The sequence below is a fragment of the Saccharothrix sp. ST-888 genome, assembly GCF_000955975.1.
Classification (GTDB): domain Bacteria; phylum Actinomycetota; class Actinomycetes; order Streptomycetales; family Streptomycetaceae; genus Kitasatospora.
The window spans coordinates 1-49,129 of the sequence record NZ_JYJF01000046.1 but is presented as its reverse complement, the minus strand read 5'-3'; the positions used below and the strand labels follow the sequence as shown (position 1 = coordinate 49,129).

The 49,129-nt window shown below is 72.9% G+C and carries 40 protein-coding genes; 21 read left to right on the top strand and 19 right to left on the bottom strand.

Annotated features, from left to right (window positions below; translation table 11 throughout):
- Window positions 1–1,739, top strand: a 1,739-nt coding sequence (locus UK12_RS41335; protein WP_197084921.1) for a hypothetical protein, incomplete at its 5' end; no start/stop codon positions are given.
- Here the strand turns inward: UK12_RS41335 and UK12_RS16675 are convergent.
- The 8 genes from UK12_RS16675 to UK12_RS16640 all read right to left on the bottom strand — a co-directional run bounded on the left by UK12_RS16675 (window position 1,727) and on the right by UK12_RS16640 (window position 10,373).
- Window positions 1,727–3,895, bottom strand: a complete 2,169-nt coding sequence (locus UK12_RS16675; protein WP_231591249.1) for a tetratricopeptide repeat protein — start codon at window positions 3,893–3,895, stop codon at window positions 1,727–1,729. The two genes, UK12_RS41335 and UK12_RS16675, sit on opposite strands and share 13 nt — an antisense overlap.
- 107 nt (window positions 3,896–4,002) lie before the next feature.
- On the bottom strand, window positions 4,003–4,914 hold the full coding sequence (locus tag UK12_RS16670; protein WP_082119679.1) for a YwqG family protein: 912 nt from the start codon (window positions 4,912–4,914) through the stop codon (window positions 4,003–4,005).
- A 310-nt stretch (window positions 4,915–5,224) separates the two neighbouring features.
- Window positions 5,225–5,530 (bottom strand): hypothetical protein, encoded by a 306-nt coding sequence (locus UK12_RS16665; protein WP_045303765.1) that lies wholly within the window; start codon window positions 5,528–5,530, stop codon window positions 5,225–5,227.
- 23 nt (window positions 5,531–5,553) lie between these two features.
- Entirely contained in the window at window positions 5,554–6,387 is an 834-nt protein-coding gene (locus UK12_RS16660; protein ID WP_045303764.1) for a hypothetical protein, read from the bottom strand.
- Entirely contained in the window at window positions 6,374–7,300 is a 927-nt protein-coding gene (gene ccmA, locus UK12_RS16655; protein ID WP_052681937.1) for a heme ABC exporter ATP-binding protein CcmA, read from the bottom strand. Before ccmA ends, UK12_RS16660 begins: the two co-directional genes overlap by 14 nt.
- 111 nt (window positions 7,301–7,411) lie before the next feature.
- Window positions 7,412–8,068: a response regulator transcription factor gene (locus tag UK12_RS16650; protein WP_045303779.1), complete on the bottom strand. Its 657-nt coding sequence runs from the start codon at window positions 8,066–8,068 to the stop codon at window positions 7,412–7,414.
- Between the two features lie 167 nt (window positions 8,069–8,235).
- Window positions 8,236–9,084, bottom strand: coding sequence for a sensor histidine kinase (locus tag UK12_RS16645; protein WP_231591248.1), 849 nt, complete (start codon window positions 9,082–9,084; stop codon window positions 8,236–8,238).
- 209 nt (window positions 9,085–9,293) lie between these two features.
- A complete protein-coding gene (locus tag UK12_RS16640) occupies window positions 9,294–10,373 on the bottom strand; it encodes a hypothetical protein (RefSeq protein WP_045303763.1) in 1,080 nt (359 codons plus the stop codon).
- Between the two features lie 337 nt (window positions 10,374–10,710).
- On the opposite strand from UK12_RS16640, the gene UK12_RS16635 reads away from it, so the two are divergent.
- From UK12_RS16635 to UK12_RS16615, 5 genes are all read left to right on the top strand, one after another.
- The gene (locus tag UK12_RS16635; protein WP_045303762.1) at window positions 10,711–11,112 is read left to right on the top strand and encodes an ALF repeat-containing protein; all 402 of its coding nucleotides are present in this window, start codon (window positions 10,711–10,713) and stop codon (window positions 11,110–11,112) included.
- Between the two features lie 383 nt (window positions 11,113–11,495).
- The gene (locus tag UK12_RS16630) at window positions 11,496–12,398 is read left to right on the top strand and encodes a carbohydrate ABC transporter permease (RefSeq protein ID WP_045303761.1); all 903 of its coding nucleotides are present in this window, start codon (window positions 11,496–11,498) and stop codon (window positions 12,396–12,398) included.
- Window positions 12,395–13,273 carry a carbohydrate ABC transporter permease gene (locus UK12_RS16625; protein ID WP_197084919.1) on the top strand — a complete coding sequence of 293 codons (879 nt, stop codon included), beginning with the start codon at window positions 12,395–12,397 and terminating at the stop codon, window positions 13,271–13,273. Before UK12_RS16630 ends, UK12_RS16625 begins: the two co-directional genes overlap by 4 nt.
- Before the next feature lie 40 nt (window positions 13,274–13,313).
- Entirely contained in the window at window positions 13,314–14,705 is a 1,392-nt protein-coding gene (locus UK12_RS16620; RefSeq protein ID WP_045303760.1) for an ABC transporter substrate-binding protein, read from the top strand.
- A gap of 210 nt (window positions 14,706–14,915) precedes the next feature.
- Entirely contained in the window at window positions 14,916–15,449 is a 534-nt protein-coding gene (locus UK12_RS16615) for a flavoprotein (protein ID WP_045303759.1), read from the top strand.
- Between the two features lie 206 nt (window positions 15,450–15,655).
- On the opposite strand, the gene UK12_RS16610 is transcribed toward UK12_RS16615, so the two are convergent.
- Window positions 15,656–19,165 carry a S8 family serine peptidase gene (locus UK12_RS16610; RefSeq protein WP_231591247.1) on the bottom strand — a complete coding sequence of 1,170 codons (3,510 nt, stop codon included), beginning with the start codon at window positions 19,163–19,165 and terminating at the stop codon, window positions 15,656–15,658.
- A 476-nt stretch (window positions 19,166–19,641) separates the two neighbouring features.
- On the opposite strand from UK12_RS16610, the gene UK12_RS16605 reads away from it, so the two are divergent.
- Both UK12_RS16605 and UK12_RS16600 read left to right on the top strand, forming a co-directional pair.
- The gene (locus tag UK12_RS16605; RefSeq protein ID WP_052681935.1) at window positions 19,642–20,901 is read left to right on the top strand and encodes a glycosyltransferase; all 1,260 of its coding nucleotides are present in this window, start codon (window positions 19,642–19,644) and stop codon (window positions 20,899–20,901) included.
- Between the two features lie 25 nt (window positions 20,902–20,926).
- Complete coding sequence (locus UK12_RS16600) at window positions 20,927–22,771, top strand: DUF4082 domain-containing protein (protein WP_045303758.1); 1,845 nt, start codon at window positions 20,927–20,929, stop codon at window positions 22,769–22,771.
- Window positions 22,772–22,836: 65 nt separating this feature from the next.
- On the opposite strand, the gene UK12_RS16595 is transcribed toward UK12_RS16600, so the two are convergent.
- Window positions 22,837–24,300: an MFS transporter gene (locus UK12_RS16595; RefSeq protein WP_197084918.1), complete on the bottom strand. Its 1,464-nt coding sequence runs from the start codon at window positions 24,298–24,300 to the stop codon at window positions 22,837–22,839.
- A 306-nt stretch (window positions 24,301–24,606) separates the two neighbouring features.
- On the opposite strand from UK12_RS16595, the gene UK12_RS16590 reads away from it, so the two are divergent.
- On the top strand, window positions 24,607–25,509 hold the full coding sequence (locus UK12_RS16590; protein WP_045303757.1) for a helix-turn-helix transcriptional regulator: 903 nt from the start codon (window positions 24,607–24,609) through the stop codon (window positions 25,507–25,509).
- A 123-nt stretch (window positions 25,510–25,632) separates the two neighbouring features.
- Window positions 25,633–26,454 (top strand): SDR family NAD(P)-dependent oxidoreductase, encoded by an 822-nt coding sequence (locus UK12_RS16585; RefSeq protein WP_045303756.1) that lies wholly within the window; start codon window positions 25,633–25,635, stop codon window positions 26,452–26,454.
- Window positions 26,455–26,582: 128 nt separating this feature from the next.
- Here the strand turns inward: UK12_RS16585 and UK12_RS16580 are convergent, their stop codons facing one another.
- Together UK12_RS16580 and UK12_RS16575 are read right to left on the bottom strand one after the other, a co-directional pair.
- Entirely contained in the window at window positions 26,583–27,368 is a 786-nt protein-coding gene (locus UK12_RS16580) for a WecB/TagA/CpsF family glycosyltransferase (protein WP_052681934.1), read from the bottom strand.
- Window positions 27,369–27,449: 81 nt separating this feature from the next.
- On the bottom strand, window positions 27,450–28,094 hold the full coding sequence (locus UK12_RS16575; protein WP_045303755.1) for a hypothetical protein: 645 nt from the start codon (window positions 28,092–28,094) through the stop codon (window positions 27,450–27,452).
- A gap of 189 nt (window positions 28,095–28,283) precedes the next feature.
- Here UK12_RS16575 and UK12_RS16570 point away from each other — a divergent pair, with 189 nt between their 5' ends.
- The 4 genes from UK12_RS16570 to UK12_RS16555 are packed head-to-tail and all read left to right on the top strand — an operon-like array spanning window position 28,284 to window position 32,775.
- Complete coding sequence (locus tag UK12_RS16570) at window positions 28,284–28,994, top strand: hypothetical protein (RefSeq protein WP_052681933.1); 711 nt, start codon at window positions 28,284–28,286, stop codon at window positions 28,992–28,994.
- A gap of 6 nt (window positions 28,995–29,000) precedes the next feature.
- Window positions 29,001–30,467, top strand: a complete 1,467-nt coding sequence (locus tag UK12_RS16565; protein WP_197084917.1) for an O-antigen ligase family protein — start codon at window positions 29,001–29,003, stop codon at window positions 30,465–30,467.
- Window positions 30,464–31,933 carry an oligosaccharide flippase family protein gene (locus UK12_RS16560; RefSeq protein WP_045303753.1) on the top strand — a complete coding sequence of 490 codons (1,470 nt, stop codon included), beginning with the start codon at window positions 30,464–30,466 and terminating at the stop codon, window positions 31,931–31,933. The genes UK12_RS16565 and UK12_RS16560 overlap by 4 nt, the downstream gene beginning before the upstream one ends.
- Window positions 31,933–32,775 carry a glycosyltransferase family 2 protein gene (locus UK12_RS16555; RefSeq protein WP_045303752.1) on the top strand — a complete coding sequence of 281 codons (843 nt, stop codon included), beginning with the start codon at window positions 31,933–31,935 and terminating at the stop codon, window positions 32,773–32,775. The genes UK12_RS16560 and UK12_RS16555 overlap by 1 nt, the downstream gene beginning before the upstream one ends.
- A gap of 97 nt (window positions 32,776–32,872) precedes the next feature.
- Here the strand turns inward: UK12_RS16555 and UK12_RS16550 are convergent, their stop codons facing one another.
- The 6 genes from UK12_RS16550 to UK12_RS16525 all read right to left on the bottom strand — a co-directional run bounded on the left by UK12_RS16550 (window position 32,873) and on the right by UK12_RS16525 (window position 41,744).
- Entirely contained in the window at window positions 32,873–33,853 is a 981-nt protein-coding gene (locus tag UK12_RS16550) for a class I SAM-dependent methyltransferase (protein ID WP_052681932.1), read from the bottom strand.
- A 59-nt stretch (window positions 33,854–33,912) separates the two neighbouring features.
- On the bottom strand, window positions 33,913–34,959 hold the full coding sequence (locus UK12_RS16545) for a glycosyltransferase family 2 protein (protein WP_045303751.1): 1,047 nt from the start codon (window positions 34,957–34,959) through the stop codon (window positions 33,913–33,915).
- An 86-nt stretch (window positions 34,960–35,045) separates the two neighbouring features.
- Window positions 35,046–38,492 (bottom strand): DUF4082 domain-containing protein, encoded by a 3,447-nt coding sequence (locus tag UK12_RS16540; RefSeq protein ID WP_082119681.1) that lies wholly within the window; start codon window positions 38,490–38,492, stop codon window positions 35,046–35,048.
- 40 nt (window positions 38,493–38,532) lie between these two features.
- Window positions 38,533–39,228, bottom strand: a complete 696-nt coding sequence (locus UK12_RS16535) for an acetyltransferase (protein ID WP_231591246.1) — start codon at window positions 39,226–39,228, stop codon at window positions 38,533–38,535.
- Entirely contained in the window at window positions 39,222–40,316 is a 1,095-nt protein-coding gene (locus tag UK12_RS16530; protein WP_045303750.1) for a Gfo/Idh/MocA family protein, read from the bottom strand. Before UK12_RS16530 ends, UK12_RS16535 begins: the two co-directional genes overlap by 7 nt.
- Before the next feature lie 90 nt (window positions 40,317–40,406).
- The gene (locus UK12_RS16525; RefSeq protein WP_197084916.1) at window positions 40,407–41,744 is read right to left on the bottom strand and encodes a sugar transferase; all 1,338 of its coding nucleotides are present in this window, start codon (window positions 41,742–41,744) and stop codon (window positions 40,407–40,409) included.
- Window positions 41,745–42,149: 405 nt separating this feature from the next.
- Here UK12_RS16525 and UK12_RS16520 point away from each other — a divergent pair, with 405 nt between their 5' ends.
- Genes UK12_RS16520 through UK12_RS16510 form a run of 3 tightly spaced genes read left to right on the top strand, consistent with a single transcriptional unit; the run spans window position 42,150 to window position 45,430 of the window.
- Complete coding sequence (locus tag UK12_RS16520; RefSeq protein ID WP_045303748.1) at window positions 42,150–43,067, top strand: glycosyltransferase; 918 nt, start codon at window positions 42,150–42,152, stop codon at window positions 43,065–43,067.
- 3 nt (window positions 43,068–43,070) lie between these two features.
- A complete protein-coding gene (locus UK12_RS16515) occupies window positions 43,071–44,357 on the top strand; it encodes an MFS transporter (RefSeq protein ID WP_045303747.1) in 1,287 nt (428 codons plus the stop codon).
- Window positions 44,354–45,430, top strand: a complete 1,077-nt coding sequence (locus UK12_RS16510; RefSeq protein ID WP_231591245.1) for a hypothetical protein — start codon at window positions 44,354–44,356, stop codon at window positions 45,428–45,430. The genes UK12_RS16515 and UK12_RS16510 overlap by 4 nt, the downstream gene beginning before the upstream one ends.
- A 95-nt stretch (window positions 45,431–45,525) precedes the next feature.
- Here the strand turns inward: UK12_RS16510 and UK12_RS16505 are convergent, their stop codons facing one another.
- On the bottom strand, window positions 45,526–45,789 hold the full coding sequence (locus UK12_RS16505; protein WP_045303746.1) for a dsRBD fold-containing protein: 264 nt from the start codon (window positions 45,787–45,789) through the stop codon (window positions 45,526–45,528).
- A gap of 233 nt (window positions 45,790–46,022) precedes the next feature.
- On the opposite strand from UK12_RS16505, the gene UK12_RS39765 reads away from it, so the two are divergent.
- From UK12_RS39765 to dnaK, 4 genes are all read left to right on the top strand, one after another.
- On the top strand, window positions 46,023–46,193 hold the full coding sequence (locus tag UK12_RS39765; RefSeq protein WP_156178766.1) for a hypothetical protein: 171 nt from the start codon (window positions 46,023–46,025) through the stop codon (window positions 46,191–46,193).
- 13 nt (window positions 46,194–46,206) lie between these two features.
- The gene (locus UK12_RS16500; RefSeq protein ID WP_045303745.1) at window positions 46,207–46,614 is read left to right on the top strand and encodes a hypothetical protein; all 408 of its coding nucleotides are present in this window, start codon (window positions 46,207–46,209) and stop codon (window positions 46,612–46,614) included.
- A gap of 79 nt (window positions 46,615–46,693) precedes the next feature.
- A complete protein-coding gene (locus UK12_RS16495; protein ID WP_052681931.1) occupies window positions 46,694–47,827 on the top strand; it encodes a serine hydrolase domain-containing protein in 1,134 nt (377 codons plus the stop codon).
- Between the two features lie 165 nt (window positions 47,828–47,992).
- Window positions 47,993–49,129 (top strand): molecular chaperone DnaK (gene dnaK / locus UK12_RS16490; protein ID WP_045303744.1); only part of this gene is annotated, 1,137 nt, incomplete at its 3' end.

The window sequence follows — 49,129 nt, the reverse complement described above, 5'->3', positions numbered from 1 at the left end:
GCGGGCAGCGGGCAGCGGGCAGCGGGCAGCGGGCAGCGGGCAGCGGGCAGCGGGCAGCGGGCAGCGGGCAGCGGGCAGCGGGCAGCGGGCAGCGGGCAGTTCTGTTCGCGGTGCGGTCGGCAGGGGCGCTGTACCGGCTCCTCGATGTGCTGCCGGTGTTCGGTGGTGACGAGCGGATCCTGAGCCGGTTCACCCTGGTGCCGGGGTCAGAGTTCAGCGTCGAGGCGCTTGCCGCCGTGGAGCGGTCCGGTGCTCGGTGCATCGGCTGGGACGAGGCGGTGCGGTCCACGCACGATCTGATCCTGGCGGCCAGTCCCAAGGGGCGGCTCCACGCTCTGCGCGGTCCCCGGGTCCTCCTGCCGCACGGCGCCGGATTCAACAAGGCCCTCAGCGAAGAGGGTTCACCCGGTCTGCCGTCCGGGCTCGACCCGGCCTACCTGCTGGCGGACGGCCGGCCGTGGGCCGCTCTGCACGCTCTCGCCCATCCCGATCAGGTCGACCGCCTGGCCGCTCACTGCCCGTCGGCCGCGGCGCGGGCGGCGGTGGTCGGCGATCCGACGCTCGACCGGATCCTTGCGTCGGTCGATCACCGGGAGCGCTACCGCACCGCTCTGGGCACCGGCGGCCGCGAACTGGTGGTGCTCACCTCGACCTGGGGGCCGGAGTCGCTGCTGCACCGGCAGCCGGGTCTGCCCGCCGCTCTGGCCGCCCATCTCCCCTACGACGGGTACCAGTTGGCACTCGTCGTGCACCCCAACGAGCACAGCAAGGTCGGCGGCCTCGACCTCGCCCGGCAGCTCGCCCCGGCCCTGGAGGCGGGTATGGTGCTCGCGCCGCCCTTCGAGGAGTGGGCCGCCCTGCTCGTCGCCTGCGACGCGGTCCTCACCGATCACGGCTCCACCGCCCTGTACGCGGCCGCCCTGGACCGCCGCATCGTCGGCATCACCGACGGCGGCGGGGAGTTGATAGCCGGCAGTCCCATGGCGGCGATGCTGGCCCAGGTACCCCGGCTCACCGATCCGGCCGGAGCCGCGGCCGCCCTCCGCTCCGACCGCTCGGGCGGCACCCGGCGGTTCGCCGAGTACGCCTTCGCCGAGCCCTCCTTCGCGGAGCCGGACCACGCACTGAACAGGCTCCGGGAGAAGCTGTACCGGCACTTGGAGCTGGCACCGCCGGCCACTCCGGTGCGCGCCCGCCCGCTGCCCGCACCCACCGCGGGCGTCCGGACACCTGCGGCCTTCGCGGTGCGGGTACGGGTCGAGGGGACCCGAGTCGACGTCGAGCGCCTGCCCGCCCAATCCGACGCCCCCGCACACCATCTCGCCGCCGAGTACCCCGGCGCGAGCGCCACTCAGCGGCAGAGCGCCGGCCTGCTCTTCCGCCGTGCCGTGCCGCCCTCGTCCTTCCCGCACTCCGAGACCTGGACCGCCGCCGGGTGGACGGCCCGGGCGCTGGCGGACCACCCCGGCTGCCGGACCGCCGCCGCGGTCCTCTCCGCTGAGACGTGCCTGGTACGGCGCCGCGACGGCGATCTGCTGACGGTCCGGATCGAACCCTGGCGGGCAGAAGGCCGGGTGGTCCGGACCGACCCGGCCGCAGCGCTCTCCGCCGTACACGCCTGGCTCGGCGCCAACCCGGACGGGCAGGCTCCCGTGACACTGTCCTGTCACACGGGGGCACGCGCCGTCGGGGTGGTGCTAGCCCCGGCCACCGAGGCCGAACTCTCCTACGAGCTCTGATCGGTGGCGCCGCCCGACCGTTGGCGCAGGACACGCGCGGACTCCCGGTACGCGGCCGCCTCGGCCGACCCACCGGTCTCCTCCGCCAGATCGGCGAGCGCCTCCAGCACCCGGACCTGGTCGAAAGCCGAGCCACGCTGCTCGGCGCTCGCCAGCGCCGCCCGGTACAGCGGCACCGCCTCCGCCGCGCGCCCGACCCGCCGGAGCGCCCGCCCGAGCTCGAATCCGGTGCGCGCGGTCATCCGCGCACGGTTCTGCTCCCGGGCCATGGCGTGCGCCTCCCCCAACAGGTCGACAGCCCGGCCGTGTTCACCCGTACCCGCCGCCGCTCGGCCGAGCAGGTAGGTCTGCAGCATCACACCGTAGGCGTTCTCGATCGCCAGGTGCTGCCTGCGTGCCGCCTCGAAGTACTCCGCGGCAGCGGCCCAGTCACCCTGGACGGACAGCAGCTTGCCACGGAACTCGGCCACCGACGCCCGCAGTCTGCGTTCCGGCTCCGAGTCCCCCAGCGCCTCGGCCCCGCCCAGCGCCTGTCGCAGCTCCGCCGCCGCCTGCTCGTACTGCTCCTGCTCCCACAGCGGCCGGGCCAGCTGGCACCGCATCCGGACGATCGCCGGCACGCTGCTCCCCTCCCGGACGGCCGCGGCCACGCCCCGGGTGAACGCGTCCACCACATCGCCGTAGTGCGGGTGGTCGAGGAAGTGGGTCCACAGCGGCTCGCAGAGGGCCCAGGCATCGCCGTCCAGGCCGTCCTCGTACGCGATCCGGACGCAGCCGTACAGCGCGAGACGCTCGGACTCCATCCAGCGCAGCGCCCGCGCCTTGTCTGTCGGACCGGTGTCCGTCAAGCCGGTGTCCGTCAGACCGGTGTCCGGCGAGTCCGTGGACGTAAAGGCCGTGAAGGCCGCGAAGTCGACGTCCGGGGCGTACGGCAGGGGCGGTACCGGCTCCGCGAAGGTCATCCGGCTTCCGGCCGCCAGCTCGTCCGCCCGGTGTGCCTGGCGGCGGTACCAGCGCACCAGTCGGCGACGCCCGGCGGCGGCCTCGGTGCCGTCCGGGTCGGTCCGGCGGGCGCAGCGGTTGGCGTGCCCGCGCAGCAGGTCGTGCATCCGCCATCCCTCGGGCCTGTGCTCCAGCAGACCCGCGCTCTCCAGTTCCTCCAGGGCCTCCTCGGCCTGTTGCGGGCCCTCCCCCAGCAGCGCCGAGGCGGCCGGCAGGGTGACGGACCTGGCCGGGTGCTGCGGCAGCAGCCGGTACAGCCGGGCGGCCGTGGGCTCAAGCCCCGCGTGGGCGGCATCCCAGACCGCCTCGACCTTGGGCAGGCCCTTCTCGTTCAGTTCGGCGGTGAGCTCGGTGACCAGGCGCGACAGACTGCGGTGCCGGTATCTGACGGCCCACCGGCCCGCGACCTGGAGTGCGGCCGGCAGCCCGGCGCACCGGCGTGCCAGCTCTGCCACGGCTTCCGGTTCGGCGCTGGTGCGCGGTGCGCCGACGATGCGCCGCAGCAGCCTGGTGGCGTCCTCGGTCGCGAGCGGTTCCAGCGCCACCTCCAGCGTCAGGACCCGCTCCAGGTCGTACAGTTGCCCGTGGCTGGTCACGATCACCACGCTCGCCGCGGAGGTCGGCAGCAGGGGGACGACCTCGGCGCCGTAGCGGGCGTTGTCGACCACCACGACCAGGTGCTTGTCCCGGGTCTGCGTCCAGTACTGCCTGGTCCGCCCGGCGAGGGAACGCTCCAGCCACTCCGGGCCGACGCCGAGCGACCGCAGCAGGTCACCCAGCGCGTCCGCGATCTCCACCACGCCGTCGCGCCGAAGGTCGTCGAGGTCGACGTAGAGCACCCCGTCCTCGTGGCCGTCCCCGAGCCTGCGGGCGATCCGGAACCCGAGCTCCGTCTTGCCGATACCCGCCAGGCCGTTGAGCAGCACGACCGTCGGGGTGCCCGGCCCCGTCCGGGCCCCGGTCGCCAGCAGGACGCGGGCCTGTTCGGCCGTCCGCCCCTCGAAGTGCGCGGTCTCCGGCGGGATCTGATAGGGCACCGGGGGCTGCACGGCCGCCGAGTACACGTGCTGGTGCAGCTGGCCGACCGTCCCGGCCTGCACGAGCGATCCCACCTGCGCGTGTCCGCCTACGCTGTTGCACGTCTCCTCCGCCACACCCCAACTCTACGGGCAGAGCGCCCTGCTGACGGTCGACCGGAGACGAACTCTCCAGCGGTGTCGGCGATCGGCCGGAGCGAGTCGGCAGCTGTGTTGATGCGGTGTCAGCCGCACTGCCAGGTGAAGACCGCTCGGTCGAAGCGCTTCGCGGCCAGGTCCTCGGGCCGGATCAGCCAGTACAGTGCGCCGGCGTCTCCCCACATCATGTCGGCGTCGGGGTCGCTGTCGATCTGGGCGAGCAGGATCCAGCGTTCGGCCTCGGCCCGCAGCTCGGGCGTGTGCCACGGCGCCCGGCCGTCGAGCACGGCGTGGGCGACCTCGTACTCCACCGGGTTCTGGATCGGGGCCGGGTGGCCGCCGATCCGGTGGTACGGACCGCCCCAGGCGAGTTCCACCGCGTCGGAGAACCGTTCTTGCACATCCTCGTCGGGATCGGGGCCGAGCGCGTCGGCCGTGGCGGGGTGCCAGGGGCCGGGGTCGGAGGCGGCGAGCTCGGCGCCGAGGCGCACCTCGGGGTAGGCGGTCAGGCCGTCGGGGGTGGGGTGGACGACGGTCTCCGCCCCGGCGGGGACGTAGCGGACCCGGGCGCCGGGCCGGCTGTCGTGGTCGCCGACCAGGACGAGGGCCTCGCCGTCGTCCAGTTGGCCGTCGAAGTAGAAGAAGAGCAGGGTGCCGTCCGAGGGCATCGGGATGTCCAACTCGCCCGTGGGCAGCGCGGCGCAGTCGACCGAGGCGACGAACGACAGCGGTCCGTTCCCCTCCCAGACGGGCCACTCGGCGCCCGGCGGGAGCTCGGGCTCGCCCCCGAGCCGCCCGACCACCACCGCGCCGGCTCCGGCCGTACCGGCGGTCAGGGCCGAGAGGCGGGCACAGGGCCGGAGCAGGGCCGCCCACCTCTCGGCGCTCTCGGCCGAAAGGTGCCGGCGGGCGACGGCGGTCAGTTCGGCGTCCCAGGCGGTCGCGGGCTGAGAGTTGATCACAGGCTGCTTGGTGGTGGCGGGCTGAGCGAAGGTCATGCTCCGATCATGCGGCACACCTCTGACAGCGCCGTTTCGGAAGCCGACCGTTGAGGAGGCCCTCCCGCGCGGCTGCAGGCCGAGCGCCGCCGCCGGGAGCCGCCCACACGATGGTCCCGGCCGGTTTCGGCACGGCCAGGCGGCAGAGCAGGATGCGGCCGTCCTCGTCGAGGAGGACCGCGCGGACCGAGTGTCGCAGGTGGACCGAGGGCATCCGGGCAGGCTGTCCGGCTGCCGGTCGAACCGTCCTGCCATGGGCTCGGGAGCTGGAGTCGGCCACCACAGCGGCGGCGCGTACCGCCGGGCGGGCTCAGCCGAGAGTGACCCGGAAGTGGCTGTGGTTGAACGGGCCGAGCCGCGCCTTCACCGGGAGCTCCGGCATCGTGCCGTCGGCGTTCAACTCGGCACGCCCGGTGGCCAGTCGAGCCTTCTTCTGGAAGCGGTAGCGGAAGTACACCGCCAGGTCGTGCAGCCCGGGCTCGACCGGGAGCTGCGTGACGCCGCCCCAGCGTGCCTCGGTCTCGACACCGTCGATGTCCACCAGTGGCCTGGTGAAGGCGCGGTGGAAGAGCAGCATGCCGGGGAATGGCCGTATGTCGACCAGCAGTCTGACCATTGTCGAATCCTTGGAATTCCTCATCAGGACGAGCCGAGTACCGATTCCGGCCGGAATCCCCGGGCGATTCCCGCCAGACTGCCCACGGTGATCAGGACGGTGGCACCGCCCGCGATCAACAGCAGCCTGACCGGCCCGAGTTCGGTCAGGCCGAGCGCCAGGGCCAGCAGGACGCCGAACCCGGGCAGCAGGGCGACGACGGTCACCAGTCCGCCGCCGTTGCCGGCCAGGCCGCCCTGGCCCGGCTGGGCCAGCCTCGGGAAGAGCAGGTTGAGCAGCAGGGCGAGGGCGGCGCCCGCCCAGGACGCCAGCAGCGGCAGCCCGAGGGCCAGCGCCAGGTAGCCGCCGGTCGGCGCGAGGCTGTCGTGGTGGAGCCGGGTGGCGATGGCCATGGCCGCCGCGCCGATCGCGCTCATCACCATCCACTGGCCGGTGGTGACGACGAGGACGTAGCCGAGCAGTCCACCCGCGATGTCGGCGGGGTTGTAGGGCGCGGCGAGCATCGCCTCGAGCGCGCCGACCCCGGCCTCGGCGCCGATCACGTTCCGGACGGCAAGGCCCGCGCCGATCGTGCCGTGCATGGCGAGGACGCCGGGAACCAGGACCAGCAGCAGCCCCGCGGCGATCGTGTCGCCGGTGGCGCCGTACCGCAGGCCCAGCCGGGCGCTGTCGGCCGCGCCGTTGACCCCCCGGTCGTCGGAGACCAGCGGCAGGACGACGGTGGAGGCGATAGTCAGGACGAAGGGGAGGAAGACGGTGGCCAGATTGCGCAGCCGCTCCCGGCGCATCCGCCAGAGCAGCGCACCGGCCAGGACGCGCGAGCGGGCCGGGTCCGGCAGCAGACTACGCCGCGCCATCGTTCGCACCTTCCGTCTGAAGCTGCCGGTAGACGTCCTCCAGCGGATTCCGCACGGGCACCACCTCGTGCACGCCGACGCCCGCGCCCACCAGCTGTGTCACCAGTGCCTGGGCGGCCTGTTCGTCGGCCACCTCGACCACGACCGTGCCCTGCCGCTGCTGCTCGCAGCGGTGGCCGAGCCGTTCCAGGGCAGCCGGCAGATCGTCCGAGCCGCGGATCTGCAGGCGGTAGGCGCTGCCGAGCAGGGCGGTGCGCAGCGCGGCCGGTTCGCCGCGGCCGACGATCCGGCCGTCGTGCAGGACGGTCACGTCGTCGGCCAGCCGGTGTGCCTCGACCAGGGCGTGGGTGGAGGCCACGACGGTGTGCCCGTCGTCGGCCAATGCTCGCAGGTGGTCGCCGAGTTGCTCGGCCGCGGTCGGGTCGAGGCCGGCCATCGGCTCGTCCAGGAGCAGGATCGGGGGGCGGCCGAGGAACGCCTTGGCCAGGCCGACCCGTTGGTCCTGGCCCCGGCTGAGGCTGCCGATCCGCTGGTCGGCGAGCTTCTCCAGCCGGAGCAGCGCCAGCACTTCGGCGATCCGCTGCTCCGTCGGGCCCGGCGGCAGGCCCAGGATGCGCGCCCAGTAGCGCAGGTTGTCGACCACGCTCAGCCTGGGCGCGAGCGCCGACCGGTGGGTGGCCAGGCCGATCGCCGATTTGACGTCGACCTCGGAGTGCACGTTCCTGCCGTCGACCAGGACCCGCCCCTGCATCGGGCTCAGGATCCCTGCCAGCACCCGGAAGGTCGTCGTCTTTCCCGAGCCGTTCGGCCCGAGCAGGATGTGGACTCCCGCGCCGAACTCCAGGCTGATGTCCCGGACGACCGCCTTCCCCCGGTACCCCGCGCAGACGCCTTCCACGACCAGTTCGAACACGTTTTCAACCTAACACTCCTGATTGGGAGTCAGTTGATCAAGTGGGTAAAGAGAACGACAATTCCGTCGGCCCGGACCGGGCAGCCCCCGGCCCCGGGCCGGGGCGCAGCGCTACGCCTCGGAGTCGCCCGGCGAGACGAGTCCCGTCTCGTAGGCGAGGACGACCGCCTGGGCCCGGTCACGGAGGGTGAGCTTGGCGAATATCCGGGCCACATGGGTCTTCACGGTGGCCTCGCTGAGGGTCAGTTCGCGGGCCAGTTCGGTGTTGGAGCGGCCGCGTCCCATGAGGGTCAGGACTTCGAGCTCCCGGGGCGTCAGTACGGTGAGGTCGCGGTGGACGGCCGGGGCCCGGGCGGGCCGCTGCTCCCCGGTGCGGCCGTTTCCGCCGCCGTCGGGTCCGGGCTTCTCGGTGGCGAAACGCTCGACCAGCCGCCGGGTGATCGACGGAGCCAGCAGGGCGTCCCCGGTGTTGACCAGGCGGACGGCGGCGGCGAGGTGCGCGGCGGTGACGTCCTTCAGCAGGAAGCCGCTCGCCCCGACGGCCAGGGCTGCGTAGACGTAGCGGTCGAGGTCGAAGGTGGTCAGCATGATCACCCGGCAGTCCGGGTTCTCCTCCAGGACCTGCCGGGCGGCCTCCAGGCCGTCCATGTTGGGCATGCGGATGTCCATCAGGATGACGTCCGGCCGGAGCAGCCGCGCCGCCGCCACCGCCTCGGCTCCGTCGGAGACTTCGCCGACCACGTCGATGCCGCGTGCGGTGAGGATCATGCGGAAGCCGGTGCGGACCAGGGTCTGGTCGTCGGCGATGAGGACACGGGGTGCGGGCTCGGTGTCGGCCGGGGCGCCCTCGGCACCGGACCATGCGAGCGCTGCGCGCTGACGGTCGGCGGTGGTCCCGGGCAGCCGCGCATCGGTCGCGGTCGGTTCTGGAATCGTCATGGCCGGTCCAAGGGTATGCGTGCCCGGACCCGGTACCCACCGCCGAGTCTCCGCCGGGCGTCCAGATCGCCGCCGTAGACGGCGACCCGCTCCCTGAGCCCGAGCAGTCCGCGCCCGGCGCCGTCGCTCCGCTCCGAGGACGGCCGGAACGGCCGGGTCTGCTTCCCGGGCGCGGGCCGGTCACCGGGCCTGCCGTCCGGCCGGTCACCGGACAGCACGCTCGGCCCGCTGTTCAGCACCTCGACCCGCAGGTAGTGGTCCGCGTACCGCACCGTCACCTCGGCCTTCACTCCGTCACCGTGCTTGAGCGCATTGGTCAGTGCCTCCTGGACGATCCGGTACGCGGTCAGATCGATACCGGGCGGGAGCGGCCGGGGCTCCCCGGAGATCCGCACCTCCACCGGCAGGCCGGCGAACGCGATCCGGTCGACCAGCGCGCTCAGCCGGTCCAGGCCCGGCTGCGGAGACAGGTCGGCCTCGTCCACGCCGTCCTGCGCCGGTGCGAGCAGGCCGAGCAGGTGCCGGAGCTCGGTCATCGCGTCCCGTCCGGCGCCCTCGACGGCCTGCAACGCGGCGGCGGCCTCGTCGGGCATCGTGTCCAGGACCTCGCGGGCGGCACCGGTCTGGATCACCATCACACTCACGTTGTGGCTGACGATGTCGTGCAGCTCCTGGGCGATCCTGGCCCGCTCGGCGTCGACGGCGCTCCGGGCCGCGCTCTCGCGCTCCCGTTCGAGCAGCCAGCCGCGCTCCTCCAGTGCCTTGCGGTGCAGGCGCCTGGCCCGCAGCAACGCCGCACCCAGCCACCCGGCGACCGGCCATGCCGCCGCCGAAATGACGACCAACCAGCCCGTCCCGGATATCCACACGAGGGGACACTCTGGCAGGCGCGGCCCGCCTTCCGCATCCTCCCCCGGGTCCAGCCTGCTACATCCCCGGGATGACCTGGCCCCGAGGCACCGGGCGTACCGGGCGGAAGGGCATGGAGCGGGTGATTCCACGCCAGGGCGATTCCACACCGGGCCGGTTCTCCGGAGCCCGCCCGGCCGGTGCGTCATGACCGCGGGGCACGCCAGCGGTGGAGGGCGTCCCACTCGGTGGTCATCCAGGTGCCGTCCCCGAGCGGTGTCACGCTGTCGACGTCCCGCATCGGGTACTCGATCCGGCCGTGCAGGGTGCCGGTGACCGGGTCGGCGAGCCAGTGGCTGTGCTCCTCCCAGACGTCCTCGCCGAACCTCAGCACCCGGGCCTCGTCAAAGGAGTTGTGCAGGGTCACCATCGCCGTCCCGGCGTCCACGAACCCGCCCCACCCGGATATCCACGGGGCGTCGTGGACCGAGCAGTCGCCGGTACCGGGCGCCGGGAAGTCGGCCAGGCTCAGCACGGCGGTGCGCTCGTACGACGGGAGGCGGTGCCAGCTGACGTCCCGTCCGCGGCGGTCCCGGGTCATGCACAGGGCGGACTGCGGGTCGGTGTCCAGGAGATCGCGTTCGCGCTGGAGCCGTTCGCCCGGACCGGTCATCGGCCGGCCCAGGACGATGCGGCCGGACTCCCACCGGGCGTGGTGATCCGTGGGGCCGTGGAGGCCGCCCGAGACCCGCACGCCGACGGGCTCGCCGTCCGCTCTCCAGTGCAGGCTGACGAACCGTTCGTAGCCGCCGCAGGGGATCATGTTCCGCGCCAGGACCGTCCCTTCGGCGTCCAGGGTGAGGATCAGGGTGCTGTCGGGCAGTCCCGAGGGGAGCCGCAGCCAGATCCGCAGCTCCCCGCCGGAGTCTCCCGGGCGGGCGCCGAGAGTCGAGAAGTCGACATAGCCCCACTGCTCCACCGCCCAGCCCCCGTACGGCTGCTCCCACAGCCGTGTGCCGTCCCGGCCGACCGCGACATACACTCCGTCGACCGCGAAGACCGCGCACGACAGATCGGGCGCCACCCACTCCCGCACGCTCCGGGCGGCTGGCGGGAGCGGGAACTCGGCGCCCAGTACCGCCCGTTCGCCCAGCTCGTGGAGGCGCAGCGACTCGGCGGTCCTGACCCACAGGCGGGGCAGCGGTCCGGAGAGGTCGACGGACGTCGACGCGTGCTCCCGGCTCGGGAGCGGGTACTTCGCCACCAACTGCGGAGTGATCGTCATACCGCCATCCTCCCGCAGGGGTCCGACGGCGCAGGGTGACGCGGAGACTCCGGATCGACGCCGATTGACCGGAGTTGGCCGAACATTGATGCTTCCTTGACTTTCATCACGCCTGGTACGGCCTGGATTCCGCATGTTCCGTCGTCATATCGTCCTGTAGGCATACAGACTGCGACCACAGACGAGTTGCAGCACACGGAAGACGGAATCCGGGGGGATCACGACCAAGCAGGGAACGTCGGGCCGCACGGGGGCGCCGGCCGGCTCGACGCAGGCGCGTTCGGCACAGGCGCGTTCAACTGTCGCAGGGGCCACGCTCCTCGCCGTCCTCGCCGAGATGGCAAGCACCTCGGTGGCGGTGGCGGCGCCCGTCAACGGCGGGACGCGGGCCGTCGGAGTGTCCACCACCGATCGCGCCAGGGCGTTCGCCCTGTGGAACGACGGCGGCCGGGCGACCAGGGCGGCCGCGGCGAAGGCACTGGCGGGCTCGGACGCGGACGTCGCGGCCTTCCTCGGTACCGGGCAGCAGACCGTGGTCGCCGAGGACAACCGGGTCAGGGTGCTCCAGATGCTCGACGGCGCGGGCCGGGGCGTCACGGAGGCCGGCCAGAGGGCGCTGAACGGCACCGCCGCGGATGTGGAGGAGCTGCCCGACCGATCGCCTGCGCGGGCCCGGCCCGCCCGCGCAGGCCGGGGTCACTCGCTCAGCCCTCCGCCCCTCGGCCGCCCGCGCGGCTGATCGGGCGCAGCCGCCGGGCCGGACGGCCGGAGGTGTCCCCCGGGCCGGCGCCTCGACCGCGACCGTACGGCCGAGGAGACCCGTCCCGCCCCGTGAGCGTCTTCGTCCCGGCGCCCATTCCGGGCGCACTCCTGCGGCTCGCCCCCTTTCGTCGCCGGCGAACGCGCCCGAACTCCCGGGGGCGTGCGGCGGAAGTGGAGTGGTGGGGTGCGTTTCGCTGGGTAGGGATCGGGGTCGGCTGGGTCTGATGCGAACACGTAAATCGGACGCCACCCGGCGGCCATCCCGCAGTGGCCGCCGCGCCGTTCGAGCGCGACACGGTTTCGGCCGAGCGCACTGCAAGGAGAGGTGGACGCCCTATGCCCGGACCTACGCCCGGACCGTTGCCGAAAGGCGGGCGCGGCAGGCGCGACTGGGGTGAACGCACGCTCGCCTGGGCCTTCCTGCTGCCGTCGCTGGCGGTCTTCGCGCTGTTCATCGGCTATCCGCTGGGCCGCACGGTGTATCTGAGCACCCACGGCAACGACCTGTTCGGCGCGCCGTCCCGGTATGTCGGGATGCGGCACTACACCGACCTGCTGGCCTCCGCCGAGTTCCACAAGACGCTGGTCACCACGCTGCTGTTCGTACTGCTGACCGTGGGGCCGGGGGTTTTCGGCGCGCTCGGCCTGGTGCTGCTGCTGGAGAGCCGGGTGCGGGGTGTGCGCTGGCTGCGGTCCGCGTTCGCGCTGCCGTTCGCGTTCTCGGTGGCCAGTGCCTCGGTGGTGTTCTCGGTCTTCTTCAACCCCGCCATCGGGGTGCTGAACGGCCTGCTGTCCCAGTTCGGCGCCGGTCCGGTGGGCTGGCTCACCGACCAGCGGTACGCGCTGCTGTCGGTCTGCGCCGCGACGGTGTGGATGAACCTCGGCTACAACGTGCTGGTGCTCTCCGCCGGGGTCGGCTCGATACCCCAGGAGACCGTCGAGGCGGCCAGGTTGGACGGCGCGGCGGGCTGGCGGCTGGCCCGCAGCATCACCGTCCCGCTGCTCGGTCCGCACCTGTTCTTCCTGGTCGTGGTCTCCACCATCAACGCCCTGCAGAGCTTCGGCCAGATCCACATCCTCACCCAGGGCGGCCCGGACGGCGCGACCCGCACCCTCGTCTACTCGGTCTACGAGAAGGCCTTCGCGTACGGGTCGAGCGACTTCGGCACCGCGAGCGCCCAGGCGGTGGTGCTGCTAATGGTCGTACTCGCCTGTGCGGGCGTCCAGTTCGGTGTCCTGGAGCGGAAGGTGCACTACGCGTGAGCGCCACCCGGTATGCCCTCGCCGAAACCCGCACGGTGCGCGAAAGCACCTTCCGGGTCAGGGAGTTGTTCGGCCGCCTGGCCGTGTACGCGCTGCTGGGCGCGGCCGTGGTCACCGTCGCCTTCCCGGTGTACTACGCGTTCGCCGGGGCCGTCATGGGGCCGTCCGAACTGTCCTCCTACCCGCCGGCCCTGCTGCCGCACTCGGTCACCGGACGGAACTTCACCGGCGCCGTCCAGGCGATCCCGCTCGGGCGGCAGTACCTCAACTCGGCCGTCACCGCCACGGCGATCACGCTGGCGCAGCTGCTCACCTCGATCCTGGCCGCCTACGCCTTCGTCTTCCTGCCGCTGCGGTGGCGGGCGGCGGTCTTCGCGGTCTTCCTGGCGACGCTGATGGTGCCGTGGGAGGCCGTGATCATCCCCAACTACCTGACGCTGTCGGGGTGGGGGCTCGGCAACACGTACTTCGGGCTGATCCTGCCGTTCCTGGCCTCGGGCTTCGGGACGTTCATGCTGCGGCAGTCGTTCCGGCAGTTCCCGGCCGAACTGCGGGACGCCGCACGGATCGACGGTGCCGGGCACTGGCGGTTCCTGTGGCGGATCCTGGTCCCGCTGAACAAGCCCTCGCTCGCGGCGATCGCGATCTACGTCTTCCTCTCCGCCTGGAACCAGTACTTCTGGCCACTGATCATCACCCGGACCGCCCAGATGCAGACCCTGCAGATCGGGCTGGCCAGCCTGCGGGACGCCGAACGGGCGGACCCCGGGCTGATCCTCGCCGGGGTCGTCCTCTCGCTGCTGCCGACCCTCGCGCTGGTGGTGTTCGGCCAGCGCTTCATCGTCCGCGGGCTGACCGCCGGCGCCGTCCGCTGAACCTCCGCCCGGATCCCGTCCGTTCGAAAGGGAGTCACCCATGAGCAAGTGGAGTCTCAGACTGGCCGCCGCCCTGGCCGCGGCCGGCCTCGCCCTCACCGCCTGCAGTTCCTCCTCCTCCGGCTCCGGGTCGGCGGCGGACGGTACCGCGCCCGGACCGCAGGCCCTGGACCAGGCGCAGGGCGTCACCACCGTCACCTTCTGGCATGCGATGACCGGCCAGAACGCGACCGCGCTGACCTCGCTGGTGAACGCCTTCAACGCGGCGCACCAGGGGAAGATCGAGGTCAAGCCGCTGTTCCAGGGCAGCTACGACGACGTCATCGCCAAGTACAAGGCGTCGGTGCAGCAGAAGGCAACGCCCTCGCTGGTGCAGGTCTACGACATCGGCACCCGGTTCATGATCGACTCCAGGCAGACCGTCCCGGCCCAGGCGTTCGTGGACAAGGACTCGTACGCGCTGGACGACATCGAGCCCAACATCCGCAACTACTACACGGTCGGCGGCAAGCTCGCCTCGATGCCGTTCAACTCCTCGATGCCGCTGCTCTACCTCAACACCGACGCGTTCCGGGAGGCCGGTCTCGATCCGGCCAAGCCCCCTCGGACCCTGGCCGAACTCGGTGAGGCGGCCAAGAAGCTGACCACGAAGGACGCGAGCGGCCAGACCGTGCGGTACGGCTTCGGCGCGGCCGTCTACGGCTGGTTCGTGGAGGAGCTGATCGCCGAGTCCGGCACCCTCTACTGCGACCAGGACAACGGCCGGACCCAGAAGGCCGGCAAGGTGCTCTTCGACTCCGCCCAGGGCGCGCAGGCCGTCCAGTGGTGGGCCGACCTGGTCAAGGGCGGGTACGCGGCCAACACCGGCCGGGTACCGGCGGACGCCCAGGCCGCCTTCAAGGCCGGGAAGGTCGCGATGCACCTGGAGTCCACCGGCGTGCTGCGCGGCTACACCGAGGCCGCCAAGTTCACCGTCGCCACCGCCCCCTACCCCCGGCTCACCGACGCCGGCCAGGGCGGTCCCGCGATCGGCGGCGCCTCGCTGTGGATCGACGGCCCCGGGCACTCGGCAGCCGAGCAGCGCGCCTCCTGGGAGTTCGTCAAGTTCCTGTCCGAGCCTGCCCAGCAGGCCGCCTGGCACACCGGCACCGGCTACTTCCCGGTCAACCGCAAGGCCCTGGACGACCCCAAGGACAAGGAGTGGCTGGCCAAGTACCCCCAGTTCCAGACCGCCATCGACGAACTGCACGCCACCAAGCCCACCCCCGCCACCGCCGGCTGCCTGCTCGGTGTGATGCCCCAGGCCCGCAAGAACGTCGAGACCGCCATCGAGCAGACCGTCAGCGGCGCCAAGACCGCCCAGCAGGCGCTCAGCGACGCCGCGAAGGACCTCCAGCCCGCCATCGACAGCTACAACTCCTCGGTCGGCTGACCGGAACCCGCCACCCCGGGCCCGGGCCCCGACCTTGCGCAGCAGGAACCCGCGGGCCCGGGCTCCGCGACGACCGGGCAGACTGGGCGGGCGGACCGGACGGACGGACCGGGCGAGGGCACGAGCGCGGGTCGCGGTCCGCGAAGCGTCCGGGTCCGCCGGGCGGAACGCCGATGTTCCGGCCCCCCGGCCGGAGTTGGGAGTCCAGGTTTGACCGAGCAGCAGCAGCCCTTCCTCTACGTCGTCGTCTGTGCCTCGGGCATCGCGAGCGGCGTCGGCGCGCTCATCTCCGCAGCGCAGCACGAGGGTTGGGAGGTCGGCGTGGTGGCCACCCCCCAGGCACTCGGGTTCATCGACCGGGCGGCCGTCGAGACGCAGACCGGCTACCCCGTCCGGTCCGCCTGGCGCCTGCCCGGCGAGCCGAAGCCGCTGCCGCCGCCCGACGCCATCGCGGTCGTGCCCGCCACCTTCAACACCGTCAACAAGTGGGCGGCCGGCATCTCGGACACCCTCGCCCTCGGCATCCTCTGCGAGGCGTACGGGCTCGGGGTCCCCACCGCCGTCCAGCCGTTCCTCGGCGCCGCCCAGGCGGTCCACCCCGCGTACCGGGAGAGCCTGGCCCGGCTGCGCTCGATGGGCGTGCTGATCGGGGACTTCGATCCGGACCACGCCGACGGGGACTACCACTGGACCTGCGTCCTGGACCTGCTCCGCCCGGTGCTGCACGGGCGGCCACGACCGTGAGCTCCCGGGCGGCCCGGACGCCCGGCCGTGACGGAAGGTCGACGGGGTGACCACGGTGTCCTTCGCGAACACGGCGTTCGGCCACCCGGGATTCGCCTCCCGTACTCCGGGCGGGATCATGATTCGGGGGCGGTACCGCACAGCCGCACGCAGCCGAGGCTGCCCCCGGGTCGGGGGCAGCCTCGGTGCCGAGCGGTGCTGGTGCGTCAGTTGACGGTGTAGCTGTACGGGAGCGCCGCCAGGACCGAACCGGTGGTGGCGACCGAGTTGTTGGCGGTGGCCACCGTGGTCGGGGCGGTGACCAGGTACAGGACACCCGAGACGGTGCTGCCCTCGGGCGCGGTCGGGGTGACGGTGACCTGGATGGTGCCGGTGGCGCCCGGCTTGACGGTGACCGGAGCGGTCGCCGGGGCGTTCGCGTTCACCGCGAGGGCGTACGGGTCACCGGTGCTGGAGCTGATCGCCGGGTCGAACGCCAGGGTGTGCGCGGTCGCGGTGATGGTGGAACTGCCGGCCGGGGCGCCGGAGTTCGGGAACGGCCCGATCTGCTGGACGTAGCTGCTCCAGAAGCCCGGGACTATCGGCTGGGCGGCCGTGCCCACGCTCCGGGCGACCGAGATGGTCGAGCCGTTCTGGGCCTTCTTCAGATCGCCGAACAGGTCGGGCGAACCGGTCGGTGCGCTGATCTCCAGCTGCGCGGCGACGGTCGAGGCGGCCACCGCGGTCAGCCGGTCGGTGCCCGGCGGGATCAGGAAGCCGGGAACCTGGGAGGTCGGGGTGAGTGGCAGCGCGACCGTCCCGGAGGCGATCTGCGGCACCAGCGGCAGGTCGGTCTTCCGGTTCAGCCGGCCGTCGGCCTGGACCACCTGGGTGGCGGCCGTGTTGTTGGTGTAGGAGACCGTCACCGTGCCGGGCTTGCCCGCGGCCAGCTTGGTCCTGGCGTCGTTGGGCAGCCTGGCGGCACTCGCGCGGTTCTGGTCGAGGCCGATGGTGCCGGTGAACGGCTGGCTGAGCTCGGACCCGCTGACCGGGTTGACGACCACCAGGGCGAACCGCCAGCGGCCGGCGGCCGGGTCGAGGGTGGTCACCGACAGGCCGGCGGCCTTGCCGGTCAGCGTCCCGTTCGCGTCGAGCAGCGCATTGCTCTCGACGTCGATCGGGGTACCGTTCGGGCTGATCAGAACGCCCTGGACCAGCACGTTCGGGTCCCCGCCGAGGGTCAGGCCGACCCGCAGGTCTCGGTGGCCCTTCGGGACGTCGAACGCGTAGGTGAAGCTCTGCGCGGGCGAGTAGCTGCGGGCGTTGCCACCGGTGATGGTGCCGGTGAAGCTGCCCGAGGTGCCGTTCAGGTCGACCAGGCTGCGCAGGATGACCGGCACGCTGGTGGTGCGGCCGTTCGAGCTGGAGACGGTGACGGACTGGGAGTCGTCACCGCTGGTGGTGGGTGTGGTCAGCTGGACGTGCAGGGTCTTGCTCTGCCCCGGCGCCAGCGTGGTGACCTGCGGGCTCACGCCACCGGCCGGGACCGCCCGCTGGAATGCGGTGTCCAGCTGGACGTTGCCGGTGAAGCCGTTGCTGCCGGCGGGGGTGTAGAGGATCGCCTTCCACTCCCCGGCGACCGGGTGCGGAACGTCCACGATGCCGAAGTTGGGCGAGACCGGGCCGCCCTGCGGACGGGTGTTGGTCTCCAGCCGTCCGGACGGGTCGAGCAACGTCATCCGGACCACCGGGGTGACCGTGTTGCTGCCGGACTTCTGCGCCGCACCGGGCCACGCTATCGACGCCGCCAGCCGGTCGGCGCCGGACGGGACGGTGAAGGTGACGTCGTGGTGCACCCAGGTGGCGCCGTTGGTGGCGTAGCTGAAGGTCGGGTCGGTGGCGGAGTTCAGCGGCACGGTCCGCTGCGTGGCGGACAGCGGGGCGAACGTCCGGGTGGCCGCGCTGACGGTCTGCGGGCTGCTGCTGGTGTTGACCACGTCGACGTTGGCGGTGTGGGTCGAGCCCGCACGGCCGGTCAGGTCGATCTGGCCGGTGGTGACGGCGACCGTGGAGCTGCCCTTGGCGCCGTCCGGGCTGTGGTAGCCGCGGGCGGCCTCGACGGCGGCGCGGACGTTCAGCAGACCGGCGCCCTGCTCCTGGGCGGGCAGGCCGAGGTCGTTGGCGGTACCGGTCAGGAATGCCTTGACCAGGGCGGGCGTCGGGGAGGCACCCCGGTGGGCGTCCCGGTACGCCTGGATCACGTCGGCCGCCGCTCCGGCGGTCAGCGGCGCGGACTGGCTGGTCCCGCCGAAGGACTGGATCGAGGTGCCGGCGCCGTTGTAGTCGCTGCACTCGGTGTACTTGTCGGTGTCGGGTCCGCACAGGGCCCAGTCCGACTCACCCGGGGCCACCAGGTCCACCGTCCGGCCGCCCTGGGTGATGCCGCCCGAGGAGAGCGCGGAGATCCGGTCGTTGGACCAGGTGCCGTTGGAGAACTGCGCGGCGGCGTAACCGGTCTGCAGGTAGGACTGGTTGTCGGTGGACGCGCCGACCGAGATCACCTTGGAGTCGGTCGACGGGGAGCCGATGGTGCCGTTGATGCCCGCGTCGCCGCTGGACACCGTGACCGTCACCCCGGCCGCGACGGCCTGGTCGTTGAAGAGCGAGACGGTGTCGTGGGCGCTGCTGTCCGGCGTCACGTTGCTGCCGAACGACTCGTTCAGCACGTCGACGTGCGCCACCGAGACCGCGTAGTCGATCGACTGCAGGATCGCGGAGTTCGGGAAGGTCTCGCCGCCGGCCTTCAGCGCGACCAGCGAGGCGCCCGGTGACATGCCCTGGATCCGGATGTTGCAGCCGGCCGGCAGCGGGTGGCTCGGGTGGACGAACTTCGACAGGTCGTAGCTCTGCCGCCCCTGGGCGATCATCGCCGAGGCGTCGCCGAAGGCCTCGGCCGCGCCGCTCGGCGCGTCCCAGCCCTCGCCGGAGAAGTCCTGGTGGTCGACCACGGCGTGCGAGCCGTCCGGCCGGATGAAGTCCGGGTGGTCAGGGTCGAGGCCGTCGGCGATGTACGCGACCTTGACGCCCTTCCCGTCCGCGATCTCGTGCGCGCCCGGCGCGTCCTTGGTGCCCTCCACATGGGTGGAGTACAGCGCCTCGGGCTCCAGCAGCGGCTTGGACGGGTCGCTCGGGCAGATCGCGCCGAGGTCCGCCGCGCCGCCCGCGGCCTTGCCGGAGGCGGCGGCGTTCGGGGCGGCCGAGGTCTTGGGGGCCTTGGGGCTCTTGGCTCCCGCGGCGCCCTTGGCCTCGGCCGGCGTGACCGGGCTCGGCGGGGCGACCGTGACCTTCTGGTCGTCGACCACCGAGGCGACCGCCGGGTTCGCCGCGAGCGCCGCCCGCAGCGCCGGGCTCACGGTCGCCGAGAAGGCGTTGCCGACCACGAAGCTCTTGATGTCGCTGCCGCCCTCGGCCTTGACCTTGGCCAGCAGCGGCGCCTGTGCGGAGGCGGCCTGCTGCTTGCGCTCGGTCAGGTGTCCGGAGTCGGCCGGCGCGCTCGGCAGCTGGTCCTTGAGAATCACGATCACCGGGGCCGGAGCGCCGCTGTCGGCGGCTGCGACGGTCCCGGACGAGGAGGGCAGTGGCGAGCTCCAGGCGGTGGCCCCGAAAGCCAGCACCATGGAGGCGGCGGTAAGGGTGACCGCTGCCACCTGCGGCTTGTGCCGACGGATCATGAACATCCCTTCATCTGATGCGATGTCAGGAACCGTGTTCAGAGCATACGTACGAGGTCGGACGCATGCACGATTCTGGAACACCCGTCCCGACAGGCCCGCATTCCAGCGCATGGACGGACCCCGGGACAAGGGGGTTCGCGGGCATACCAGCGGGCGGGTGCCGCGCGGGCATGCCCAAGGGCCGGTCAAGTCCGCAGTTCGGGCCCGGCGTGTCGGAACGGACTGCGCCGCCGCAAAAATTTGGCGGCGGCCATCGCCCGGTTGAACCATCTGACGGAACGACAAAAACGGACCAGACGGCAGGAAAGCCACTCCGCCCACCGGGGCGGGCCGGTTCGGCTAGCCTGGCCGCGGGGGCTGAGAGCGGGATTCCGATCGTGGGGGGTTGGGGCGTGGCTTCTGGCGGGCGCGCAGGGTACGTGTGCTTTGCGGCACAGGACTGGTGGTACCACAATCGGGCGCACTCCGACGTCCAGTTGATGCTGAAACTGGCGGAGCAGCGTCCGGTGCTCTTCGTCAACAGCATCGCGATGCGGATGCCGCTGCCCGGCCGGAGTTCGCAGCCGCTGCGGCGGATCCTGCGCAAGGCCCGGAGCATGGCCCGCAAGGTGCAGCGCCCGGTGCCGGGCCTGCCCGGCTTCGCGGTGATGACCCCGGTGCTGCTGCCGTTCTACGGGAGCCGGACGGCCCGCGCGCTGAACGCCCGGCTGATCGCACTGCAGGTGCGGCTGGCGGCGCGCAGCCTGCGGATGTCCACGGACGTGTGCGTGGCGACCATCCCGACCGCCGCCGACGTGGTCGAGCACCTGCCGCACCGCACCCTGGTCTACAACCGCTCGGACCGGCACTCGGCGTTCCCCGAGGCCGACACGGCGTCGGTGGAGGTCCTGGAGCGGCGGCTGATGGCCACCGCCGACCATGTGCTCTACGTCAGCGGCGAGTTGATGGCCGCCGAGCGCGAACTCACGGGCGACCGGGCGGTGTTCCTCGACCACGGCGTGGACCTGGAGCACTTCGCCGCCGAGGGGAGTCCGGAACCCGCCGATCTGGCGGCGATCGCGCGGCCCAGGATCGGGTTCTTCGGCGCGCTGGACGACTTCGTGGTCGACTTCGACCTGCTCGCCCGGGTCGCCAAGGAGCACCCGGACGCCCAGCTGGTCCTGATCGGCGACACCACCGCCGACCTCGGCGCACTGACCGGACTGCCGAACGTGCACCACCTCGGCTTCCGACCGTACGCCGAAATCCCCTCCTACGGACGGGGGTTCGACGTCGCGCTGATGCCGTGGCTGGACAACGACTGGGTGCGGCACTGCAACCCGATCAAACTCAAGGAGTACCTGGCCCTGGGCCTGCCGGTGGTGAGCACCGACTTCCCCGAGGTGCGGCGCTACCGCGAGCAGATCGCGGTGGCCGGGACGGCGGAGGAGTTCGGCGAGGCGGTCGGGGCGGCGCTGGCGGCTTCGGCTTCGGCTTCGGCTTCGGCTTCGGCTTCGGCTTCGGCTTCGGCTTCGGCCCACGGTGTCGATGCGGCTGCGGCGGCGCAGCGCCGCCGGGCCGCCGTGGCGGCGGACTCCTGGGCGGCGCGGGCGGGCGAGCTGCTCGACCTGGTCGAGGGGCCGAAGACCCGCGCGCAGGGGCCGGCGGCGGACGACCGAACGCCGACGGCGGGCACCCCGGCACCGCCGGCGAAGTCCCAGGTACCGACGGCGGAGGCCCAGGCACCGACGGCCGGCTGATCGCACACCGAGCGAGGAGATCAGCGTGCACACCCGCCCGCGGTCCCGGGCCGTCCTGGCGACGCTGCTGGGCCTGGTTCTGAGCACTCTCCCGGCCTGCACCGACGGCGGCTCCAAGCCCGCCCCCGCACCGCCGAGCCCCGGCGCGCCGGTCGGTCCGAGCACCACGATGTTCGGTGCCGCCGAACCGGCCGACACCTCCTTCGCGGACCCGGCCCCCACCACCCTCGGGGTCCGCTTCACCTCGACGCTCCCCGGCCTGGTGGCCGGTGTCCGCTTCTACAAGGGCCCCGGCAACACGGGTACCCACGTCGGCGCGCTCTGGGACGCCCAGGGGCGGCAGCTGGCCCAGGCCGCCTTCGCGGGCGAGTCCGAAGTCGGCTGGCAGCAGGCGAAGTTCGCCCAGCCGGTGCGGATCGTACCGGGCGCCACGTACACCGCCGGGTACCTGGCGCCGGCCGGGCACTACGCGGCCGCGCCGAACGCCTTCGACGGCGGGCCGGTCACCATCGGCTCGGGCCCGCTGACGGCGGTCGGCGGCGGCTTCGCCGGGGGCGGCACGCTGGCCTTCCCCGCACAGTCGCACGAGAACACCGACTACTACGTCGACGTGTCCTTCTCCCCCACCGAGTCGGCCTCGCACGTCCCGGACGCCTTCACCCCCGGGTACTGGTCCAAGTGGCCTGCGACCGCACGGTGGAAGGACCCGGCGAAGCTGCCCGTGGGGGTGTGGATGCAGGACCCGACCACCCCGCTGAACGGGTCCGACGAGGCCCACGCCTTCGCCGCGCTCGGGGTCAACACGCTGGTGGGGCTCTGGGACTGGCCCAAGGAGGACCACGGACAGCTGGCGGCTGCCGCCGCCGCCGGGCTGGCGGTCGTCGCCGGGGGCCAGGCCTGCGACCCGACCCCGGGCGGCCCGGCCGGCGCCGCCGCCTGGGCCTGCAACACCGCCGACCTGCCGCTGGCCGCCCGGGCCGCCCAGCTGGGCGGGGGCACACTGGCCGGGTACCAGCTGGCGGACGAACCGGACATGAACGTCCCCAACGGCACCGCGACGGGGGCGGGTTGCATGCCGCCCGAGAAACTCGGCGGCTTCGCCGCCAGCCTGCGCAGGCAGGACGCCACCCGGCCGGTACTGGTGAACTTCGGCAGCGGCGTGGCGGGCGGCGCCCGAAGTCCCGGCTGCCCGACCGACTTCGCGGCCTACACCGCCTCGGCCGACATCGTCTCGGTCGACTTCTACGGCCTCACCGACCCGTCATCGCCCGCTCGCAGCAAGGGAGTCCGGGTCTACGCGGCGACCGCGGCGCGGGCCCGGAAGCTGGCTCCGGGCGAACCGGTCTGGGTGTTCCTGGAGACGCCGGTGCAGATGCAGGGCGCCTCGCTCACCCCGTCGGGTGCCAAAGCGGCCTCCCCCGCCCAGGTTCGGGCCGCGGCCTGGGCCGCGCTGGTCAACGGGGCGACCGGGCTGAGCTGGTTCTGCCACTCCTTCGCCGCGCAGGGGCAGCAGGTGGACGCGTGCCTGCGGGACGCCGCCTCGGCGGCCGCGCTGAGGAGGGTGAACGCGGACGCCCAGTCGTACGCCCGGTACTGGAACGCCCCGCCGGTCCTGGTCGGGGTCGCCACCCAGGGCGCGCCCGTCACCGCCACCCTCCGTACGGCCGGCGGCCGCACCGCCGTCCTCGCCGTGGCCACCGACACCCCCGAACTCCCCGACGGCGGCCCCGCCACGGCCACCTTCACCCTCCCCGACCACTGGACCGGAAAGCTCCGCACCGACGACGGCCGCACCCTCACCGCCACCGACGGCACCTTCACCGACCACTTCGACGCCTACCAGCCGCACGTCTACACCCTGGGCGGCTAGCCGCGTACGGCCCCGGCGGCCGGTGAACCTCCGCGTCGGGGTCGGGTGGTGGCGGCCGTCGGCGCTCACCGGGGTACGTGGCCGCGACGGGGTGCGAGGGCGAGGTGGGTGAGGACGGCACCCAGGGCGGACAGCGCCGCGAGGGCGACGCCGAGGGTGTGGAAGGCGCCGGTGAGTCCGGCCGCCAGGGCGGCGTGGTGCGCTCCGGCCGCCTGGCCCTGGACGGCCTGCCCGGCGATCCGGGTGGCGGTGTCGGCGGGCAGGCCGCTGTGCTGCAGGCGGGCTGCGGTGAGTGTGGTGAGCAGGGCGGCGGCCCCGGCGGTCGCGACGGACTCGCCGGTGATGCGCATCGTGTTGAAGATCCCGGCGGCGGCTCCGGCGTTCTCCACCGGGACGGTGCTGACGGCCGCGTTGTCCATGACCCCGAAGGCGAGGCCCACGCCGGCGCCGAAAGGCAGCAGCGGCAACGCGAGGGCCGGCCACGATCCGTCGCCGCGCAGGGTCGTCAGCAGCAGCGCACCCACCGCGATCAGGGCGGAGGCACCGGTCAGGACGGTCCGCACGGAGGTGCGCGCGGCGAGTCGGCCGGCGATCAGCGGCAGCACCAGCACGGGTGCCGTCAGCGGCAGCAGGAGCAGACCGCTGGCCGAGGTGGTGCGGTCGCCGACCCCCTGGAGGTAGCAGGGCAGGTAGATCAGCAGGATCACGAAGCCCAGTGTGACCGTGAAGGGCTGGCAGACCACGGCGAGGAACTCGGGCCGCCGGAACAGCCGGACGTCGAACATCGCCCGGTCGGCCAGCCGGATCTCCACCGCCGCGAAGAGGACGACCAGGGCCGGCGCGGCGACCAGGAGTAGCAGCGTGCTCGGTGCGGTCCACCCGGCGTCGGCGGCCCGGACGAACGCGAAGGACAGGCAGGCGAGTCCGGCGGTGAAGGTGGACAGCCCGAGCAGGTCGAGAGCGGGCCGGGCGGGGTTGCGGGACTCCGGCGCCCGGGTGGCACACAGCCAGGCGAGCCCGGACATGGCCGCGACCAGGAGGAACACCGAACGCCAGCCGGCCTCCTCGACCAGTGCCCCGGCGACCAGCGGGCCGACCGCCAGGCCGGAGCCGAAGGACGCACCGAGGATCCCGAAGGCCAGTTGCCGACGCCGCCCCGAGGTGGCCTGGGCCAGCACGGCCGCACCCGAGGCCAGGACGGCCGCGGCCCCGCATCCCTGGACCGCCCGCGCCGCGTCGACCAGGGCCATCGAGGGAGCCAGCGCGACCAGCAGGGACATGGTGCCGACCAGCGCGACGCCGATCAGCAGGATCCGTCTCCGGCCGAACCGGTCGGCCAGGCCGCCGGCCGCCAGCGGCAGGGCGGAGAAGGTGACGTTGAAGGCGTTGAGCATCCACTGGGCGGCGCCCACCGAGGAGCCGAGGTGCGCCGCCATGCTGGGCAGCGCCACCGCGGCCCCGGTGACGGAGAACGGCAGCATCGCACCGGCCGACGCGACCGCGGCGACGGTGAGCCGAAAGCCCGTCACGTCGCCGTCCTGGTAGCGAGCCGGGGACGGCGCGGCGGACGCCTCCGGACGTCGGGAGCCGTCGAGAGCGGAGGGAGTGGAGGGAGCGGAGGGAGTGGAGGGAGCGGAGGGAGTGGAGGGAGCGGAGGGAGTGGAGGGAGTGGAGGGAGCGGAGGGAGTGGAGGGAGCGGAGGGAGTGGAGGGAGTGGACATGCCCTCGATCCTTCGCGGGCGCGGCGGCCGGATGAAGGGGCCCCGGTTCCCTGGGAACGACAGGGCCACCCTCGGCCCGCCGCACCCGGGCCACCGGTCTCCATACTGGGACGCATGGCCGACCAGAACATGATCGCCGGCAGCCTCGGCGACTACCTGCGGACCAGGCGAGCCCTGGTGTCCCCCGCCGAGGTCGGACTTCCCCCGACCGGGCGCCGACGGGTGCCCGGCCTGCGCCGGGAGGAGGTCGCCGAGCTGGTCGGGCTCAGCACCGACTACTACGTGCGCCTGGAGCAGGGCCGGGCCGACCGGCCCTCCGACGAGGTGCTCAACGCCCTGGGCCGGGCGCTGCGACTGGGGTCCGCCGAACGTGCGCACCTGTACGACCTGGCCCGGCCGCCCCGCCGGTCCGCCGGAACCGCCGGGGTCGGCGGCGGCCGGGGCGGGAGTGTGCGCTCGGGGCTGCGCCGGGTGGTGGAGGCCATCCCGACGACCCCGGCCGTGATCATGAACGACCGCACCGACGTCCTGGCCTGGAACCGGCTGGCCGCCGCGCTGATGGCCGACTTCCCGAACCTGCCGCCCCGGGAACGGAACATGGCGCGGCGGATCTTCCTGGACCCGCACGCCCCCGAGGTCCACCAGGACTGGGACGAGGCCGCCCGCACCACGGTGGGCATGCTGCGGATGGCCGCCGGACGGCGACCGCACGATCCGGAACTCGTCCGCCTGGTCGGCGAACTGTCGCTGGGCAGCCCGGCCTTCCGCACACTGTGGGCCGGCCACCACGTGCACGAGAAGACCCAGGGGCCCAAGCGCTTCCGGCACCCCTCGGTCGGGGACGTGACCCTCCACTACGAGACCTTCCAGGCCCCTGGGGCCGCGCACCTGCTCCTCGTCATCTACACGGCGCCGCCCGGAAGTCCGGCCGAGGAGGCACTGAACCTCCTCGGCAGCCTCACCGCCCCGAGCACGGCCTCCTCCGCCCGCGCCGTAGGAGGATCCGGGGCGGGCTGACGCCTGCGGCCCCAGCTGTCCGCCCCACCTGTCCGCCCCGCCCGCCGACCGGCTCGTCCGACGGCGGAACGTATGCGTATGATCGTCCGGACTGCAGGCGACCACTTCGGAGGCTGAACGGCCATGGCGGACCAGCAAGTTGTCATCGTCACCGGCGGGGGGACCGGCATCGGCGCCGCAACCGCCCGACTGCTGCGCACCACCGGACACCACGTGGTCGTCTCCGGGCGCCGGCCCGAGCCACTGCACCGCCTCGCCGAGGAGACCGGAGCACTCGCCCACCCCGCCGACATCGGCGACCCCGACGCCGTGCGCGGGCTGGTGGAGGCGACCGTGGCTGTGTACGGACGGCTGGACGGACTCGTACTCAACGCGGGCACCGGGCGCAGCGGAGCCGTCGGCGACCTGTCCATCGAGGACTGGGACACCGTGCTGCGGACCAACCTCACCGGCCCCTTCCTGCTCCAACGGGCCGCCCTCCCGCACCTGTTGGAGGCACGCGGCTCGGTGGTCGCGGTCGCCTCGGTGTCCGCGCTGCGCAACGGGGCTGGCAACGCCGCATACGCGACGTCCAAGGCCGCCCTGCTCCAGCTCTGCCGCTCACTGGCCGTCGACTACGGCCGGCACGGACTGCGCGCCAACACCGTCTGCCCCAGCTGGGTGCGGACCGACATGGCCGACCGGCGGATGGCCCGCTTCGCCGACGAGGCGGGCCTGGGAGAGGGCAACACCGAGGCGGCGTACGAGGCGGCGACCCGGCTCATTCCCGCCGGCCGCCCCGGCGAGCCGCACGAGGTCGCCGAGGCCATCGCCTGGCTGCTCTCGCCCGCCGCATCCTTCGTCAACGGAGCGGTGCTCACGGTCGACGGCGGCGTGACGGCCGTCGACCCGGGCACCGTCGCATTCGACTTCCAGCTGGAACCACGCACGTCACCCGCAGGCTAGCCACCCGGAGCGCCCCCGAGCCGGGTCCCGTACTCCACGACCCCCCGCCGCCCTCGACCGGCACTCCGCGCTCAGCCCGCACACCGGGCGGACGGTGATGGTGCGTCGGCCCGCTCGGCGACGGAAGGTCAGTGCCCGGAGTGCAGTAGCAGTCGCAGGGCGGCGCGGGGGCCCTGGAGGAGGTAGCGGCGGGCGAGGCGGCGGGGTTCGAGGAGGAGGCGGTAGAGCCACTCCAGGCCGTTGTCGCGCCAGAAGTCGGGGGCCCGGTCGACCACGCCGGCCAGGAAGTCGGCGGCGGCGCCGACGGCCAGGCCGACCCGGATGCCGCTGTTCTCGGCGTGGGCGGCGAGCCAGGTCTCCTGGCGGGGTTTGCCGAGGCCGACGACCAGGAGGTCCACCTCCGCGCGCTTGACCTGGTCGGCGAGGTCGGCCGCGCCGCCGGGGGCGGCGAGTTGGGCGCGTTCGGGTGCCCAGTAGCCGGCCACGGTCAGCTCCGGCCAGCGCTGGGCGATCCGGTCGGCGAGCAGTTGGTGGGTCTCGGTGCGGCCGCCGAGGAAGCCGACCCGGGCGCCGGTGCGCTCGGCGACCGCGAGCAGGTCGGGCAGCAGGTCCGCGCCGGTGAGGCGGTCCCAGCGGCGGCCGGTGAGCCGCTGCGCACGCCAGACCAGCGGCATGCCGTCGAGCAGCACCAGCCAGTCGGCGGTGGACTCGGCCCGCTCGACCAGCCCGGCGTGGGCGCCGGAGCGGCCGAAGTGGTGCAGATGGTCGAGGTTGGTGGAGGCGACCACCAGCGGACGCCCGCCCCGGCCGCCGAGCCGCTCCGCCACCTGCCCGGTGAGCCACGCCAGTGAGCAGGCGTCGGCCGGTGTGCCACCGAGCCGTATCCGCAGCACGCCCTGGTCCGCCAACGTCATCTCTCCGTTCCTTGGAGAGCCGCACGGTTCACCGCGTGCGGCCCGAAGTCCTCGACAGAATCGCCCTGTTGTGCGGGGTGGCTACGCGGGGACGACCGCGACCCGACGCCGTCGTACGGTCCGCGTCCGGGCGTACTCGTCCGTCCAGAGCGCCGCGGCGACGCCGACCAGCGCGCCGAGAGCGGCCACCCCGACCAGGCCGCGGCTCTTGACGCCCAGGACGGGCAGCGCGGTGGCCGGCACCAGCTGGTCGCTGGTGATGTAGCGCTGCCTCGGCACGTTCAGACCGTTCTGCAGCTTCTCCAGCTCGGTCCCGAAGTGCCCGACCAGGATGCCGACTTCGCGGTTGGTCTCGTTCGGGTCCGCACCGCGCACGCTGACCTCCACGGTCGGGACGACGTACGCCTCGGTCTTGGTGGTGCCGGTGTTGCGCGGGGCGAGGTCGAAGTCGCCGCTCACCCCGGCCCTGCGGAGCTCCGCCGCGCCGGAGGGGCTCTTCATGACGGTGACCACCGCCGCCCCGATGATCGCCAACGACGGCCGGAAGTCGGTCATCCCGGTCGGATCCTGCGGTGTCTCGGGCGGTTTGACCCGCACCACTGCGGCCGACCGGTAGGACATTTCCGGTTTCGCCACCACCACCGCACCGCCGAGCGACAGTGCCGCCACCAACAGCAGTACGTACCAGCGCCGCAGCAGCGCGCGCACAACCTCACGGAAGGACATCCCTCACCCCACCCCGTCGGCCATCCTCTCACCGCACCGAACAGGATTGCGGGAGTTCAGGGATTGTCCTCCGCCGAATTCCCGTTCCAACTACCCTCGTGCGGGGGTGTCTTGACAGCCAGCTCGGCGCAGGCCGAGGCGACTGCGACACTGGGGCCAGCCACGGCCCCAGGGGGAGAAATGTTGGACATGCGCGAGGTCCTTCGAGTGATCCGCAAACGCTGGTACGTCACGCTGCCGATCGTGCTGGTCACGATGGCACTGTCCGCGGTGGCCAACGCCGTACTGCCGACGACCTATCAGTCCGAGTGCTCGATCTCACTGTTGAACTCGCCGGACGTCGCCGCGCAGGCACCGAACAACGGGAACCCGTTCCTGAGCTTCAGTCAGGCGCTGACCGTCACCGCGGACTTCCTCGGGCGCCGGCTGGCCTCGGACGACTCGGCCAAGGCACTCAAGGAGCGCGGCCTGACCGGGGAGTACTCGGTCAAGCTGGCGGACAACGCGATGGGTCCGTTCCTGACCCTGTCGGTCACCGGATCGGACCCGGTGCAGGTCAAGAAGTCGATCGTGGTGCTCAACGGCTATGCCGCCGAGCAGCTCAAGGCGATCCAGACCGAGCAGAAGGCACCGGCCGGGTCGCAGATCGCCTCGACGGTGATCATCCCGCCGCAGGCTCCGCAGGCCCAGACGAAGAGCAAGCTGCAGTCCGTGGCGCTGATCGCGATGGGCGGTCTGGCGGTGGCCTTCCTGTCCGCCTTCCTCGCCGAGAACCTGGCGGGCGTGCTGCAGCGGCGCCGGTCCGCCGCCGCGCGGCGCGGTGCCGGGCCCGGGGCGGGCGCCGACGAGGAGCCCGCCCAGGATCCGCAGGCCGAACCGTCCCTGTCCGTCGGAAGGTAGCGGCCGGTGACCGAGCTGGACGCGACTACTCCCCCGGAGCCGTCGGCCGCCACCGTGCCCGGAAGGAACGAGTCCGGGAAGAGCGAGTCCGGGAAAAAAGTGCCTGCGGAGAACGGCCAGCGCGGCGCCTACGGGATGGACTCGGTCACCGTGCTCACCGGGTACGTGCTGCTGGCCATGTTCATCCCGTCCAACCTGGTGCTGCCGGGCATGGGCGGCGTCGGCACCCCTGCGAACATCGTGGCGCTGCTCGGCCTGCTCTGGTACCTCGCCGCCTGGCTGACCGAGCGCATCGTCCCGGCCAGGGGCACCCACGCCCCGCGGATCGCGATGGTGGTGTTCGGCGTCGCGGTGCTGCTGGCGTACATCGCCTGCGCCGGGCGGCCCGCCGTCACCAAGGAGATGCAGGGCGCCGATCGCGGCCTGATCGCGCTGCTGGTGTGGACCGGCCTGGTGGTGGTCTCCTCCTCCGGGATCAGGAGCCGGGCCCGGCTGGAGGTCCTGCTGCGGCGGCTGGTGGTGTGCGCGAGCATCGTCGCGCTGCTCGGCTGGTACGACTTCCTCACCCACACCAACATCGCCTCCTCGCTGCACATCCCGGGTCTGCAGTCGAGCGCCGCCGGGTTCGAGACGATGAGCCGGGGCGCGTTCACCCGGCCGCGCGGGACCACCGGCCATCCGCTGGAGTTCAGCGGGATGCTGGCGATGCTGCTGCCGTTCGCCGTGCAGCAGGCCTTCGACCCGGCCCGCTTCCACCGGGGCCGGCTGCGCCGCTGGCTGCCGGTGTTCCTGATCGGCGGCGCGCTGCCGCTGTCGGTCTCCCGGACCGGGATCATCGGGGTCGGCGTCGCCCTGCTGGCCATGCTGCCCGCCTGGCGGCCGCAGCGGCGCGGGTACGTCCTGGGCACGGTCGGCTTCGGCGTGCTCGGGCTCGGGGCCGCCGTACCGGGGCTGCTGTCCACGCTGACCGGGCTGTTCAGCTCCTTCTTCAGCAACACCGACAGCAGCACCCAGGCCAGGACCGGCGACTACGCCAAGATCTGGGAGTACATGCAGGACTCGCCGTGGGTCGGCCACGGCATGGGCACCTTCCTGCCCGAGCTCTACTTCTTCACCGACAACATGTACCTGCTGACCGCCGCCGAGATGGGCGTGTTCGGGATCGCCGCGCTGCTGCTGCTCTTCCTCACCGGGCTGCACTGCGGCGGCGCCGCCCGTCGGCTGGCCGGGGACGAGCCGACCCGTGAACTCGCCCAGTGCTTCGTCGCCGCCGCCGCGGTCGCGCTGGTCTCCAGCGCCACCTTCGACTCCCTGGGATTCCCGATGTTCGCGGGCATGTTCTTCCTGCTGCTGGGGTCGAGCGGCAGTCTGCTCGGCAGCCTCCGCCACCCGGCGCCGCTCACCGCCGCCCCGGCCGGCCCCGCGCCGGGTGCGGCGGCCGTGCCCGACACCGCCCTGGGGGCGGCCCGGTGAGCCTCGGCGCCAAGGTCCGGGCGGGTGCCCGGCTCAGCCTGCTGAACACCGTGGTCATCCGGATCGGCAACTTCGCGGCCGGCGTGGTGCTGGCCCGCACCCTGCTCGGCCCGCGCGAGTGGGGGCTCTACGCCACCGGCATGGTCGCGCTCGGGGTGCTGCTCTCCGCCAACGAGATGGGCGTCAGTCTGGCGATCATCCGCTGGGACCGGAACATCAAGGAGTTCGCCCCGACCGTCGTCACCCTCTCGGTGCTCTCCAGCACCGCGCTGTACGGGCTGCTGTTCGTCGCCGCCCCGGCCACCGCGCGGGCGCTCGGCTCGCCCGACGCGACGGCCATGCTGCGGGTGCTCTGCTTCTCCGTGGTGATCGACGGCCTGGCCTGCGTGCCCAACCAGGTGATCGCCCGGGAGTTCCGGCAGGGCGCCCGGATGGTCCTCGACCTGCTCAACTTCCTGGTCACCACCGGCACCACACTCACCCTCGCCTACACCGGCGCCGGGGCGATGAGCTTCGCCTGGGGCGCGCTCGCGGGCAACCTGTGCGCACTGGTCGGCTGTGCGATCGCGGTCCCCGGTGTGCTGCGCCCGGGGTGGAACGCCGCCGAGGCCCGCGCGCTGGTCTCCTTCGGCCTGCCGCTCGCCGGGGCCAGCCTGCTGGTCCTCGCCATGCTCAACGTGGACTCGGTGGTGACCGGCGCCCTGCTCGGCCCGGTCTCCCTCGGCTTCTACCAACTCGCCTTCAACGTCTCCAGTTGGCCGGTCCGCAGCATCTCCGAGGCCGCCCGGCGGATCTCCTTCGCGGGCTTCTCCCGGGTGGCCGACTCCCGGGAGGCGCTGGCGGACGCCTTCGGCCGGGGGCTCGGTGTCCTGATGGCGGCCGCCGTACCGCCGTGCGTCCTGCTCGCGACCCTGGCCGAACCCGCCGTGGAGACCATCTACGGCGGCCGCTGGGCCCCCGCCGCCGGGGCACTGCGCTTCCTGGCGCTGCTCGGACTGCTGCGGATCGCCTACGAGTTGGCGTACGACTGCCTGGCGGCGGCGGGCCGGCGCAGCTCGCTGATCGCGGTCCAGGGGTGGTGGCTGGCGGCGCTGGTCCCGGCGCTGCTGGTCGGCGCCGACCGGTGGGGCATCACGGGCGTCGGGGCCGGGCACCTGGTGGTGGCCGCGCTGCTGGTGGCACCGGCCTTCGGGTGGGCGATGCGGCGGGCCGGGGTGAGCGGCGCGGTCGTACTGCGGGCCTGCGCCCGGCCGTTCGGCGGCGGGCTGCTGATGGCGGCCGTCTCGCTGCTGGTCCACCACTGGTCGGGCGGAACGAGGTGGGGGATGTTCGCCGCGGGCGCGGCGGCGCTGGCGGTGTACGTACCGGTGGTGCTGCCGATGCGGCGGCTGCTGCGGAGCGGCGGGGCGGCGGTGGCGGTCGAGCCGCACGGGGAACGAGTGCTGGCTGCGGAGGGTGAACGGTGATGGGACGGCTGCTGCGCGGGGCCAAGCGGCTGCTGCGCGAGCGTTTCGGCTTTCTGCGGCTGATGGAGGCCCGTAACAAGGCGGTGCTGAGCTGGACGGCCGTCGGGCTGCGCCGCCGGGAGGACGCCGAGGTCCGGCGGCTCGCCGCGGAGCTCGGCCGGCGCCCGTCGGCGCTGGTGGCGACGGTGATCCCGACCTACCGGCGCCCCGAGGGCCTGCGGCGGGCGGTGGACACGGCGCTGGCGCAGACCGTCCGGGAGCAGGTGGTGATCGTGGTGGACGACGGCGCCGGGCTGCCCGAACTGCCCGACGATCCACGGCTGTTCGCGGTGAGCCTGGCCCGGAACGTGGCGGTGGCGGGCGTGGTGCGCAACATCGGGATCCGGCTCAGCTCGTCCCGGTACGTCGCCTTCCTGGACGACGACAACGAGTGGGAGCCCGACCATCTGGAGCGCGCCGTCGGGGCGTTGAGCGCTCCCGGCGGCCCGGACGCCGTCTACACGGCGCTGCGGCGGCTGCGTCCGGACGGCACCGAGATGGATGTGCTGTCCGTTCCCTTCGACCGGCGGCATGCGGCCGAGGAGGGCTTCCTGGACACCAACGCGGTGGTGGCCCGGCGCACCCGCGCCCTCCGGTTCAGCCGGCTCCGCCGTCCCCCGCAGGTGATCCCGCGCGAGGACTGGGAGTTGGTGTTCCGCTACAGCCGCACCCACCGGGTCGAACACCTGCCCGTACCGACCGTGCGCTATCTGGTCAACCCGGACAGCTACTGGTCCAGCTGGTCCGAACACCGACCTGCCGGGCACCTTGGGGCGGCGGGCTCCGGAACAGCCGGACCCTGATCCCGGACGACGCCGAGGTCACCGACAGCCGGTGAGGGCACCGGACCGTACGGTCCGGTGCCCTCACCGGTGTGCGGCGCAGCCGGCCCGGCGGGTCTCAGGCCGGCCTCGGCTCGCAGACCATGAACACGAAGTCGTGCCCCAGCTGCGGCAGGACGGCGTCCTCGGCCGCGAAGCAGCGTTCGATGAGCCTGGCCTCGGCCTCGCCGCCGTCCCGGAAGTTCTGCGCGATCCCGGAGAACGCGACGTGCAGCACCGTGCCGCCGTAGGGGCGTTCCTCCAGGACCCGGTAGCGGCTGCGCAGCGCGGGCAGCAGCCGGTCCGCGTCGACGGCCTCCGAGGGGTCGTCCAGCCGCATCGACAGCAGACTCGGCCGTACGGCCCGCCGCTTGAGCCGCCCGTCGGCCAGCCTGCGCCGCTCGGGCGGGAGGTGGCCGAGCAGCTGGTCCACCGCTCGCAGCTGCCCGCTGGTCCACTGGAACCTGGTGGGGCCGACGAACTCGTCCACGACCAGCAGCCCGCCGGGGTTCAGCAGTCCGGCGATCCGGTCCATGGTGTCGTCGAGCCGGTCGAAGTGGTGCAGCGACTGGAGGCCGAGCACGATGTCGTACGTCTCCCCCGCGCGCAGCAGGTCGCGGACGTCGGCGGTGCGGAAGCCGAGCACGTCGTCCAGGCCGAGCTCCTTGGCCTGGACGGTGGCGTAGGCGATCCGGTCCGGGGAGATGTCGATACCGGTGATGTGCTCGAAGACGCCGAGGCGGGCCCAGATGACCTCGTTGCCTCCGGTGCCGCAGCCGAGCGACAGGGCGCGCAGGCCGGTGCGGCCGGCCAGCCACTTGTCGGCGACGTACTGCGGGAACCCGGTCTCGGGGTCGCCGCTGGCGAAGGTGTTCCACCGGCGGACGACGGCGGGTATCGCCCACCACTCCTGGAGCGAGGGGTCGACGGCGGACCAGTGGGTGACCACCCGTTCCGTACCGCGGATCCGCACCTTGGACACCAGCCGGTCGAGCTGTCCCCGCCGCAGCTTCCGGCCGACCCGGTAGACGTCGTGACGGTTCACCAGATTGTTGAACATGCTCGCTCTCCTTGACTCGCACTATCCGGGGGCGCGGGGAACCCGTCTCTCGGTGGCCCTTAGATTCCCCGCAGGCGCCAGGACTTCCACCAGAGCCACTCGCGTCCCTTGGCCACCACGGCGGTGAGCACCAGCGGTTGCAGGTACGGCATCGCCCGGGGTCCGATCCGGCGGCGCAGCCGGAGGCCGTGGTACTCCGGCAGGGTGCGGTAGCCGGGCCAGCACTCGGCGGCGAAGGCGAGGAGTTCGGCCTCGGGAACCTCGCGGGTGCGGCCCCGGTCGTAGGCGCGGACGGCGCGCCGCAGGGCGAAGCGGGCGAGCTTGCGGTTGACGGCGTCGGCGAGCCGGCGGGCGTCGGGGATGCGGTCGCCGCACTTGGCGATCACCGAGTCGTAGGCGGTCTTGCACTGCCGCAGGTCGTCCATCTGGCCGCCGAACTCGGTGGCGGACATGTTCTCGCCGTGCCGGCGGTAGTACGCCTGGTCGACGCCCTTGACGTAGCCGACGTCGCCGCGCGCGGCGAGCCGCATCCACATCTCGATGTCCCCGGCGTGCGGCAGCTTCGGGTCGTAGCCGCCGACCTCCTTCTGCAGCGAGGTGCGGACGACCACCTCGGGCGAGGTGATGCAGCCGTGCGCCTCCTTGAAGCGCCGCTCCAGCCACCACCCGCCCGGGAAGACGGAGGTGCCGCGCAGCCGGGTGCGGGCGGGCGGCAGCGGTGTGCCGTGCTGGAAGTGGATGGGGTGGCCGTAGACGAAGCCGACGCGGGGGTTGGCGTCCAGCAGGGCCGCGGCGCGGGTCAGCGCACCGGGGGTGAGCCGGTCGTCGGCCGAGAGCAGGACGGTGTAGTCGCCGTCGGCCCACTCCAGCAGGCCCTCGTTGTAGGTGGCGATGTGCCCCTTGTTGGTCTCGTGCACCCGGACCTCGATCCGGGGGTCGGTGGCGGCCAGCCGCCGGGCGACCTCGGCGGAGTCGTCCGGCGAGGCGTCGTCGATGATCAGCACCCGGACGTCGACGCCGGGTTGCTCGTCCAGCACGCTGCTCACGCAGTCGGCGAGATAGTGCCCGTACCTGTAGCACGGGATGACCACGCTCACGGTGCTCACTGCGCTGTTGTCCTTTCGCGGTCGAGGGGTCGGAACCGGGGGGCCGGTCCCGCCGGGTGGCGGGGCCGGCCCGGGCCGGGCAGGTGTCACCCGGAGCGGCGCGCCGCCGCGGAGGCCGCGGCGGAGGGCGGGGCGAGCGGCACGGGCTCGCGGCCCGGGGTCGCCGTCCTGGGCCCGTTGGCCTTGCCCAGCAGGCCGTTCAGGATTCCGCTGAGGAGGTCCGTCACCGGCTTCAGCGGCAGGGCGAGCTGCAGGGAGGTGGTCTGGGCCGCGGCGGCCGGCCGGACGTTGGTGAAGACCGGGTCGACCCAGTAGTTGGTGGAGTTGAAGGTACTGGTCGGGAAGCCGCTGGAGCCGTACCGGTAGACGCCGTTGGCGCTGCCGGGGCCGTCGGCGGCGGCCCGCAGCGGGTACGCCGAGTAGCCCGCCGCGAGGTAGCCGTTGCTGGCGGAGTAGTGGCCCTTCGGCGCGTAGTACGAGACCAGGTAGGTGGTGTTGGCGGTGATCGCCACCGGGGTGGCGAAGTTGAGCTGCTGCCAGCCTGAGGCGCTCTCGCCGCTGACGGTCCCGGTGGCGAGCTGGGTGCCGGAGTTGCTCCACAGCGTCGCGGTGTGGGTACCGGTGTTGGCGACCGACTTGTAGAACCGCACGCCGGTGATCCAGCCGTCCAGCGTGGAGCTGAACCGGGTGCCCACCTCGACGGCCGTGCCGTCGCCCGAGTCGAGGCTGGCCGGTGCCGCGGTGGAGTTCCACAGCGAGCAGGGGCAGGTGACTGCGGGCGGGGTGGCGTTGGTGGTGAAGGTCCAGGTCCTGGGCCCGCTCATCGGGTTGCCCCACGGGTCGCCGGCCTGCACGGTGGCCGTGTACGCGGTGTTCAGCGCCAGCTGCCCGTTGGGGCGCAGCGTGGCGGTGGCGGTCGCGGAGTCGTATCCGACGGTCGCGGTGACCGGGGTGCCGCCGGGGCCGGTCAGGGTGAACCTGAGGGTGCCGGTGTCGATGGTGTGGTTGAAGGTGGCGGTCGGGGTCGCGGTGATGGCGACTCCGGCGGCGCCGTTGGCGGGCGTGGCGGCGGTGACGGCCGGCGGGGTGACGGTGTCCACCGAGGTGTCGAGGACGGCGTCCACCCAGTAGTTGGAGTCGTGGTAGCTGGAGGTCGGGAAGCCGCCGCCGGTGTTGTAGCGGTAGACCGAGTTGTCGCCGTCGGCTCCGGCCATCAGGGCCTTGATCGGGTCGATTCCGGCGCCCTGGCTGGTGAAGTAGCCGTCGTCGTAGGAGTAGTGGCCGTTGGGGGCGTAGTAGGAGGCGATGTAGGTGGTGTTGGCCTTGACCGGGACGGGCGTGGCGAAGGTCAGCTGCTGCCAGCCGGAGGCGCTCTCGCCGGTGAAGGTGCCGGTGGCCAGGCGGGTTCCGTCGGTGCTCCACAGGCTGCCGGTGTGGGTGCCGGTGTTCAGCGCGGACTTGTAGAACCGCACGCCGGTGATGGCGCCGTTGGTGGTGGTGCGGAACTTGGTGCCGAGTTCGATCGCCCCGGCGTCACCGGAGTCGACGTGGGCCGGGGTGGCCGAGCTGGGCCAGATGGTGCAGGGGCACTGCTGCGGGCCGACGGTCAGGTCGACGGTGGCGACCGTCCCGGTGTTGACGGAGTCGTTGATGCCGCGGACCTGGATCCGGGCGGCGCCCTGGGTCAGCGGCGTCCAGGTGTAGCTCCAGCTGGCGAGGCCGGTGGCGCCCTTCCAGGTGCTGCCCCCGTCGACGGACACCTCGACCCGGGCGACCTGGCCGCCGCCGAGGTCGGCGGCGGTGCCGGTGACGGTGACGGGCTTCTGCACCGGGACGGTGACGCCCGGGGCCGGCGAGCTCACCACGACGGTGGGTCCGGTGAGTTCGGTGGAGGCGTCGGCCCGGACCAGGCCGGACTGCAGGGTGGTCGGCTGGACGCCCATGTCGGCGAGCAGGTTGACGGTCGCCTGCTGCATCCGGGGGTCCTCGGTGGTGGTGTTGCCCACGTGCAGGGTGTCCAGGCCCCAGGACCACTGGACCGTTCCGGCGCCGAAGACCAGCGCCTTGGAGGCCGGGTCGCGGTAGATGGTCGGGCTGTGCGTGGCGACGCCGTTGCCGTAGGTGTTGCCGTTGTCCAGCAGGTAGGTGCCGTCGGTGATGGAGACGGTGGTGGAGGAGAGGTTGATGGCGCCCGGCGGCCGGGAGCCGTTGTCCTCGTCGACGTCCCACTCGTAGCCGAGGGTGCCGGTCGGGAAGGTGGCGACCTGCCCCGGTTGCAGGTTGGCGATGGAGGTGTTGCGCCACAGCCGCAGCTTGGCGTACTGGGCGGGGACGGTCATCGCGTCGTTGCGGTAGCCGTTGACCCGGAACAGCTGTCCGGTCAGGGCGTTCTGCGGTTTGCCGCCGCCGCGTCCGGCGCCGACCGGGTCCATCCAGGTGCCGGTCCACTGGCCGCTGGGGTCGGGCACGCCGTCCACGCCGGGGATCTGGAGCTTGCTCTCCTTGTAGCTGACCATGGTGCGGTAGGCGGTGCCCGAGCCGTCGAGGGAGTTCTCGAAGCGGGTGCGCCAGAACATCTCGTTGGCGGAGAAGAAGGCGAGGTCGACGCCGGCCGCCTTGGCGGCCGTCACGTTGTCGCGCTGGGCCTGGTTCCAGTACTCGTCATGGCCGTTGGACAGGAAGACCTTGTGGTTCTGCAGCAGCAGTCCCTTGGTGGTGACGTCGATGCCGGAGAGGTAGCTGACGTCGTACCCGTTGCGTTCCAGCCAGGCGATCATCGCGTACTCGGAGCCGTAGACGCCGTTGTCGGCGCCGATGTCCAGCGGCCGGTTGTAACTGACCTTGTACGCGCGGCCGTCGGGCGCGGGCCCGGAGCCGTTGTAGAGGTTCTGGCCGCCCCACATGTTGTAGGCCTGCCAGGTCTCGTCGCTGGTCTGCACCACGATGTCGCTGTGGCTGCTCTCGTCCCGGACGACGATCGGGTACGGCATCAGGCCGTTGCCGTCGGTCTGCGAGATGTTGGCGATGTAGAGGCCGGAGACGGCGTCGCTGGGCACCGTCCAGGTGGCGGTCACGGTCCAGTTGCCGCAGTCGACCAGTCCGGTGGAGCTGTCGGAGAGGCAGTTGGGCTGGCTCTTGGCCGCGAACGTGGCGGTGGGCGAACTGGGCATCCTGCGCGCCCGGTTGCCCTGGTACCAGCCGAGGCGGTAGACGTCGATCGTGTACGGCACCGGCGACTGCACCTTGAACTGGACGGTGTCGCCGGGCTTGACGCTCTCGTGGGTGGTGAAGCCCTGGATGCTGCCCCAGGCGTTCGGGGAGTACCAGTCCTCCATCGGGTCGCCCGGCTTGCTGTTCTCGCAGGCGACCTTGTTGGTGACGGGTGCGGCGCACGGGTCGCCCGCCGCGTGGGCCGCCGGCGCCGCGAGGCCGCCGGAGGCCAGCAGCAGCACGGCCGCGAGCAGGGCTCGCAGGAGCCCGCCGGTGCCGTGGCCGCCGCGTCGGACGGATGGACTGGGTGGGGATGTGTTCATACTGCTGCCGTTCTTCATTGCCGTTGCTCCCCTGCTGTGCCTACGAACTCCCGGGCACCGGTTCGGGCACCGTTGCCCGCTCCGCCGCCCCAGCCGCCGCCCGGAGGAACCGGGCCGGGTTGCCGGCCCAGACCTCCAGCGGAGGTACGTCGTGCAGTACCACCGATCCCATGCCGACCAGCGACCACCGGCCGACCGTGGTGTACTCGCGGACCATCGCGCCCGCGCCGAGGTAGCAGCCGCGCTCCAGCCGCACGCCGCCGCCGAGGCGTACCCCGGTGGCCAGCGTGGCCAGGTCGGCCACCTCGGTGTCATGGGTGAGTACCGTCTGCGGCATCACCGCGACGTGCGCACCGACCGTGGCCCGCGCGGTGATCACCACCTGGGCGAGCAGCACGCTGCCGGGGCCGAGTTCGGCGGAGCCGGCGATCTGCGCACTGGGGTGGACCAGGGTGGCGTACCGGTCCTCGGGCAGCTTCAGCCGCTCCAACAGGTCTGAACGGCTGGTGTACACACGGGGGTTGACGGTACACAGGACGACCTGCGCACCGGGCAGGTCGTGCACCGCCTCGGCCGGACCGAGCACCGGGACGCCGTCCACCTCGGTGCCGTGCAGGGCCGGGTTGTCGTCCAGGAAGCCGCGCAGCCGCCAGCTGTCACCGGCCGCGCGGGCCGCCTCGGCGGCCTCCCGGCCGAAGCCCCCGGCCCCGACGATCACCAGGTCCCGCCTCAGCACGGCACGACCGCGCGGTCCGCCGAGGCGAGCGGCACCAGCGCGCCGTCGCGCTCCAGGCTCAGCGCGGCCGCCTCCAGGATCTCCAGGACCCGCAGTCCGGAACGGCCGTCGGTGAGCGGCGCGCGGCCCTGCCGGATGGCGGCGGCGAACTCCTCCACCACCCCGCGCAGGGCCTCCTTCTCGCCGAGCGCGGGCGCGATCATGTCGCCGGAGCGGTAGTTGACCAGCCGCTCGCGGCGCTCGCCGTCACCGAGCTGCTCCGGGGTGGCGAGGTCCACGCCCCGGTCGAACAGGGCGATCCGCTGCTGCGGGTTGAGGTCGTCCCAGATGACCGTGCGCTTGGAGCCGCCGACCATGGTGGTGCGCACCTTGGTCGGGGAGAGCCAGTTGACGTGCACGTGCGCGATGGCGCCCGAGGCCAGTTGCAGCGTCAGGTAGGCCACGCAGGCCCGGCCGACGCCGAGCGGGTCGGCGCCCTGCGCGGCCACCGCGACCGGCCGGTCGGCCTCGGGCAGGACCGCGTCCAGGATGGACAGGTCGTGCGGCGCGAGGTCCCAGAGCACGTCCACGTCCTTCTGGACCAGCCCGAGGTTGATCCGGACCGAGTCGAAGAACTGGATGTCGCCGAGCTCCCCGGAGCCGACCAGCTCGCGGATCCGGCTGACCGCCGGGGTGTAGCAGTAGGTGTGGTCGCACATCAGCACCAGGCCGCGCCGCTCGGCCTCGGCCACCAGCCGCCTGCCCTCCTCGCCGGTGGCCGCGAGCGGCTTCTCCACCAGGACGTGCTTGCCCGCGCGCAGGGCGGCCAGCGCCACCTCGAGGTGGGTGCCGGCCGGGGTGGCGACGGCGACCGCCGCCACCCCGGGGTCGGCGAGCACCGCGGCGTAGTCGTCGGTGGCGGCCACCGTGGAGTACTCGCCCAGCACCCGCTCGGCCCTGGCCAGGTCCAGGTCGCAGACCCAGCGCAGCCGGAACTCCTCCGACGCCTGGAAGTTGCGCACCAGGTTCGGCCCCCAGTAGCCGGCCCCGACCACGGCCAGGCCCAGCGGACGGGCTTCTGCCTGGGCGGTCGGTGCAGTGGCTGTCACGTGACGGTTCCTTTCGGCGGAGTTCGACAGTTCGTCTGAATTTGACGGAGCATCAATCTGCTGTTTCCCGAAGGGCATTCAGCAGATGTATCAGTACGCGCCCTTGCCGCGGGCGACGGCGCCGGTGGTGCGCAGCAGAATCTGCGCGTCCAGGGCATGGGACCAGTTGTCCACGTAGCTGAGGTCGAGCCGGACGGCTTCCTTCCAGGGCAGGTCGGAGCGCCCGCTGACCTGCCACAGCCCGGTCAGTCCGGGTTTCACCAGCAGCCGGCGGCGGGTGACCTCGTCGTAGTCCAGGGTCTCCTCCGGCAGCGGCGGCCTGGGGCCGACCAGCGACATGTGTCCGGCCAGGACGTTGATCAGCTGCGGGAGTTCGTCCAGCGAGTAGCGGCGCAGGAAGCGGCCGACACCGGTGGTCCTGGGGTCCTTGGTCATCTTGAACAGCGGACCGTCGCCGTTGACGTTGAGCGCGGCGAGTTCGTCCCTGAGCTCCTCGGCGTTCTGCACCATGGTGCGGAACTTGAACATGGTGAACTGCTCGCCGCCCAGCCCGGCCCGGCGCTGCTGGAACAGCACGGGGCCCGGGCTGCTGCTGCGGACGGCGGCCGCGACCAGCAGCAGCAGCGGGGTGAGCAGCAGCAGCCCCACGGCGGCCAGCAGCCGGTCGACGATCTCCTTCGGCAGCCTGGCAACCAACGACCCGGCGGGCGCCCGGAGATGGAGCAGCGGCAGGCCGCCGACCGTCCTGACGTCGAGCCGGGCGGCGCAGACGTCCGAGAGCCGCGGGCTGATCAGCAGCTGGACCCCCTCGGCGTCGAGGCCCCAGCCGAGACGGCGCAGTGCCATCTGGTCCAGGGCCGCGTCCGGCAGCGCGATGACCATCTCGCAGCCGGTCCGGCGGACCACCGGGAGCACGCTGTCGCGGCCGCCGAGGACGGGCAGTTGCCGGTCCGGCAGCCGGTCCGGCAGCGGTGCCGCGGTGAGGCAGGCGCCGATCAGCCGTAAGCCGTGCGGCGACTGCCGGGCCAGCGACTCGGCCAGCTCGGCGACCGCCCCGGGGTGGCCGACCACCAGGACCCGGCGCAGGTTGCGCCCGGCCGCCCAGGCGGCCGCCAGCCGCCACTGCAGGACGCGGCGGAGCAGTGCGGTCAGCACGGCCGCCCCGGCCAGTGCGAGCACCGCGTCGTGGAGCAGCTGGTCCTGGCCGAGGGCGAGTTCGGAGCCGAGCACGGCGACGGCCCCGAGGGCGAGCGCGGCCCTGGTTATTCGGCGGTAGTCCTCCCGGCCGCCGGCCAGCTGGCGCTGCCCGTAGCCGCGCACGGCCAGCAAGGCGAGCGGCCACAGCAGCGGCAGCAGGAGGACGATCTCCCGCCGCCCGCCGCAGAGATGGGCGGTGAAGGCGGTGGCCGCCGCGGCCACCAGGTCCATGACGACGATCTTCAGGAGATGGTCGTGCTGCCACCTCCGGTGCAGCTCACGCGGTGTGATGACATCACGGATTCTCTCCGAACGTGCGGCCGACTCCACGGCCATACTTCCCCCCTGGTGCGTCCGACGAAAGTTGCCCGAACTACGAGAAGCGAGCGCCGGACACCGACATCCCCCACCGAAGGCCGTGTCGCTCGCGTAGCACCATGCGATCCCCAGGGAGCAAGGTAGCCGCCCGATCACCTCCCGCGAGGACAAACCGCAAACAATCTCTCCAACTATGTAGCAGTACAGTGGAGATAGCGTTAGGACGAACACACGTACAAGGGCCACCCGAACACCGAATCCCCTGACCAAGGCACATGATCCGGCGCATACTTGGCACGCGCCGGCTGGAGGGGAACGATGAATCCTGTGACGATCGAAGTGATCGTGGTGACCTGGAACAGTGCCGAAGTCCTGCCCGGACTGCTGGACTCCCTGGAGCAGGGGCTCCACGGTGTCCACTGGAAACTGACGGTGGCCGACAACGCCTCCGCCGACGACACCCTGACGATCCTTCAGGCCCGGCTCCCCGAGGCCAGGACCGTCCAGACCGGGTACAACGCCGGGTACGCGGCGGCCATCAACGCCGCCCTCGCCCACGTCGACCCCTGCACCGCCGTCCTGGTCCTCAACCCGGACATCCGGCTCACCCCCGGCTGCGTCGCGGCCATGCTCCCGCAGCTCGACCGCGCGGGCACCGGCATCGTGGTGCCCCGCCTGCACGGCGAGAGCGGCGCCCTGACCCACTCGCTGCGCCGCGAACCCGCCGTGCTGCGGGCGGTCGGCGAAGCCGTCCTCGGCAACCGGCGGGCCGGACGCTTCGCGCTGCTCGGCGAGATCGTCACCGCCGAGGCCGCCTACCGCACCGCCGCCACCGCCGACTGGGCCACCGGCGCGGCCCTGCTGATCTCCTGGGACTGCGTCCAGGACTGCGGTCCCTGGGACGAATCGTTCTTCCTCTACTCCGAGGAGACCGAGTACGCACTGCGCGCCCGCGACCTCGGCCACCGCACCCGGCTCGCGCCCGAGGCCCACGCCGTGCACCTGGAAGGCGACTCCGAGGTCTCGCCCCGGCTGTGGACGCTGCTCACCCTCAACAAGGTCCGGCTGTTCCGCCGCCGCAACTCGGCTCCCGCCACCGCCCTGTTCTGGGCGGCGACCCTGCTGCGCGAGAGCTCCCGGGCCCTGCTCGGCCACCGGCGCAGCCGCCGGGCCGCCGCCGCCCTGCTCAGCCCGGCCCGCCTGCGGACCCGGCCCACCGCGGACAACCTGGTCTGAGCCGTGTACCTCTCCTCCAGCCGGGCCGCCGACTCCGCCCAGCGGACCGGGGCCGGAGCACCCCGGTCCCGGGCCAGGAGCCGGGTCGCCGCCAACGTCCTGGCCCTGGGCCTGGTCAGCTTCCTCACCGACATCTCCTCCGAGATGGTGAGCTCGGTACTGCCGCTGTACTACACCTCGGCGCTCGGGCTGACGATGCTTCAGACCGGCTTCCTGGACGGTCTGTTCAACGGCGCCTCGGTCTTCCTGCGGCTGGCCGGCGCCCATCTCGCCGACCGCTTCCACGTCCGCAAGCCGGTCGCGGTGGCCGGGTACGCGCTCTCCGCCGTGTGCAAGCTGGGTCTGCCGGCGGCCGGTTCCTCACTGGCGGGCATCAGCACCGTGCTGGCCGTGGACCGCAGCGGCAAGGGCCTGCGGACCGCCCCGCGCGACGCGCTGATCTCGCTCTCCAGCACGCCCGAGACCCAGGGCCGGGCCTTCGGTGTGCACCGCACCCTGGACACCGCGGGCGCCTTCGGCGGCCCGCTGATCGCCTTCGCCGTGCTCTCGGCCGTCGCCGCCGCCTACGACGCGGTGTTCATGGCCAGCTTCTGCGTGGCCGCCGTGGGCGTCCTGGTGCTACTGCTCTTCGTCCGCGAGCGGCGCGGCAGCACGGCCGGCGGTCCGGCCGCCGAGCGCCGGCCGGTCACCCTCCGCGCCGGGCTCGGCCTGCTGCGCGACCGGGCCTTCGGCCGCACCTGCCTGTGCGTGATGCTGCTGGAGACCGCCACCATCAGCGACGCCTTCGTCTACCTGACGCTCCAGCACCAGGACGACCTCGCCGCCCGCTGGTTCCCGCTGCTGGCCCTCGGCACCGCCGCCCCGTACCTGCTGCTCTCGCTGCCGCTGGGCTCGCTCGCCGACCGGGTCGGGCCCTGGCGGCTCTTCCTCGGCGGACACGTCTGCTTCCTCGGGGTGCTGGCACTGCTCGCCTCCTCCTGGGGCGGCACCGGAGTGCTGGTCGCGGTGCTCGCCCTGCACGGCGTGTTCTACGCGGCCACCGACGCCCCGCTGATGGCGCACGCCGCCGCCCTGCTGCCCGCCCACGCCCGGACCTCGGGCTTCGCGGTGCTGCAGAGCCTCCAGGCGCTCGGGATGTTCGCCTCCTCGCTGCTGTTCGGGACGGCGTACCGCTTCCAGGGTCCGCAGTGGACGCTGCACGTCTTCGGCACCGGCCTGCTGCTCTGCCTGGTGGCGGCGGCCCTCCTGATCCGCACCACCGAGCAGCCGACCGCGGAAGAGGCGATGTGACACCGACCCGGGAAGCCCGGCCCGACACCGACCAGGACGGCCCGGTGTTCACCAGGGCCCGGGTGGCCGTCTTCGCCCTGGCACTGGTCCTGCTCGCCGCCCTCGGCATCGGCTACGGCCTGCACGCCGCCGGCCGCGCCGACCGCAGCATGCACCAGGGCTCCGGAGCCGCCCCCGCCGCCGACGAGCTGAACCTCACCGGCGCCCACGGCAAGCTGCTCTTCCGCGACACCGAACCCGGGCCCGGCTTCGGCTTCCTGGCCACCGTCGACCGCGCCGACTCCACCGGCCCGCGCACCGTCGGCCGGACCTCCTGCGAGCGCGTCTACGCCGCCGCCGGAACGGTCGTCTGCCTCACCACCGAGTACGGTGCGATCCCCAGCCACCACGTCAGGATCCTGGACGCCACCCTGCGCGAGACCCGCCGGATCGACCTCGGCGCGGGCGCCCCCAACCGCGCCCGGATCTCGGCCGACGGCCGGATGGCCTCCTGGACGGTCTTCACCTCCGGCGACTCCTACGCCGCCAACTCCTTCTCCACCCGCACCTCCATCCTGGACGTCCGCAGCGGAGCCCTGACCGCGACCCTGGAAGACTTCACCGTCCACAGGGACGGCAAGCTCTACCTGCCGGTGGACCGCAACTTCTGGGGCGTCACCTTCACCTCCGACGACAACACCTTCTACGCCACCATGTCCCCGGTCAGCAGCGGGAAGACCTACCTGGTCAAGGGAGACCTGGCGGCCCGCGCCATCACCGTGCTCAGGGAGAACGTCGAGTGCCCCTCGCTCTCCCCCGACAACACCCGGATCGCCTTCAAGAAGCGCATCTCCAGCGATCCCGTCCGGCCCTGGCGGCTGTACGTCCTGGACCTGGCGAGCGGCCGGGAGACCGAGCTCGCCGAGACCCACAGCGTCGACGACCAGGCCGCCTGGCTCGACGACGCCACCCTCGCCTACGCCCTGCCGGCCCCCGGCGGCACCGGATCCGATCTGTGGACCGTCCCCGCCGACGGCACCGGCGCCCCCGCCCTCCTGCTGCACGGCGGCTTCTCCCCCGCGCTGCTGCCCTGAGCCCTACCTCCTGAGCCGGCCCTCCTGCGCCTGCCGCGGCATCCGGCGGCGGGCGGCCGACGGCCGACGGCCGACGGCCGACGGCCGACGGCCGGTCAGTAGATCAGGTACCCGGGCCGGTGCCCCTCGTCGGCGATCTCGCCGTTCGCCTGCGACCTCAGCCGGTGCGACAGGTCCTCCAGCGCCCGCGAGGCCGCGAGCTCCTCGCCGATCCGCGCCAACGGGCGGTCGTCCACGCTGCGGGTCGACTCGCCGTGCCCACGCAGCCCCGGCGCCCTCGGCCCGACCAGGGCCGCCTCGCAGACGGTGTGCACACCGTCCTCCGAGAAGCTCAGCTGCACATCCCACTGGTTCTGCATGGCCGACCTCCCAAGCCCCCTTCTGCCGTCGCTACCACCAGCGTGCGCCCCGCCCCCGCCGCCTGCAAGAGCCCGGCCCACGGCCGCCGCCCGCCCCGCCGGACGGCGCGTACTGCCTTCTCCGACCGGCCGTCAGAATGCCCTGTCACCCGATCAGTCCACGTGTTCCGGGGCAGCCGTTCGAGGGCGAATGGTTATGTTGAGGGCCCCATCCCCCACGTGAGGTGATCTGCGTGTCCCTGCATGAAACCGTCACCGCGCACCCCTCGGCCCGGGACCTGGCGGCCGTCCGCCAGCCGGTCGCGTCCCACCGCCCCGGCACCCACCGTCCTGGAGCGACCTCACCCGTCGAGCACGTCCACCGGGGCACGGCGCAGCGCCCCGCCCGCGCCCTGGCGTTCTGAGGACGCCCTGACCTTGCCCACAACCCACCCTTCGAAGCCCGAGCCGGTCGAGACGGCCACCCTCAGGCTTGCGAGTGACGTCGCCTGTGCCCTCCGGGGCGCAGGCGCTGCCGCGTTCCGGCTGGAGCACCACGCCGACGGCACCGAGGCCGCCCACCTCGAACCGGTCCAACGCGTCGAACCCCGGCCCGCCGACGAGCCGTGGCCCGGTTGGACGGCCGGCCTGCCCCAGCTGTCCGCGCTCGCCCTGCCGGGGCCGCACTGCCCGCAGCGCGACCAGGCCCGGCGCCGCCGCCTCGACCTCGGGCGCGGACTCACCCACGCGCTGCTCCGCCGCGACCTGCTGCGCGCCGCCCGGCCGGCCGCCGTCGCCGCCGCCCGCCGGATCGGCCGGCCCCAAGCGGCGGGGGTGGCCGGTTGAGCCGGCTGACCACCGGGCGGATCGCCCTGCGCCCGACGGTCGACGGGGGCACCGCCCCGGGGCAGCGGAGGGCGGCGGTATGAGTACCCGATCCGCCGAACCCGCCGAACCCACCGGCTCGGCGACGCCGTCCCCGGCGCTACGTCCGGCGGTCGCGCGGGCGCCGTCCGGGAGCGGGCTGCGCGAACTGCTCACCGCGCAGGCGGCGGTGGTGACGGCCGACCCCCGGGTCCCCGCAGTGGTGGTCTCGGCGATCCGCCCGGGTGCGGCGGCCGTGCACTGCGCGGGCGTCCTCACCCTGGGCGGACACACCGCCCCCGACCCCGCCACCCGCTTCCAGCTCGGCTCGCTCACCAAGGTGTTCACCGCCCTGCTGTTCGCCGAGCTGGTCGCGTGCGGCGAGGTCGCCGAGGCCGACCCGATCGAGGCGTACCTCCCGGCCGGGGCCGCCCCGCGCCGTCGCTCCGAGCCGCCGATCACCCTGTTCGACCTGGCCACCCACACCTCCGGACTGCCCCGGCAGCCCCGGGGGTTCTACCGGAACGCGGCGACCCGGGTCCACTCCGACCCGTACGCCCGGTACGGGGAGGCCGAGCTGTACCGGGCCACCGCCAGGCTCCGGCCGCGCGGGACGCCGTCGGCCGTCCGGTACTCCACCTTCGGGATGGGCCTGCTGGGCCTGCTGCTCGCCCGCGCCGCCCAGGCCGAGTACGGCGAGCTGCTGGCCGCCCGGGTCCTGCGCCCGCTCGGCCTGGGCGGCACCGGGACTGGCGACTTCGACGCCACGATGGCCAACCGGGCGAGCGGCCACCGCCGGGGCAGGACGGTCCCGGACTGGCACTTCCAGGCGCTGGCCCCGGCGGGCGCCCTGCACTCCTGCGGGGCCGACATGCTCACCTTCCTGCGGGCCCAACTCAACCCCCGGGACACGCCGTTGGCCGACGCGCTGCGCGCCACCCAGCGCCCCCGCCACGCACTGCCGAACGGCACCGAACCGGTCTGCCTCGGCTGGCACCACCAGGTCGGCCGCCGGGGCCGTACCGTGCTCTCGCACACCGGCGGCACCGGCGGATTCGCCAGCTACCTCGCCGTCTGCCCCGACGCGGGCTCGGGCGTCGCGGTGCTGGCCAACGCCACCCCGACCCGTGGCCAGCCGGTCGTCGGCGCAGGCCGCCGGATCATGCGGGAGCTCCTCCGCCCGGCCACGGACTGACCCGCCCGTGCCGCCGCGGCCGGGGTCCGGCCGGGCACCGCGTGCGGCACGGAGCGCCGCCCGACCGTTGTGGCCGGTGGGACCCGTTGGTCCGGGCTCGCTCCAGAACGGCGGTGCGCGGGACAATGGGGGTGAGGTGATCTCCCCGAGGGAGGGAGCTCGGACATGGCCCGCTCAGTCGGTATCGACCTCGGTACCACCAACTCGGTCGTCTGCATCCTGGAGGGCGGTGAGCCCTCCGTCGTCCCGAACGCCGAGGGTGCCAGGACGACGCCGTCCGTCGTCGCCTTCGGCAAGGGCGGCGAGGTCCTGGTCGGCGAGGTCGCCAAGCGCCAGGCGGTCACCAACGTGGACCGCACCGCCCGCTCGGTCAAACGCCACATGGGCGAGCCCACCTGGCACTTCCCGGAGTCCGGCGACATCGACGGCAAGCGGTACACGGCGCAGGAGATCTCCGCCCGGGTGCTGCAGAAGCTCAAGCGGGACGCCTCCGCCTACCTGGGCGAGGAGGTCACGGACGCCGTGGTCACCGTCCCCGCGTACTTCAACGACGCCCAGCGGACGGCGACCAAGGAGGCCGGTGAGATCGCCGGTCTGCGGGTGCTGCGGATCGTCAACGAGCCGACCGCGGCCGCGCTCGCCTACGGGCTGGACAAGGAGAACGAACAGACGATCCTGGTCTTCGACCTCGGCGGCGGCACCTTCGACGTCTCGCTGCTGGAGATCGGCGAGGGCGTGGTGGAGGTGAAGTCCACCAACGGCGACACCCACCTCGGCGGGGACGACTGGGACCAGCGGGTCGTCGACCACCTGGTCAAGGAGTTCAAGAACGGCTACGGCGTGGACCTGAGCAAGGACAAGATGGCCTCGCAGCGGCTCCGGGAGACGGCCGAGAAGGCGAAGATCGAACTGTCCTCCGCCACCGAGACCACCATCAACCTGCCGTACATCAGCGCCTCGCCGGACGGCCCGCTGCACCTGGAGCAGCGGCTCAGCCGGGCCGAGTTCCAGCAGCTCACCGCCGACCTGCTGGAACGCTGCAAGACCCCGTTCCACCGTGCGATAGAGGACGCCCGGATCACCGTGCAGGACATCGACCACGTGATCCTGGTCGGCGGCTCGACCCGGATGCCGGCCGTCACCGAGCTGGTCAAGGAGCTCACCGGGCGCGACCCGCACAAGGGCGTCAACCCCGACGAGGTGGTCGCCATCGGCGCCGCCCTGCAGGCCGGTGTCCTCAAGGGTGAGGTCAAGGACGTCCTGCTGCTCGACGTCACCCCGCTGTCCCTCGGCATCGAGACC

Excerpts from the sequence above, each read along its gene's own strand:
- UK12_RS16590 (WP_045303757.1), top strand. The coding sequence starts at position 24,607 with ATGGCCGACCAGAACATGATCGCCGGCAGCCTCGGCGACTACCTGCGG.
- UK12_RS16570 (WP_052681933.1), top strand. The coding sequence starts at position 28,284 with ATGCGCGAGGTCCTTCGAGTGATCCGCAAACGCTGGTACGTCACGCTG.
- UK12_RS16585 (WP_045303756.1), top strand. The coding sequence starts at position 25,633 with ATGGCGGACCAGCAAGTTGTCATCGTCACCGGCGGGGGGACCGGCATC.
- UK12_RS16605 (WP_052681935.1), top strand. The coding sequence starts at position 19,642 with ATGCTGAAACTGGCGGAGCAGCGTCCGGTGCTCTTCGTCAACAGCATC.
- UK12_RS16525 (WP_197084916.1), bottom strand. The coding sequence starts at position 41,744 with ATGGACCTGGTGGCCGCGGCGGCCACCGCCTTCACCGCCCATCTCTGC.
- UK12_RS16495 (WP_052681931.1), top strand. The coding sequence starts at position 46,694 with ATGAGTACCCGATCCGCCGAACCCGCCGAACCCACCGGCTCGGCGACG.
- UK12_RS16505 (WP_045303746.1), bottom strand. The coding sequence starts at position 45,789 with ATGCAGAACCAGTGGGATGTGCAGCTGAGCTTCTCGGAGGACGGTGTG.
- UK12_RS16650 (WP_045303779.1), bottom strand. The coding sequence starts at position 8,068 with ATGATCCTCACCGCACGCGGCATCGACGTGGTCGGCGAAGTCTCCGAC.
- UK12_RS16580 (WP_052681934.1), bottom strand. The coding sequence starts at position 27,368 with ATGACGTTGGCGGACCAGGGCGTGCTGCGGATACGGCTCGGTGGCACA.
- UK12_RS16635 (WP_045303762.1), top strand. The coding sequence starts at position 10,711 with ATGGCAAGCACCTCGGTGGCGGTGGCGGCGCCCGTCAACGGCGGGACG.
- UK12_RS16550 (WP_052681932.1), bottom strand. The coding sequence starts at position 33,853 with ATGTTCAACAATCTGGTGAACCGTCACGACGTCTACCGGGTCGGCCGG.
- UK12_RS16520 (WP_045303748.1), top strand. The coding sequence starts at position 42,150 with ATGAATCCTGTGACGATCGAAGTGATCGTGGTGACCTGGAACAGTGCC.
- UK12_RS16660 (WP_045303764.1), bottom strand. The coding sequence starts at position 6,387 with ATGGCGCGGCGTAGTCTGCTGCCGGACCCGGCCCGCTCGCGCGTCCTG.
- UK12_RS16620 (WP_045303760.1), top strand. The coding sequence starts at position 13,314 with ATGAGCAAGTGGAGTCTCAGACTGGCCGCCGCCCTGGCCGCGGCCGGC.
- UK12_RS16575 (WP_045303755.1), bottom strand. The coding sequence starts at position 28,094 with ATGTCCTTCCGTGAGGTTGTGCGCGCGCTGCTGCGGCGCTGGTACGTA.
- UK12_RS16610 (WP_231591247.1), bottom strand. The coding sequence starts at position 19,165 with ATGTTCATGATCCGTCGGCACAAGCCGCAGGTGGCAGCGGTCACCCTT.
- UK12_RS16665 (WP_045303765.1), bottom strand. The coding sequence starts at position 5,530 with ATGGTCAGACTGCTGGTCGACATACGGCCATTCCCCGGCATGCTGCTC.
- UK12_RS16540 (WP_082119681.1), bottom strand. The coding sequence starts at position 38,492 with ATGAACACATCCCCACCCAGTCCATCCGTCCGACGCGGCGGCCACGGC.
- UK12_RS16555 (WP_045303752.1), top strand. The coding sequence starts at position 31,933 with ATGGGACGGCTGCTGCGCGGGGCCAAGCGGCTGCTGCGCGAGCGTTTC.
- UK12_RS16640 (WP_045303763.1), bottom strand. The coding sequence starts at position 10,373 with ATGACGATCACTCCGCAGTTGGTGGCGAAGTACCCGCTCCCGAGCCGG.
- UK12_RS16670 (WP_082119679.1), bottom strand. The coding sequence starts at position 4,914 with ATGACCTTCGCTCAGCCCGCCACCACCAAGCAGCCTGTGATCAACTCT.